Raw genomic sequence first — 57,671 nt, forward strand, 5'->3', positions numbered from 1 at the left:
TCCTAAAAATCGACGGTTCGTAAATTCACCCAAGACTGTACTCATAAAAAGTAAGTCTCGCTTCTTGTACTACTACTTCTCTGTTTTATGTAAATCTTTCAAAGAACTCTTCCTTCAGTGCTTGTCACCAGTTTTGTGGTGAAAGCGAATGCAAAGGTACGCACTTTTTCGATACCACCAAAGAAAATCCATGTTTTTTTTCATTTTTACGCATCATTTTTCCATTTCTTTTACATCATATTTTTCTACACCTTATTATATATATGCACTCTTAAACTTTTGCCGTACGTTTTGTACATTGGAATAGGTTCGTGAAGTGGCTTAACATTTGGAGGTTAAATAAAAGAAAATTGGAGCAGAAGGAGGCAATGGATAAGTTTTTCTCTTAGGCTGTGTTCGGGATGTGTTCGGGATGTGTTCGGGATACGTGAGAACTTCATTCTTATCAAAAGCGTCTATCGAATTATTGTAATGGTTCCCAAGTAAGTTTGATATAAGTCCGATGCAAGTCCCTTTTTTAGCGAACGATATTGGATCTTAGTGGGGACTATCATGAAAATTAGACTTATATAGTCTTGATAGAATTTAAGTGAAGAAAAACAAAGATCCCACTTTAAAAGGTCAGACCTGTTTTAAAGTGGGATCTATTAGATATTATCTTTTTATTCTCTTTTTCCAAAAATACGGAGAAGATATAAGAAGAGATTAATAAAATCGAGATAGAGTGACAATGCTCCGAGTAGAGCTATTTTTTGCGCTGATTCTCCAGCATCTGGAGCTTGTGCAAGCATTATTTTTATTTTTTGGGAATCGTATGCTACCAATCCTACAAAGATTAATACTCCGGCATAGGTGATGAAGAGTTCTACTCCTGTGCTTTTAAGGAAGAATACGTTTACGAGTGTGGCAATGATTATTCCCACGAGAGCCATCATCGCCAAGCGTCCTATTGATGTAAGATCTTTCTTTGTCGTATAACCAACAACTGCCATGACAGCAAATGCTCCTGCCGTAACCAAGAAAGTAGAAGCAATAGACGATGCTGTATAGATAACGAATATACTAGAGAACATAGCTCCGTTGATAACGGAATATAGTATAAACAAAAGTGTGGCTGATGTAAGCGACAATCTGTTTATGGCAGCACTTACTCCTATAACAATGGCAAGTTGAGCAATTACCATTCCCCACAACAACATTGAGTTGGAATAAATTGTCATGAGTACACCAGGACTTGTAGCTACGGCATATGCTGTGAATCCTGTAATTGCCAAGGCAAAAACCATCCATGTATAGACTTTACGCATCAGAGCAGGAAAGGCCGAAGAAACTTCCCATTGTCGCTGATATGCGACGCGATCATTTTCAAAATAATTGTTATTCATATTCGTTTTGTATTTATTCGTTTGCAAAGTTAGTCATTTTTTTCGCTAATTGCAGCATCAATAATATTAAAAAAAACAAAGGAAGTTGGTAGTTTCTTCATTTTTTTCTACTTTTGCAGTTAAATAATCCATAATTTAATAAAATAATGAAACGATATATTTTTTTTGCGCTGTATTTCATCCTTGCACTGGCTCATGAAGTCAATGCTCAGACCATTAGCTTCCCTCATCCATGGGCGCATAAGCGCGTGGCTTATTTTGGTGATTCAATTACTGACCCCAACAACGATGGTTCTAAATTGAAGTTTTGGAATTTTCTAGAGGACTGGCTCGGTATTACACCTTATATATATGGTGTCAGCGGTCGTCAATGGGACAACATTCCCACCCAAACAGAAAAGTTGCATCAAGAACATGGTGATTCGGTTGACGCCATCATCGTTTTCATCGGTACCAACGACTTCAATGCCGGTGTTCCCATTGGAGAGTGGTATGACATCAAAGAAGAACAAGTCATGGCAGGCATACACGAGCCCAAGCACATGGTAACTCGTAAACGTATGTATCCTATAATGGATAAATCGACCTATCGTGGACGAATAAACATCGCCCTCGACAAATTGAAGCGCACCTACCCTACCAAACAGATAGTATTACTCACTCCAATTCATCGGGCAGGTTTTTATCGTAATGAAAAGAATTGGCAACCTACAGAAGATTATTACAACCTCTGTGGTGAGCCCTTTCAGCGTTATGTAGAATCAGTAAAAGAAGCCGGTAATATCTGGGCCGTTCCTGTTATCGATCTCAACTCACTTTGTGGTCTATTCCCCATGATGGACGAATATACTACATACTTTAAGGACAAGGAGGTTGACAGACTGCATCCCAATGATGCGGGTCATCGTCGAATGGCTCAAACTCTTCTTTACCAACTGAGTACTCTCCCTTGCACATACTAAACAAACAATAATAAACAAGCACAATTCTTTTATGAAAATCGGACTATTCATCCCCTGCTATGTAGATGCCGTTTATCCGGAAGTTGGTGTTGCAACTTACAAACTGTTGCGCCATCTAAATCTGGATGTCACCTATCCACTCAAGCAGACCTGTTGCGGACAGCCCATGGCCAATGCCGGTTTTGAAAACGAAGCCGTTCCTTTAGCCAAAAAGTTTGAAGACAAGTTTAAGGAGTTTGATTACGTCGTAGCTCCCAGTGTATCATGTACCGCGTTCATTAAGCTCAACTACCCAAGGTTGTTGAAAGGAAAGCACGAATGTCAGACGTCTGACAAGATTATGGACGTTGTAGAATTCCTTCACGACGTAGTCAAGGTCAATCAGCCCTTAGGAACATTCCCACACAAGGTAAGCCTCCACAACTCCTGTCATGGTGTACGTGAACTGGGCCTTTCTTCCCCATCAGAAGAGCACGTCGCTCCATTCAACAAAATCAAAGACCTTCTTCAATTAGTACAAGGAATTGATGTTGTAGAGCCTGACCGTCCAGATGAATGTTGTGGCTTCGGAGGAATGTTCTCCGTAGAAGAGACCGCAGTGTCAACGCAAATGGGCATAGACAAAGTTGAACGTCATATTGCGACCGGTGCGAAATATATTACCGGTGCCGACTGTTCTTGTTTGATGCACATGGCCGGAATTGCCCGTAAACAAGGCAAAGACATACAATTCAAACACGTTATTGAGATTCTTGCCTCAGGCCTTTAACAAGACTTTATGTATTCCTATTAAAACGCATGCACTATGAGTACATCACATTCAAAAGCAGCCAAAGAATTCTTAAAAAACCAAGAATATGCAAAGTGGCACGACGCCACATTTTGGTCAGTTCGCACCAAACGCGACAAGATGGCCTATGGACTTGAAGAATGGGAGCAATTACGTGAGAAAGCTTCAGCTATCAAGCGTCACACCTTGACCCATCTTGACGAATATCTAGATCAGTTTGCCACCAATGCTGAGAAGAACGGAGTTATTGTACATTGGGCGAAAGATGCCAATGAATTCAATGAGATCGTCTATGATATCTTGAGCAGCCACCATGTTAAGAAGATGGTGAAATCAAAATCAATGCTCACGGAAGAATGCGAGATGAATCCCTATTTGGAAGCACGTGGCATAGAAGTAGTAGAAACCGACCTTGGTGAGCGCATTATCCAATTGAAAGGTCAGAAGCCGAGTCATATCGTAATGCCCGCTATTCACCTGAATCACAACGACGTAGGTGAATTGTTTGAAGAAAAGCTCAATTCAGAGAAAGGAAACCACGATCCCACGTATCTAACCTATTGTGCCCGATTGAGTTTGCGCAATGAGTTTCTTACTGCAGATGCAGGCATGACAGGTGCCAATTTCGGTATAGCCGAAACTGGTGATATAGTGGTGTGTACCAACGAAGGTAATGCAGACATGTCCACTTCCTGTCCGAAACTACATATTGCCGCAATCGGATTAGAGAAAGTCATCCCCAATTACGATTGTCTTGCCGTTTTCCAGCGCATGCTCTGCCGTGCAGGAACAGGCCAACCCACAACAACATACACTAGCCACTTCCGTAAAGCTCGTCCTACAGCTGACAATATGCACATTATCTTAGTTGATAATGGCCGTTCGGAGTGGATAGGCAATCCTACCCATTGGGAATCTTTGAAATGTATCCGCTGTGGTTCATGTATGAACACCTGCCCTGTTTATCGCCGTAGCGGTGGTTATTCCTACAGTTATTTCATTCCAGGTCCTATAGGAATCAACCTTGGTATGCTTCGTGACAGTAAGAAACATTCAGGCAATGTATCAGCTTGTACGCTCTGCAACAGTTGTCAGTCAGTATGTCCTGTCAAAGTAAACCTTGGAGATCAGATATACCTTTGGCGTCAGCAGTTAGATGAATTCGGCACAGCCAATCCACAGAAGAAGTTAATGTGTAAAGGTATGACTGCACTTTACAACCATTCATGGCTTTACAACCTTGCCACGGGCATGGCCTCATGGGCCAATATTCTTCCATCGTTTGTTCTTAACAATGGTCTGAATCCATGGGCAGAAGGTCATAAAATGATGCAATTTCCCAAGAAGCCTTTCCATGAGTTAATTAAGGAATTAGACAAATAACACCCTATCATACAACAGATTATGAGCAACAAGGAAGATATACTTAAGAAGTATCGTTCAAATATTCATGAACGTTTTGAAATGCCCGATCTAAGTGACATCACGCCCATTACTTATAAAGAACCACTTTCGCAATTTATAGAAATGAGCAAGAATGTTGGTGGCAACATCATAGAAGTAAAAGAGAATCAAGATATTAATGCTCTGGTCAAAGAACTCTATCCTGATGCCAAAGAGATTGCCTCCAACCTCTCCGAGATTACCATCGCCACACGAAATCCCGACACAATAGAGAATGCTCAAGCTCTCAACGGGACTGACGTGGGTATAATACGAGGAATGTTTGGTGTGGCAGAAAACGGATGCATTTGGATTCCTCAGCAAATGAAAGAAAAAGCCGTTTGTTTCATCTCCGAGAATATCGTCATTCTACTTCGTAAGTCTCAGATTGTAAACAACATGCACGAAGCCTACAAGCAGATTGCATTCGACTCGAAATATGATGGTTACGGTACCTTTATTAGCGGTCCATCAAAGACAGCAGATATTGCCCAGGTATTGGTAATGGGAGCTCAAGCAGCACGAAGCGTTACTATTCTTCTGATGCCAGATTGATGTTTGCATCAATGGATACTCCCTCCTAATGAGCTAATGAGGGTCAAAAAAAATCATTCAAGAGGCGGGCAATATGGTCTGCCTCTTTTTCTTTCATCATTGGATAACAAGGCAGACTCAATTCCTGCTGATGAATCAGCTCCGTTATAGGGAATGAACGTTTTAATGCAGGATAACACTTCTGTAGATGTGGGGGAACTGGATAATGGATTACCGTTTCCACATCATGTTCTTTCAGATATGTCTGAAGTTCATATCGTTTTTCACAAAATAGAGGATAGATATGATAGACAGCCCGAGAAGACATTTTTGCTGTTCGAATCAATGGATTGTTAATCAGTTTATCGTAGATGTTAGCAATATTTCGTCTGCTCTGATTATCCGAATCCAACCATGACAGTTTCACATCAAGAACAGCCGCTTGTATTTCATCTATTCTCGAATTTCTTCCACAGCGTTCAAACAAATACTTCTGGGAACTACCATAATTCCCTAATTCTCTGATTATTTCCGTCAATTGTTCGTCATTGGTTGTAACAGCTCCAGCATCACCTAATGCTCCAAGATTTTTTGTTGGATAAAAACTATGTCCTGCTGCATCTCCCAATGCCCCTGTTTTTATACCATTCCATTCACATCCATGAGCCTGCGCATTATCCTCCACTAATTTCAGCTCGTATTTCTTACAGATTTCAGCAATACGTTTACTATAAGCACACGAACCATATAGATGCACGATCATAACGGCACGTGTTCGTCTGGTAATCGCCTTTTCTATCTGACTTTCATCAATTTGCAACGTTTCGAGATTTGGTTCAACAAGAACAGGAACGAGTCGATTCTCTGTAATAGCCAATAAAGAAGCAATATACGTATTGGCAGGTACGATCACCTCGTCTCCTTCGTTTATCACTCCCATTTCTTTATATGCACGAAGAATCAGCCACAAAGCATCAAGTCCATTGCCACAGCCCACACAATATCGCGTTCCAATATAACGGGCATAATGTCTTTCAAAGCGTTCTGTTGCTTTCCCTCGTAGATACCACCCACTCTGTAAAACAGAATCTATGGCATCATGTAATTGCTCTTTTCTATGGTCAGACAATAATTTCAAATCGCAATATTTCATATCAAAGATTCCATTGGTACGTATCATAACAAATGCTTCTCGCCCCAAATCCTTCTTTTTGATAAGCCAAAGAAGCATTCAACAGGCAACTGTCTGTTGCTGTTGATTTTCCGAAATCAAAATAGTGGCATTCTTGCGGAAGATTTTCCAGAAGGAAATCGAAAAGGCAATCAAGTACGTGTAAACGTTTGCCTTCAGCAGAAGCAGATATATACTGCACATGAACTACATTTCGAGTCATGTACAAAACAGTTCCTCCCATGACACGACCATTAATCTCTGCCACAAAAAGTCTGATTTGTTTTGGAAAAAGATGATGAAGCAAATGTATTTCATCTAACGTATGAACAGGAGATACGCCATATTTTGTCTGTAGATTCTCAGTCAGAATATCCCAAAAATCAGAATAGTTTTCCCCCCCACGAATAACACAACCATGTTGAATTGCTTTTTTAGCTCCTTGTTTACGGATATGCCTCCATGGTAGCAAATGATTTGTGCAGGCGACAGCAGCCACATCACGTCCCACGAGTTGAGCTTTACATACATTATACAAAGCATAAAGATCCTCTTCTGCAGCATACTGATGATAGATCCATGGTACTGGTTTATAGAAGACTGTCCTAAATCCTTGGTTTCGCAGGTAATCATTCATTTCTGCAAACAACACAGATATTCTTTCTGCAGTAGCCTTTTCATCCATTATCAATCCACCGTACGTCAATCCATTATGTGAGCAAAGCGTATCTCCGTCTTTGTGGGCAGGTAACAAAGCGACCAGTCTTCCTTCAAGATAAAACATCAATGAGGCATCCTGAAAACGATCAGCATGATAATCCATATAATGTCTGTCGAAAAGGAACGTGGCATTTTTAGAACGCTCCACAAAAGCATTCCATTTTTCGTATTCAGATGAATGGTAAGGAGTTATTTGGAACATTTCACATACTTCAAAAACTCGTTGTAATCTTCAATATAATCTGCGGCATTATAACCTTCTGATGCTAAAACCAAACAAACGGCACCTGGTGAAAATTGATCAAGAGTCACCCATAGTGTCTTATCAATGAACAATCCTTGATAGGGATTATTGAGAAGTATCGTTTTTCGTTCGTAGCCATTATCGAGTGTGACATGACAAGCGCCACTCACAGCAACAAGAAGTTGCTGGAGCCGGCGATGTGCATGTCCTCCCCTACTGCCGTTTTCTGGGACTTCATACAACCAATAAACCCTTTTTATATCAAAGGGCACGTTATCGAAAGCCTCTGCAACGGTGAGGTTTCCCCTTGAATCGGCAATTTTTGGAAGAGTAATCAGTTTAGTGTTCAATTTTTGCATAAGGATCTGTTCCCAGCACAGTCTTTGCCAATCGTTTAGCTTTATTGCGCAAGGCATCAGTATCGGCATCAGTATCACCATAGCATAGGACCACACCCATGCGTCTTCCCGGATGAGCTTCTGGTTTTCCGAAGATACGCACTCGTGTGCATTCCTCTTTTAGTGCATCGACGAGGTTGTAATCAAGTGGACCTTTCTTTTCTACAGGCGAAAGGACTACCGCAGAAGCGCCTGCATGTTCCAGTCTAATATCGGCGATAGGCAAGCCCATGATAGCTCTGAAATGAAGTTCAAACTCCGATAGGTTTGTTGTATGTCCGAGAGTTACCATTCCCGTGTCATGTGGGCGAGGGCTCAATTCAGAGAAAATGACTTCTCCTTGTTTGGTCAGGAAGAATTCGACGCCCCATATTCCGTATCCTGTCAGCGCTTTAGTCACTTGGTCAGCCATATGCTGAGCTTGTGCAAGAGCCTGTTCTGATATTTTATAGGGTTGCCATGACTCGCGATAATCTCCGCTCTTTTGTACGTGTCCGATAGGTGGGCAGAATATTGTTGGAGCGTTTTTCTGTGTCACAGTAAGAAGAGTGAATTCAGATTCAAAATCAATAAATTCCTCAATAATCACCTCTTTTACATCTCCACGACTACCTTCCATAGCATCTTTAAAAGCCTGTTCAAGTTCGTCATCATTGTGTACATAGCTTTGTCCATGTCCAGAAGATGACATTAGTGGTTTTACCACACATGGGAATCCGATTTCGTCTGCAGCTTTTTTAAATTCATCAAATGTTTTAGCGTAAAAATACTTGGCAGTACGAAGACCCAATTCGCGTGAGGCCAGATCGCGGATAGCGCGTCTGTTCATAGTAAAATTCACGGCGCGAGCAGAAGGTACAACTTGAATGCCTTGTTTTTCAAAATCAAAAAGACGTTCTGTACGGATTGCTTCAATCTCAGGAACGATAAGATCTGGTTTATGCTTATTGACGACAGCCGTAAGGGCATCACCATCCAGCATAGAGAAAATCTCTCGCTCATCTGCCACTTGCATGGCAGGAGCATTGTCATAACGATCGCATGCCACCACGTAGGCACCTGCACGCTTTGCGGCAATTACGAACTCTTTACCAAGTTCTCCGCTTCCAAGTAGTAATACTTTCTTCATTAATAATGTTACTGTTAAAATTATGATTGTTGTGAATACATATTGTCATAGTATTTCTGATAGTCTCCCGAGGTCACATTATCGAGCCAGTCCTGATTGTCGAGATACCAGCGTACCGTTTTCTCTATACCCTCTTCAAACTGTAATGAAGGTTCCCATCCGAGTTCTTTCTGCAATTTTGTAGAGTCAATAGCATAGCGCAGGTCATGTCCAGCTCGGTCTGTTACGAAAGTAATGAGATCCATATCTTCTCCTTCTTTACGTCCGAGCAATCTGTCAACGGTTTTAATCACCACCTTGATAATATCGATATTCTTCCACTCGTTAAATCCTCCGATATTATAGGTATCAGCTATTTTTCCTTTATGGAAGATCAGATCAATAGCTTTTGCATGATCTTCCACGAAGAGCCAATCGCGTACATTTTCACCTTTTCCATATACGGGCAATGGTTTGCGATGACGTATATTGTTAATAAACAAAGGAATCAACTTCTCCGGGAACTGATAGGGTCCGTAGTTATTAGAACAGTTTGTCACCACTATAGGCATTCCGTATGTATCGTGGAAAGCTCTAACGAAATGGTCAGAACTTGCCTTCGATGCAGAATATGGAGAGTGTGGGTTATACTTTGTTGTTTCGAGGAAGAACTGTTCTCCGTAAGCCAGATGGTGCTGTGCAGACGAAGCTGTTGTAGTATATGGTGGTTTGATACCCTCTGGATGTGTCAGTTCAAGAGCTCCATACACTTCGTCGGTAGAAATGTGATAGAATCGTTTTCCTTCATATTTTTCGGGCAATGACTCCCAATAGAGTTTTGCAGCCTGAAGTAGCGCGAGTGTTCCCATCACATTGGTTTGTGCAAATGTAAATGGGTCTTTGATAGAGCGATCCACGTGACTTTCTGCGGCAAGATGAATGATGCCATCGACATGCTTTTCTTGCATGAGTTTATAGAAGGCGTCGAAGTCGCAGATGTCCATTTTCACAAACTCATAGTTAGGTTTATCTTCCACATCTTTAAGATTGGCCAGATTACCTGCATAAGTGAGTTTATCGAGGTTGATGATGTGATACTCAGGATACTTGTTCACGAACAGGCGCACTACATGGCTTCCTATAAAGCCTGCGCCACCAGTAATGACGATTGTTTTCATATCTATCTGCTTCCTATGGTTTATAAATGATGACCAAGAGTGATGACCTCACAGTCTTTAAATTCATTTTTATCTATGGTCAGTCTGACCAGTGTGCGTTCCTTGTGCCAACCTTGTTGTCCGGCAGCACCAGGATTGATGTGTAAGAGACGAAGTGTCTTATCGTATTTCACTTTAAGGATGTGTGAATGTCCACTGATAAACAATTGTGGCGGTGAGGCATAGATTTGTCCTCTTATGCTGGCATCATAGTTGCCAGGATACCCACCTATATGTTTCATAAGCACTTCCACATCTTCACATTTCCATCTCAGCACTTCAGGGTACATCAGTCTTAGGTCTCCTCCGTCGCAGTTTCCGCAAACAGCCCGTAACGGTCTGAAAGCCGCTAATTTTTCTGCCACTTCTACCGAGCCAATATCTCCAGCGTGCCATATTTCGTCACACTCTTCGAAATAGGTAAGATATTTATCATCCCAATAAGAATGTGTGTCACTGATGATTCCGATTCTCTTCATATTTCTTTTTGTTTCAATCGAGGTCGAGATATTTTCTTATGAAGTCAGCAATGATGTGTTCCGTTGCTTGCAATCCAAGTTTTGAAGAGTCGATACAGAAATCGTAAGACGAAGCATGTCCCCATTTCTTTCCGGTATAATAATTATAGTATGCAGCACGTTTTGACTCACCGTTTTCAATGAATTTTCGTGCTTCCTCCCTTCCTATATTTTGTTTATGCATCACTTGGTCTATGCGAAAATCCATATCTGCAGTAACAAACACGTTGACGACATTAGGGTAATCACGCAGCACATAGTCAGCACATCTTCCAACAAAGACGCACGAAGACTCTTGTGCTGCCTTTCTTATAGCATCGCTTTGAAATTTGAAGAGATTCTCTTGCGAGAAGTCGTTGCTGTACATGTTATTATCCCCCATGTGAGGTGCATGCAGATGAAAGAGTGTTCGCAGAAATCCACGTTGTTCATCATTCTGTTCGAAGAATTTTTCGCAGAATCCACTTTCCTTGGCAGCCAGGTTAAGTAATTCTTTATCGTAGTATTTCGCATTGAAATCCATGGCGAGCATACGTGCGATGTCGTGTCCGCCACTACCGAGTTGTCGGCCTACGTTGATGATGATTTTATTGTTGAGCATTTGTTCTAAGTTTTTTCTTATAGGTTTCCATTGTCACCCACGTCACAATAAATGCAATTCCATCACTAGCAGGTAGTGCAGCCCATACTCCGTCTATTTTAAATATCGGTGGTAGGATAATGAGTAGTGGCACGAGGAATAGCATTTGTCTCGACAAGGAGAGAAGCATGCTGATTTTTGCTTTTCCTATCGATTGGAAGAAACAGGTGACCACCATCTGGTATCCTATCAAGGGGAATAGGAGCATATTAACCCTAATAGCTTGTATGGAATGATTGATGAGTGTTTGGTCAGAAGTAAAGAGTCTGGCGCAATAGTATGGCAACAGTTGTCCTGTAACCCATCCTGCCACAACCACTACTGTTGCAGCAAGCATTGCCAATCTTACTACGTGTATGAGTCTGCTATGGAGTTGTGCACCATAATTATATCCAGCAATGGGCTGCAATCCCTGCTTGATTCCCATAACAATCATCACAAAGATAAAGGCAATTCTATTAGCGATTCCATAGGCTCCAACGGCCATATCCCCACCGTAGCGTACCAATGCTGTATTGATGAAGATAACCACAATACAAGCACAAGCATTCATGGAGAAAGGAGAAATACCAATAGCCAGAATATTCTTGATGATATCCGCTCTCAACCGATATGTTCCCTTTTTAAAATGGAGCATTTCTTTAGGATTGGAGAAGATGGACAGTTGCCAACATAGTGCCAGCATCTGTGCAAGAATCGTAGCCAATGCTGCTCCTCGTATGCCCATATCAAATACCCAGATGAATATGGGGTCCAGAATCGTGTTGATAACAACCGTAAATATGGTTGCATACATGGCATGTTTGGGTTTCGAAGCTGCCCTCAGCAAGGCATTAAGTCCAAAATACAGATGCGTTGCCACATTTCCCACTAAGATAATCTGCATATATTCACGTGCATATCCTATGGTGTTCTCTGTTGCACCGAAGAAATAAAGGATAGGGTCAAGGAACAAAAGGCATACGGCTCCGAATAGGATACCCGTAATAATTTTCAGAACGATAGCATTTCCCAAAAGCAGCTCTGCGGTCTTATAGTCTTTCTGTCCAAGTTTCACAGAGAGATAGGTGGACGCTCCCACACCAATGGCAGCTCCTACAGCTCCCGACAGGTTCATAAAAGGAAATGTGATTGCCAATCCCGAAATAGCCATAGCTCCTACACCTTGTCCTATGAATATGGAGTCAACCATATTGTAGAGACTGGAGGCGGTCATTGCCACAATGGCAGGTAGCGCATATTGCATAAGCAATTGTCCTACAGGTTTGGTTCCAAGTTCAAGGGTCGCTTGTCTATTATCCATTCGTTTATATTTTGTGCAAAGATAGTGCAATTCGAGCAGAATACCAAATTTTGGAGCAGCGAAAGCAGAGTAACAATACATTTTTACTCTGTTGAGTCGCGACATAATAAGCCAAAGGCAAATTTTGGAGCAGCGAAAGCAGAGTAACAATACATTTTTACTCTGTTGAGTCGCGACATAATTAGCCAAAGGCAAATTTTGGAGCAGCGAAAGCAGAGTAACAATACATTTTTACCTGTTGAGTCGCGACATAATAAGCCAAAGGCAAATTTTGGAGCAGCGAAAACAGAGGGAAAATACATTTTTTAAGTTTTGTGAACAAACATCTGTCTTGCTTATTCTCTACGAACACCTGCATCCCGAACACATCCCGAACACATCCCGAACACATCCCGAAAGCAATAAGACTGCCCAAAAGCCACTCTAAAGTATAATATCCATTCCCACTTAAGAAAGAGCAATTCATTTTTTTTACTATGTCGAAAAGCGACAAAACAATCCAAAGGCAACCAACAAGCGACGTCTTCAACGGAAAAACGAACATTTTTTTGGCAGTTTCCCCATTTCTTCGTAACTTCGCAACCTAAAAGAAAATAGGATTGAAACATGCGAATCACTCTGTTGACATTGTTAACGGTAATATGTTGCATCACCACAACGGCAGCAACAACACAGGCTAGCGCCAAGCGGGTCAGAAACAAGGTGTGTCCGGCTTATATATACCGTATCACGTTGACAGACAAAAACAAATCACCCTACTCCATCGACCATCCGTCACGTTTTCTTTCCCGTCGAAGCATTGAACGCCGTAAGCGCCAAGGACTTGCCATCGATTCTACCGATCTTCCAGTCAGTCCACATTATATTAGAGCAATCGAAAACCGCCAGACCGCCGTTATCGGACAAAGCCGATGGAACAACACCGTTCTTGTTGAAATGCACGACACTTCCGACATCCAGCGCATCCGCCATCTTCCCTTTGTCAGCAATTGCCGAAACGTATGGCAAGCCCCCGACTCCATCGAGCCGACTGCCATCCGAACAAAATTCCACGATTCTTTTCTACCTAACGACTCTATTCCCGACACCATGTACGGTCGCGCAGCAGATCAGATTCAGACCACCAACGGCCAAAGACTTCACGACATCGGCTATCGTGGTGAAGGACTGACGATTGCAGTCTTAGACGGAGGATTCAAAAACGTCAATCGCATACCTGCCTTCTCGAAGGTTGACATCAAAGGCACACGTGATTTCGTATTTCCAAACTCACCGTCGGTCTTCTATGAGACTGACCACGGCACACGCGTTCTATCCACCATGGCCATCAATACACCTTATTATTATATAGGAACAGCCCCTCAGGCTTCTTATTGGCTTCTGCGCTGCGAAGACCCGCAGTCAGAACAAGAAGTAGAGGAAGACTATTGGGCAATGGCAGTAGAATTTGCCGATTCGGTAGGATGCGATCTCATCAACTCATCCCTTGGCTATCATCAATACGACCACGGTATCGGGTCACATCAACTCTGGCAACTCGACGGCCACTCAACATTCATCAGCCGTACTGCATCAATGGTCATCGGAAAAGGTATTATCCTTGTCAATTCATCGGGCAATACGGGTATGGGAGGCTGGAAGAAACTTACCTTTCCTGCTGATGCTGAGGACTGTCTCACCGTAGGCGCTGTTACGGAGGAACTCGGAAACGCTCCTTTCAGCGCAGTAGGTCCCACACAAGACGGACGCATCAAACCAGATGTTGTGGCCATCGGAAGTCCCGCAACCATTGTTACAGGACGTGGAACCATTGCCCAGGATATGGGCACCTCCTTTGCCTCACCCATCATTTGCGGCCTGACCGCCTGTTTGTGGCAAGCCTTACCGAAACTGACCGCGAGGCAGATTATACAACTCATTCGTCAGACCAGTCGCAATAGCGAACACCCCGACAACATCACCGGCTACGGACTTCCAAACTTTTGGCGAGCCTATATGGTAGGGCGCATCCAACAGAAATCTGATCAGCCATCCCAAACGGAATAGAATTATGGAGCAAAGCCACCATTTCTCACTATATGCACTCAACGCATTAGTCCACGAAGCCGTCAGCAACGCCTTACCCGATGAGTATTGGGTAGAGGCAGAATTGGCAGAATGTCGTGAGCGCAATGGACATTGCTATATGGAACTGGTAGAAAAAGACGAGCGCTCCAATTCGCCCATTGCCAAAGCATCTGCCAAATGTTGGCGACAGACCTGGACACTACTCCATGCTACGTTTCTTCGAGCCACAGGACAACCGTTACGCGCTGGCATGAAAGTGCTGTTGCGAGTCTATCCACAATTCCACGAAGCCTATGGCTTTTCCTGGATTGTCAGCGATATTGACCCTACCTACACCATCGGAGATTTAGCACGTCGCCGACAAGAAATTATCAAGACATTGAAAGCCCAAGGAGTTTTCGACCTCCAACGCGAACTACGTCTGTCTCCCTTTGCTCAGCGCATTGCCGTTATCTCGGCAGAATCGGCAGCAGGCTACGGAGACTTCTGTCGGCAATTGCTCGACAACGAATACAACCTTCAATTCCACACCGAGCTCTTCCCTGCCATCATGCAAGGCGAACGCGTAGAACAAAGTGTCATCCAGGCACTCAACCTCATCAATAACCGTATCGACGACTTCGATGCGGTAGTCATCATCCGCGGTGGAGGAGCTACCAGCGACATGAGCGGTTTCGACACCCTTCCGTTGGCAGAGAACGTTGCCAACTTCCCGTTGCCCATCATCACAGGTATCGGTCACGACCGCGACGAATGTGTGCTCGACATGGTGAGCCATACCAGAGTAAAGACTCCAACAGCCGCAGCCACACTACTGATAACCCACCTTTGCAACACCTTACAACAGGTGGCTGATGCAGAAAATGTCATTGCACATTATGCACTAGACCGACTGCAGCTCCATCGACTGCAACTGGAACATATCACCACGCTTCTACCTCATCTGGCGCAACGCCTTATGACAGAAGCATACCACAGCCTGGAGCGCATCCAACTCAAACTGGAAGGCTACGACCCACAGTTACTTCTCCAACGCGGTTACAGTATCACGCTCCACAACGGACAGATTGTCAAGAGCCCCCAAGACGTTAAATCCGGTGACGAGATAGAGACACGACTGAAACAAGGAACCATCAAATCCATCATACAATGAAACATCCCCAAAAATACGAAGAAGCCTTTGCACGGCTTCAGGAAATCGTCTGTAAAATGGAGGGCGGCCAACTGGACATCGACCAGATTACCGCCCACATGAAAGAAGCCCAAGAACTCATCACGCTTTGCAAGAAACGGCTCACCGAAACGGAAAAGGAGATAGATAAACTCACCCAAGCCGAGAAATAATCGATAAAGATGAGCATTTTGAGCAACAAAAGCATCGAAATTATTGCAAAACTTAACAAAAATGCTTAAATTTGCAAGCACAACTGTCAAACATATAAAGATATGAAACAATTAGATTGGGCTAATCTGCCTTTCGGTTACATCAAGACCGACTACAATGTACGCTGTTACTATCGTGACGGTAAGTGGGGCGAAATAGAGGTTTGCTCCGACGAGTATCTCAACCTGCACATGGCTGCCACCTGTCTGCACTACGGACAAGAGGCCTTTGAAGGTCTGAAGGCTTACCGCTGTCCAGACGGAAAGGTACGCATCTTCCGTGTGAAGGACAATGCCGAGCGTCTGCAGAGCACTTGTCGCGGTATTCTCATGCCCGAACTTCCCACCGAACTCTTCACCGAAATGGTCAAAAAGGTGGTACGTCTCAATCAGGAATGGATTCCTACCTATGAGAGTGGCGCAACACTCTACATCCGTCCATTGCTCATCGGTACCAGTGCACAGGTTGGTGTACATCCTTCAAAAGAATACTGTTTCCTGATTTTCGTAACTCCCGTAGGCCCATATTTCAAGGGTGGTTTCTCTGCCAACCCCTACGTCATTATACGCGACTACGACCGTTCTGCTCCTCTTGGCACAGGAAAATACAAGGTGGGTGGCAACTATGCTGCATCCCTCTTTGCCAACAATCTGGCACACGAGAAGGGTTACGCCTGCGAATTCTATCTCGATGCTAAAGAGAAGAAATACATTGACGAGTGTGGTGCCGCCAACTTCTTCGGCATCAAGAACAACACCTACGTCACTCCGAAGTCAACCTCTATTCTTCCCTCTATCACCAACCGTTCACTCATGCAGTTGGCCGAGGATTTAGGCATGAAGGTTGAGCGCCGTCAGATTCCCGAAGAGGAGTTGGAGACATTCGAAGAGGCAGGTGCTTGTGGAACAGCAGCAGTTATCAGTCCCATCAGCCATATTGATGACCTCGACACAGGCAAGGTTTATTCCTTCGGCGACAAACCAGGTCCTTGGTCTGAGAAACTCTTCAACCATCTGCGCGACATCCAGTATGGTATTGCAGAAGACAAGCACGGATGGACTACTGTAGTCATCGAATAATATCATTCACGCTAAAGTCTGCTTAGGCAGCACTTCAGCTGAAAGGATGTTTATTACATCCATCCTTGTTCATAAAATCTCCGTCGGGCCGTGAACATTCTCGGCCCGACATTATCATAAAACATAACACAAAGAAAAAAAATGGGATACATCGTAAATTGTAAAGAGAGAGCCATTAGCAGTCTTGAACACAAATGGGGCGAGAGCGCCATTCTTGTCCTCATATATCTCCTTATCGGTGGTACTGTAAGCTGTGGCACAGGATTGCTGATGCCTACTACATCAGAAATAACATCATCGCTTACCAGCAACATCTTTTCTCTTTTACTCATCCCTATGTCATGGGGCGTGACCATCACCTTTTTGGAAGTATCACGTGACATGAAAGTAAACTACGGAAACCTGACTAAGGGTTATCACGATTTCACACGCATCTTCTTGACAATACTCCTCAAAGGTATCTATACCTTATTATGGTCTTTGTTGCTTATCATACCAGGCATCGTCAAGAGCTACTCCTATGCCATGACCGAATTTGTCCTTGTCGACCGTCCTGACTTGGCTTACAACGAGGCCATTGAGGAAAGCATGCGACTGATGCAAGGCAACAAATGGCGCCTCTTCGTACTCGACCTGAGTTTCCTTGGATGGGCATTGCTCTGCATCCTCACCTTGGGAATCGGTTATCTCTTCTTAGCTCCATACATGGAAGTGGCACATGCCCATTTCTATGCCGACCTGAAAGCCGACGACCAAGAGTTTTCAGATGATACCATTACCATCGAAACAATATAATCCATACTACATGGGAAAAGGAAAACTACAGAAATTTGCAGAAATGGAGACGTTCAGCAACGTCTTCCAATATCCATTCTCAGTCATCGAGAATGTACCTTTCGAAATGAAGGGACATTGGCGCGAACAATATTTTCATAACGACAATCCCATCGTCCTCGAACTGGGTTGCGGTAAGGGTGAATATACCGTAGAACTGGCACGCCTCTACCCACAGGTCAACTTCATCGGTGTTGACATCAAAGGAGCACGCATGCATAAAGGAGCAAAAGAAGCACTTACAGCAGGGCTGTCCAACGTGGCCTTCCTACGCACCAATATCGAGATCATCGACCGTTTCTTTGCCAAAGACGAGGTTCAGGAGATCTGGCTTACCTTCAGCGACCCCCAGATGAAAAATCCACGCAAACGGCTCACCAGTACTTATTTCATGAACCGCTACCGCCATTTTCTCGTTGACGGAGGTCTCATCCACTTGAAGACCGACTCCAACTTCCTCTTCACCTATACCACCTACATGGTCGAGGCAAACCGTCTGCCCCTGCTCTTCCGCACCGAAGATCTCTATCATACCGACGGTATCGATGAGGAGACTCGCAAAATTCTGTCCATCCAGACTTTCTACGAAGCACAATGGATTGCCCGTGGCCTCAATATCCGCTACATGAAGTTCCATCTTCCTCAGCAAGGCGAACTCGTGGAGCCCGATGTTGAAATACCATTAGACGACTACCGTTCTTTCCACCGCGATAAGCGCAGCAGTTTGGAAACAAGCAAATAAATGACAATAGGATTTCTATGCCATTAGCCACAAGGTAAGTCAATCACAGCAAAGACAAAGAAAATCGACGTTTTTCTTTGTAGTTCAGTTGGTTTACAGTACCTTTGCACTTTGAAACGAAAAAAAGAAAACAATGCCAGAAATATCAGTTCGCGGACTGGAGATGCCCGAGTCACCTATCAGAAAACTCGCTCCATTGGCCGCAGCAGCAAAAAAACGGGGAACCAAGGTCTATCACCTCAACATCGGACAGCCTGACCTGCCTACACCGCAGGTAGGACTCGACGCATTGAAGAAAGTGGATAGAAGCATTCTCGAATACTCACCATCTCAGGGTTACCTCAGTTATCGCGAGAAATTGGTGGGCTATTATGCCAAATACCACATCAACGTATCGGCAGACGACATCATCATCACCTCTGGCGGTTCCGAAGCTGTTTTGTTTGCATTCATGTCGTGCCTCAATCCTGGCGACGAGATTATCGTACCCGAACCGGCTTATGCCAACTATATGGCGTTTGCCATTTCTGCCGGTGCAAAGATTCGCACCATCGCCACAACGATCGAGGAAGGTTTCTCCTTGCCTAAGGTAGAGAAATTTGAAGAACTCATCAACGACCGCACACGCGCCATCATGATTTGCAATCCCAACAACCCGACGGGTTATCTTTATACACGTCGTGAGATGCAGCAAATCCGTGACCTTGTGAAGAAATACGACCTCTATCTCTTTTCCGATGAGGTTTATCGTGAATATATTTATACCGGTTCACCCTATATTTCCGCTTGCCATCTTGAGGGCATCGAGCAGAATGTCATCCTCATCGACTCGGTTTCTAAACGCTATTCAGAATGTGGTATTCGCATCGGTGCGCTCATCACCAAAAATGCAGAAGTGCGCAAGGCAGTCATGAAGTTCTGTCAGGCACGCCTCTCTCCTCCTCTCATCGGACAGATTGTGGCAGAGGCTTCACTCGATGCTCCTGAAGAGTACTACCGCGATGTCTATGACGAATATGTCGAACGACGTAAGTGTCTGATTGACGGACTCAACCGCATTCCTGGTGTCTATTCGCCCATCCCCATGGGAGCTTTCTATACCGTAGCAAAGCTCCCCGTTGACAATGCAGAAGAATTTTGCCGTTGGTGTTTGGAAGAGTTCACCTACGAAGGTGAAACTGTGATGATGGCTCCTGCCGCTGGTTTCTACACCACGCCTGGTGCTGGCATCAATCAGGTGCGTATTGCCTACGTGCTGAAGAAAGAAGACCTTGAGCGAGCGCTCCTCGTATTGCGTAAGGCATTGGAGGCTTACCCTGGTCGCGTTGATGAACAGTAATATTCGGTCTGCCACCATTTAAGGTATTTGGATAAAAACCATGAATTTCCCACTTTTCATAGCAAAACGCATCTATAGCGACAAAGGCGACCGCCGTAAAGTGAGCCGCCCAGCTATTCGTATTGCCATGATAGGCATCGCCATCGGTTTAGCGGTTATGATTGTCACGGTTTCGGTAGTGTTGGGATTCAAACACACCATTCGCGACAAAGTGGTGGGCTTCGGCAGCCATATCCGAGTGGAAAATTTCTTATCATCACAGTCTCCCATGCCCGCCCCAATCTGCATTGATGACTCGTTGGCAAATGCCATCAAGCACATACCGGGCGTCAAACATGTAGAACGTTATGCTTTGAGCCAAGGCATTCTCAAGACTGACGCAGATTTCATGGGTATTGCGCTCAAGGGCGTCGGAAGCGATTACGATGTCACATTTCTCAACAGCAACCTTACTGCTGGCACCCTGCCCAAATTCTCCAGCGAAAAGAGCAGTTACCAACTGGTCATATCGCAACAGATGGCCAACAAGCTCAATTTGAAGGTCAACGACCGCATCACCGCCTATTTCATCAGCTATGATAATGTACGCGCCAGAAAGTTTACCATTGCTGCCATCTATGCCTCTAATATGAGCCAGTTTGATGAAGTCATGTGCTTCACAGATCTCCCCACAGCCGTTCGTCTCAATAATTGGGAGAAAGACCAATGTAGTGGCGCAGAACTGCTTGTTGAGGATTTTAACAATCTCAACGCAACTGCCGACCGCGTCGTACAGCGCATCAACCGCCATACCGACCATTATGGTGAAATCCTCACCTCCCACACCATCTACGAATCGTATCCACAAATCTTTTCCTGGCTTTCATTGCTCGACATGAACGTATGGGTTATTCTGATACTCATGGTGTGCGTTGCATGCTTCACGATGATAAGCGGTCTGCTCATCATCATCCTCGAACGCACACAGATGATAGGCCTATTGAAAGCACTTGGAGCTCAGACAAAATCTATTCGCTATACCTTCCTGTGGTTTGCTGTCTTCATCGTGGGACAAGGCATGTTGTGGGGAAATATTCTGGGCATAGGCCTTGTCGTACTCCAACAAAAGACTGGTTTCGTCACACTTGACCCTGACAACTATTATGTCAGCGAAGCTCCCATGGAATTAAACATCCCGTTAATAGTAGCTCTTAATGCTGCCACGCTATTGGTTACTATGGTCGTACTTTTAATACCTACCGTACTCATATCACGCATCCATCCGGCACGTTCCATGCGCTACGAGTAAGCCTTTGCATCATTTCTATTTCCCGTTTCTACAACAGTTACTTGACGCTATAGATAGAAATCTCCGGTCAATCGACGATAGGTTTCATCGCCCAACACCATTTCTTCAGACTCCATCCGTCTTGGCTTCTTCGTATAAGACAACAATACACGACGAGGCGGTTTCCGATCGGTGGTACGAAACATACAGATTCTGTGGGGGAACAGTCCGACTAAAATAGCAGCTTCGTCCATTAGCGACTTTACCTCAACAGGAATCACAACAGATATTTCCCCTTCTTCCGCCATCAGCCTCTCAGCCGACGCCATCAGTTCGGAAAAGGTCAACGTTTCCGCGTGTCGTGCCACAGTACGCTTATTATCTGGACATTGTAGCGAGTTGATAAAAAACGGCGGATTACATACAATAGCGTCATAAAGCGGTAAGGTCTGAGCATCATGAACGCAGCGATGAATAGGTTGCCATTCCTGCACTTTTGCTCTTGCAACGATGATGCGGTCGCTAAAGGGCGACTGCTCCACATTACGATGTGCTATTTCAAAAGCATCATGGTCAATGTCAATGGCATCAATCTCGGCAGCAGGAAAACGCTGTGCCATCATCAAGGCAATGAGACCTGTGCCACATCCCACATCAAGGATACGATGACCTCCATTGGCCCAAGAACCAAGCAGAACACCATCGGTTCCAACCTTCATGGCGCAACCTTCTTGTACGACATCAAACTGACGAAAACTAAATCTGTCTTTCATAACGTTCTTGCTTTATAACGTTGCAAAATTACGAAAATCCATCGATAACACCATCATATTGACCTTAATTTAATACGCTCGCTGCTCGCTTATTCGTACCTCTGCAACGTAGTTGCGAAGGTACTTTCGCTCGAAAACGAAAAGAAATGCGAGCATTTCTTTTGCATTCTGCTCGCTTATTCGTACCTTTACACCTTAAAACAAGTACTAACGAAACACTAACAACACTATGACTATGAATTTGAAAATGGTGGCGACCACAATGGTGGCTTTGACCTTTGCCTGTAACACACAGGCACTATCACATGTGCTGCAGGTAAACACCAAGAAAACTGTGGCTCCCATACAATCCACCATGTACGGACTTTTCTTTGAAGACATCAACTATGCTGCCGACGGTGGACTCTATGGCGAACTCGTCAAAAACCGATCCTTCGAGTTTCCACAGCCACTCATGGGGTGGCAGACCTTCGGTCATGTCACTGTGGAAAACGACGGGCCTTTCGAACGTTGCCCACACTACGTCACACTCGCCTATCCCGGACACCGCGAGCGCCGGTCAGGACTCGTCAACGAGGGATATTTCGGCATCGGAGTGCTGAAAGGCGAAGACTACCGCTTCTCCGTATGGGCAAAAGCGCCCAACGGGGAGGCGCGTATCAAAGTGCAACTCATCGATGAAGGTACGTTTGAGGAACGACAGGATTTCGCCACGGCACATATCGACATCAACTCCAATGGATGGAAGCGCTATGAGGTGAAGATTCATTCACCCAAAACCGACAACAAAGCGCGACTGCGCATCTTCCTGGAAGGTCAGCAACCCGTGTCGCTCGAACATATCAGCCTCTTCCCCGTTAACACTTTCCGCAACAGAACCAACGGTATGCGACGCGACCTTGGACAGGCACTTGCCGATATTCATCCGGGGGTATTCCGGTTCCCTGGCGGATGTATCGTTGAGGGCGAAGAACTTGCCAACCGCTATCAATGGAAGAATACCATCGGTCCCGTGGAAAACCGTCCGCTGAACCGCAACAGATGGGAGTTTACCTTTGAACATCGTTACTATCCTGACTATTTCCAAAGTGGCGGTCTGGGATTCTTCGAGTATTTCCAACTCTCTGAAGATATTGGTGCCGAACCATTACCTGTACTCAATGTGGGCATGGCGTGCCAGTATCAAAACTGGAACGATGCCAATGCCCACCAGCCTGTTGACCAACTCGATCCCTATATCCAGGATGCACTCGATCTCATAGAGTTTGCCAATGGCGACACAACCACCACATGGGGTCGCCAACGCGCAGAAATGGGCCATCCTGAACCATTCAACCTAAAGTTCATCGGAATAGGCAACGAGCAATGGGACTCAATGTATTACGAGCGCTTAAAACCATTTGTAACTGCCATCCGTAAGCACTATCCCAACATCAAGATAGTCGGTTCAAGCGGTCCCTATCCAGAGGGTGGAGAGTTTGACCGAGGCTGGGCAGAAATGCGTCGCCAGAAAGCCGATTTGGTGGATGAGCATTACTACCGCGACGAACAATGGTTCCTTCACAACGGACTGCGCTATGAGACCTACGACCGTCGTGGTCCTAAGGTCTTTGCGGGTGAATACGCTTGCCATGGAAAAGGAAAGAAATGGAACCACTACGAAACGTCACTCTATGAGGCAGCCTTCATGACCGATCTCGAGCGAAATGCCGACATCGTTCACATGGCCACCTACGCTCCCCTCTTCGCCCATATTGAAGGATGGCAGTGGCGCCCTGACATGATTTGGTACGACAATACGCGCATGTTTAAGACCACGAGTTATTACGTCCAGCAGATGTATGCCACACACAAAGGCACGCATGCGTTGCGCCTTACGATGAACGGCAAACCGGTGGCAGGACAAGACGGACAGGATGGTCTCTTCGCCAGTGCTGTTGCCGACAAAGCCAAGCACACCATTATCGTGAAGGTCATCAACACCAGCAATCAGCCCCAACCGGTCAGCATCCGCTTGCAAGACAGAAAATCAGCCAATGACGTGCATACGCTGACACTCTGCCACACCGAGATGGACGAAGAGAACACCCTCGACAATCCCGACCTCATCTGTCCTGTTGCAGGCAAACTCGCTGCAAAAGCCGTCAAGGGTTCCGTCATCATCGACGACATCATCCCAGCCAAGAGTTTCCGACTCTACGAAACTGCAGAATAACACAGCATACCCCTCAATAGCAATCAGACGATATGAAAGCATTTACCTATATTGAAAAAGGCAAGTTTGCCATGACCGACAAGCCACGCCCTTCAATCCAATCCCCCACCGATGCCATCGTGCGCGTCACCTTAGGCAGTATCTGTACCAGCGACCTGCACATCAAGCATGGCAGCGTACCCCGTGCCGTACCAGGCATAACCGTGGGCCACGAGATGGTGGGCATTGTAGAAGAGACGGGAAGCGAGGTAAAGGGTGTCAGCGTCGGCGACCGCGTGACGGTCAATGTAGAAACCTTCTGCGGTGACTGCTTTTATTGTCGTCACGGTTATGTCAACAACTGCACCTCGCCCCACGGCGGATGGGCATTAGGCTGTCGCATTGACGGTGGACAGGCAGAATACGTGCGTGTTCCACTGGCGTCACAAGGCCTCAACCGCATCCCCGACAGTGTGACCGACGACCAAGCGCTGTTTGTTGGCGACATCCTCGCCACAGGCTTCTGGGCTGCACGCATCAGCGAGATAAGTCCCGACGACACCGTCCTCATCATCGGAGCAGGTCCCACGGGAATATGCACCCTACTCTGCGTCATGCTCAAGCATCCGAAGAATATCATCGTCTGTGAACAGTCGGAAGAACGACGCCGGTTCATCCGCAACAACTATCCCGATGTGTTGGTCACCACCCCCGAGGAGTGTTGCGACTTCACAGCCGCCCACAGCCTTCATGGAGGCGCCGACCGCGTGTTGGAAGTGGCAGGAGGGCCCGACACCTTCCAACTGGCCTGGCAGTGTGCCCGTCCCAATGCCATCGTCTCCATTGTGGCCCTCTACGATAAGCCGCAACTGCTGCCGTTACCCGACATGTATGGCAAGAACCTCACCTTCAAAACAGGCGGTGTGGATGGTTGCGACTGTGCCGAGGTGCTCCAACTGATCGCACAAGGCAAGATAGACACCACCCCGCTCATTACCCACCGTTTCCCGCTCAGTCGCATCGAAGAGGCTTATCGCATCTTCGAAAACAAGGAAGACAACGTCATCAAGATTGCCATTTATAACGATTAAAAGCAAGATTAAAAAACAACACAGATAACATGGACATGAAGAAAATCACAAATCCTTGGACCGGATTAAAAGGTTACAACTGCATCGGTTGCGCCCCCGACAACCCCTTCGGTCTTCACCTCTGCTTTTACGAAGACGGAGACGATATCGTCAGCAAATGGCATCCGTCTGCCAACTACCAAGGGTGGCTCAATACGTTGCACGGCGGCATCCAGGCATTACTTCTCGATGAGGTGTGCGGATGGGTCGTCACTCGCAAATTACAAACAGCAGGTGTTACCTCAAAGATGGAGACACACTATAAGCACCCCGTATCAACCGACGATTCAGAGGTGACCGTGCGAGCCCATATCCGCGAGCAGAAGCGAAATATCATCATCATCGATGCCACACTCGCCGACTCTTCTGGCAAAATATGCACAGAAGCCACATGTACCTATTTTGCATTTCCGAGAGAAAAAGCCGAAAGAGACATGCACTTCAAACCCTGCGAAGTGGAGGAATGAAAATCCACCGCTGAGCACGTTTAGAAAAACATATCCGGGAACAACAAAACGAAACAACTATGATAAAACAGATTCTTTGCGCATCGGCACTCTCTTTGACTGCCGCTGCCGTTCATGCACAACAGCTGCATTATCCTACGCCACCTACCGACAATACCATCGACGAGTATTTCGGAGTGAAGGTGTCTGACCCCTATCGCCCACTCGAAAACGACACCAGCGCAGCAACGGCAGCATGGGTCAAAGCAGAAAACGCAGTGACCAATGCCTATCTGGCCAAGATTCCACAGCGCGCCAAATATCTTAAACGGTTGCGCCAGGTTGTCAACTACGAGAAAGTCTATGCCCCATTCAAGAAGAATGGCAAATGGTACGTTTATCGCAACAACGGACTGCAAAACCAGTCGGTGCTCTATCAGATGGACCAGTTGGGTGGTGAACAGCGCGTCTTTCTCGATCCAAACAGTCTCAGCACCGACGGAACCGTTGCGGTAAAGGGCATTTCCTTCTCCAACGACGGACGCTATTTTGCCTACGTCATTTCGCGTAGCGGCAGCGACTGGGAAGAAATCTATGTCAAGGATGTGGCAACCGGAAAACTCCTTGACGACCATATCGTATGGGCAAAATTCACCAATGCCACATGGCGAGGCGACGGTTTCTATTACAGTGCCTACGATGCACCTGAGAAGGGCCTTGAGACCTCAGCGAAGAACGAGGTACAGAAAGTTTATTACCACCGCATCGGCACCCCTCAGAGCGATGATGTGCTGTTCTATCAAAACCCGGCACAACCCCTGCGCTTCTACGGTGTAGGACTCAACGACGAGGAGACGCTGATGTTTCTTACCGAGTCTGGCATGGACCAAGGCTACAACCTCTATGTGCGCGACCTCCGTGTGGCAGACTCGCAGTTTATCCAGATGACAGCAGACGCCAGTAAGACCTATTCGCCTGTAGAGATGATCGGCGATTCCATCTATATCCTCACCAACCAAGGTGCTCCACGCTACCGTTTGATGGTGGCTGACGTGCGTAAACCCGGCATGACCGACTGGCATGAAGTGGTAGGTGAGCAAGACGGTGTGCTTCAGGATGTGCTTTTTCTGCCCGCTGACCGCATGATTCTTACCTACTCTAAAGACAACTGTACCGAGGCATGGCTCTATTCTGTCAAGGGAGAGCGTCTCAGCCGCATTGAGTTGCCAACCTTTGGTAGCGCCTCATTCAGCGGCAGCCGCAAACAGGACGAGTGCTTCTTCAGTTTCACCTCCTATACCGTTCCTACCACCATCTATCGTTTCGATCCTGCCACAGGCAAGAGTCAGGTAGAAAGTCAGCCCAAGGTCAACGTCCGTCTTAACGACTATACCACAGAGATGGTGTTCTGTACCAGCAAGGACGGCACCAAGGTGCCTCTGTTCCTCACCTACCGTAAAGGTCTCAAGCGCAACGGCAAGAATCCCGTCATGCTCTATGGCTATGGAGGTTTCAACATTTGCTATCCCCCATCGTTCTCACCCATGCGCATTCCCTTCTTGGAGAATGGCGGCATCTATGCCTATGCAGCGCTCCGTGGTGGCGGTGAGTATGGTGAGTCATGGCATTTGGCAGGTACAAAACTGCAGAAGCAGAATGTGTTTGACGATTTCATCTCAGCAGCCGAGTGGCTCATCAGCGAGAAATATACCGATTCCAACCATCTTGCCATCTATGGCGGTAGCAATGGAGGCTTGCTGGTAGGAGCTTGTATGACTCAGCGTCCCGACCTCTACCGTGTCTGCATCCCAGCAGTGGGAGTGATGGATATGCTGCGCTATCATAAGTTCACCATCGGTTGGAACTGGGCTCCCGATTACGGTACAAGCGCCGACAGTCCTGAAATGTTTGAGTATCTCAAGGGCTATTCCCCTCTCCATACTTTGAAGCCAGGTGTGAGCTATCCTTCCACTCTTGTCACGACAGCCGACCATGACGACCGTGTTGTTCCTGCCCATTCGTTCAAGTTTGCAGCCCGTCTGCAGGAGTGTCAGAGTGGCAAGTCGCCTGTATTGATTCGTATCGACAGCAAGGCAGGACATGGCAGTGGAAAGCCTCTTGCCAAACAGATGGAAGAACAGGCAGACATCTTCGGTTTCTTGCTTCATGAAATGGGTGTGAAGATGAAGTAACGTCTGGTTACCGCATCTATCCTGCGGTGTTTATTTTTGAAACATTCAACTGTGAAGGTGGAGATTGGATTTCATCCTTCGTTTTCTCGCCATGGCAGACCTCGAACGAGCTCGGGTCTGCTCATCTGGCTTAACGAAAACGTTCTTTGAGTGCCATAATCAGGTAGATTTAATAACAATATATTATCACTTTCCTAACATTGTGTATGGATAAAAATCGTACATTTCCGACATCATAAGAGCAAAACCAATGTCAATTCCAAGCGTTACAGTTTGACAGTTGACAGTTTCCGAAAACGATTTTTTTTGCGTTACAGTTACAGTATAACAGTTTTGAAAAGCAAAATCGTACATACACAGCAATGCTTTCACGGATTTAACAGTTGGCAAGTGGAACTGGAACCAGTTCCACTGTTTCCGCTCCCCTAAAAACATGTTGTTTAACACCTTTTCCATATATGAACCATTATGAACTTGTATAATACCACTTCTTTTCCTACCTTTGCAAAGTAAATGAAACTAGCTGTTCCAGATACACCTATGAAAAAGTAATCATATAAAACGAAGAAATCATGAAACAGAAGAAGTATTTAGCAATCGTAGGGAACATGCTCCTCGCATTAACCGCATGTTCCGGTGGAGGTTCAGAATTAGGCCCTACACCTAGTCCACCCCCTTCAGCAAAAGTACCTATCAACATCAGCACTTCGATAACCCGTGCTACTGATTTGGCTTTTGAAACGGGAGACCAGATAGGATTGTTTGTTGTCAACCATCAAGCCGATGGCTCTGCCGCAACACTTCAAACGACAGGTAACTATATAGACAACACGAAATTTACTTATGATGGAACCTGGAAGGCTGCAACTCCAACCTACTGGAAAGACAACAGCACCCACGCTGATTTCTACATTTATTATCCATATACAGCCACTATCAGCAACATAGAGGCGATGCCTTGGACCGTAAATGCTGACCAGAGCACAACGGAAAAATACAAGGCTAGCGAACTTCTGATAGGCAAGACTACAGATGCGGCTCCTACAGAAAGCGCCGTGAAGATAGAAGCCAAGCACATGTTGAGCCAGATAATCATCAACCTCGTGGCAGGAAACGGATTTACAGAGGCTTCGCTTGCTGCAGCCAAGATTAGCGTAAAGATCAACCGTCTGAAGACACAGGCTACAGCCAATCTTTCTACAGGTGCCGTAACAGCCCAGGGTGATGATACAAACCTCATTCCGCTCAAGGAAGAAGGCAACAGCTACATGGCGCTCATCATTCCGCAAGCCGTAGGCGATGGAAATCTCATTACCGTAAATGTTGACGGCAGAGATTTCAATCTCCCTAAGTCATCCCAGTTTTCCGCTTTCGAGGCTGGCAAGAAGTATAAGTTTACCGTTACGCTCAGCAAGACCAGCAACGGCGTGAATGTAAATATCAGCAAGTGGGAAGACGACGGTATTGACTATGGCGGAACAGCTGAATAACAGAACAGACGATTTTCTATCTAGAAATAATACGAGATGATCTTTCTGACTGAGAAAGGCCATCTCCCCAAAAAGAATTATTTATGAAAAAAGTAAAACATTCCTTATTATATCTGCTTGCGGCAGGAGCCATGCTCCTGACGGGCTGTAGCGAAGACTTCTTCGGCGACAAGACCGAGCAGCACGACAGCAACCGCATCCGGCTTTCTGGCGATATCGACCAGCTTGCCGTAACCCGCGTCAACGACAACGGTTTCTGCAACGGCGACGTGATGGGTGTTTACATCGTAGATTACGAAGGAAACAAGCCTGGAACCCTGAAGGTAAACGGCAACCGTGGCGATAATGTGCGCCACACTTTCGATGAGCCTAACTATAAGTGGAACTCCGCTTATGACCTTTTCTGGAAAGACAAGCATACGCATATTGATGTGTATGGTTACTATCCGTTTGCCAACCCAGAGAGCATAGAGGATTATCAGTTTGAAGTTCAGAAAGACCAGAGCAAGGCTACCGAGAATGGCGAAATGGGTGGCTACGAAGCGAGCGATTTTCTCTGGGGCAAGGTGTCAGATGTGGCTCCTACCACCAGCGTAATCCGTTTGCCTATGGCGCATCGCATGTCTAATGCCCGCGTTACCCTGATTCAAGGTTCCGGTTTTGCCGAGGGCGAATGGGCGAATCTGGAGAAGATTGTTCTGACAGCCAACGTAGCCCGCAAGGCAAGTATCAACCTTTCTACTGGCGATATCAAGACTGCCGGTGCTGTAGAGAACACCATGACTATCCCATCTCGTACAAACGACGAGTGGCGCACCATCGTGGTTCCTCAAACCGTGGCTGCCGGCACAACCCTCTTCAGCATCACCATCGGCGGCGTACCTTATAAGTTCACTAAAAACGAGGCATTTACCTATGTATCTGGCAAGATGATGAACTTCGGCATCAAGGTAGATAAGCAGGCAGGAAGCGGCGCTTATAAGCTTACTTTGATAAGCGAAAGCATTACTCCTTGGGAGAATGATTTGGTAAGTCATGATGCAACGGCGAAGGAGTACGTGGTTATCAACTCAACGAAAGGGCATCTGAAAGAGGCGATTGCTGCGGCTAATAAGGACTATACAAAACTCAAGAATCTTAAGATTACCGGCGAGATAGGACCAACAGACTTTGAATTTATGCGTGACGAAATGAGCAATCTTCAATCTCTGAATATGAAAGAAGCTATCGTTTATGGAAGATTTGGTTATCAACCTTGGATTTCTGGTGACAACTCTCACGATGGGGTAGAGAGAAAGTACGTAATTCATGAGCGTGCATTTGATGAAAAGAACTCATTAATCCGTGTCGTTCTTCCAGACAGTCTTACAGGAATTGGTGAAAGAGCCTTCAGAAATTGTGTAAATCTAACTGGTTCTATCATCATACCAGAGGGAGTAACTCGCATTGGTCCTAGTGCATTTATGTGGTGTAATTCCTTAACAGGCTCGCTCTCTCTACCTACAACCTTGGAATATATTGGAGGTGGAGGTGCAGTTGATATTGGAGGTGCGTTTGACGGCTGTCATTTTAATTGTGAGTTAAAGTTGCCAAACAATCTGAAATATATCGGTCACCATGCTTTTAGGGATAACCCTGGGTATTATGGGGCGTTGAAATTGCCAGAAAAACTAGAATATATAGGCGATCTTGCATTTTTTAACGATCAAAATCTGACAGGTAACCTTACGATTCCGCAAGGAGTAAAAGCAATCAATCAAAGTGCCTTTAATGGAACAGGATTCAATGGTACGTTACAACTCCATGATGGTTTGACAAGCATCAACCAAGGTGCTTTTAATAATGTTCCATTAAAAGGAGAGTTGAACTTACCTAAAAACCTAACTTCTGTAGGAGAAAGTGCCTTCAATGGATGCGATTTCTCAGGAGTTTTAAAGCTGCCTAGCGGATTGGTTTCCATCGGCAGAAACGCCTTTGCAGGAAACTGGAGATTGATGGGTACTTTGGAATTTCCTGAAGGCTTGGAGTCAATCGGTGCAGGAGCTTTCGCCAACTGCCGCAGTATAGAACAACTTATTTTCCCAGAAAGTCTGTCTAGTATTGGTTATGAACCAACATGGGGAGATAATGGAGGTGCTTTTGCCAACGATTTTGGCATTTACAGCATCGTTTGTAGAGGAGAGGTTCCTGCACATGTTTTGAGCGGAGCTTTCAATGGCGTAGCCAAGGATAACTTCACTCTCGAAGTACCTGAATCTGCCATTTCCCAGTATCAGGCAGCACCAGGCTGGTGCGACTTCAAGCGAATCGCAGCTCACCACGAGCTCGTTTGCCGACCATCTGTAGCCTGCGCTTTAAGCACGGAGCATAAGCAGAAACTGGTGATTAACGCCGAGGGCGAATGGGAAGTAGCCAGCAAGCCAGACTGGTGTGAGGTTTCTCCTGCCAGCGGCAACAAGAAAACAGAAGTTACTTTGACCATCAAGGGAATGGCTAAGAATGCTGACAGCCGTGATGGAAAGGTGGTATTCCGCCTGAAAGACAAAGACTATACCCACGAATGTAGCGTTTCGCAGTATGGTTATGAATATGGAGAGGACGAATGGATTACCCTGCAGAAGGCTACCAAGGGCAATAATGGTGGAATCAACATCGTGCTGCTCGGCGACGGCTTTAACGCAAAGGATATTGCCAGCGGCAAATATCTGACGGATATCAAGCAGGAAGTGGAGTATTTCTTCGGTATTGAGCCTTACAAGACTTACCGTGATTACTTCAACGTCTATACCGCCATTCCGCTTTCTACGGAATCGGGCGTAGGAACCGTGAACACCATCCGCTACAACCGATTCAATACCACCTTTACCGGTGGCGTAGGATTGAAAGCAGATTATGATGAAGTATTCGATTATGCTCTGGGCGCTCCAACCGTCAACAAGGGCAATCTTAATCAGACGCTGATCATCATGGTCCCTAATTCTACCGATTACGGCGGCATCTGCCAGATGTGGGAAGATGGTTCGGCTATTGCCTTCTGTCCGCAGAGTACCTACGACTATCCACTCGATACCCGTGGCGTAATCCAGCATGAGGCAGGTGGACACGGATTCGGAAAGTTGGGCGATGAATACATTTATCACAACACCTTCATCGACTTCTGCGACTGCACCTGCTGCGAACACGTTTTTGAATTCAAAGCAGCCAAGTCACTCGGTTGGTTTGATAACCTGGAACTTACCGGCAAGATGCATAGCGTAGGTTGGAGTCATCTGATTTTCGACGACCGATATAGCGACATCGTAGACATCTACGAGGGAGGCTACATGCACAACAGAGGCGTATTCCGTTCGGAGCCGAACTCCTGCATGAACAACGATATTCCTTACTACAGCACCATCAGTCGTGAGAGTATCGTGAAGCGCATCAAGGCGTATGCAGGAGAAGCCTACAGTTTCGAAGATTTCGTGAAGAACGACAAGCGGGATGCGGGAATCGTAGAGAGCCGTGCATTCGGCGGCAATGGCGACCAACGCACATCCGGAACCTACCAGCATGCTCCAGTCTTCCATAAAGGCAGTCCGCTGAAAATGGCAAAGGTTAGAAAGCATCGCTAAGAGCGAGAGCAAGGTAAATCAGAATATGGACCATTAAAACAAAAAAAAATGAAGAAACATATAATAAAACACGCCAGTTTTGCGTTGGCTTTATTAGGAATGGTTTCATGTAGCGAGGAGGTGGAAACAACCTCCCGCTTCAAGGATGCCCAATCTACGCCGATGACTTTTGCCGTAAACTATCCCGGCCAGAGCCGTGCCACGGCAACCAGTTTCGAGTCAAACGACAAGATAGGTCTCTACGTGGCAGAAAGCAAGGCTCCACTCGAAATAGGCGGCAATCTCGTGAACAACGAAGCGCTCACCTACGATGGCAGCAAATGGGAAGCCGCCCGCACCCTCTATTGGGACGAAGGCACCTACAACGCCTACGCTTACTACCCATACATACAGGGCGTAAGCAGCACGACAGACCAGCCTTTCAGCGTAGCCCTCGACCAGAGTACCCCGAAGACGGCAACTGCACCCGGCGGTTACGAGGCAAGCGACCTGCTCTTTGCCACCAGCAAGGACATCCAGGCATCCAACTCCCCTATCAGCCTCAACTTCAAGCACATCATGAGCAAGCTCAAGATACGCCTGATCAAGGGCGAAGATTTTGAGGGAGACATGCCTACCCATGCCCAGGTAACCATCCACAGCACGGTACCTACAGCCACCATCGACCTTCAGGCAGGCGTAGCAACCCGTTATGTGAAAGGAACCCAGCAGAGCATCATCGCCCATCAAGAGAGCGACTACATCTACTCGGCCATCATCGTGCCTCAACGCATCGAAAACCGAAGACCACTCATCGAAGTAGTAATGAAAGGTGTAAGTTATCTCTTCGAGAGCAGATTCTGGTTTAAACCCGGAACCGAACATCTTGTCAACTTCATTATTTCTGACAACCCAGACCAGGTGAAGATAGAGATAGGCGGCGAGATTCAGAACTGGGGGAAATAAATAAGAAAGCCTTTCTCCCGAAGGGCTATGAATGATAAGAATACAGAGAATTATAAATGAAGAAGACGGTATTGATATTATCCCTTCTAGCACTCCTTCTCGGAGGATGGGTGGCAGCCTTGTGGCTGCTGCCCTCTGCCGTTTATAAAGGCAACTGTCAGGAAATCCGATACGGAGTGAACGAAGGACTGGAACTTGTAGAACAGGACAACGGCGCGAAAGGCAAGCGATACGTGGTAGAAGATGCAGACGGTAACGAGCTGTTTACCATCCCTTTGCGTGGCTGTCTGCTAGACACCCGTTTCCGCAACGGGCAGCTCCGGTTCCGCGAGCAAAACTCTAAGAGAGAGGGATTTATCGACCGCCAGGGCATGGTAGTATTCACAGAAGACAGTAAATATGCGGTTCCGGAAGCCAACAGGCAGCAGGCGCAGATGCTGATGCTGATGAACGGAGAGACGGAAGAAGGCACGAAGAGTGCGACTGATTACCAACCGGAAGAACAGGCAAGCAGGCAAGCGAAGGCATCAAAAGCAGGAAAGACCAGCCATCTTTCGCAGGTAGATCTCAAGACGATGGCGCAGTCGAATCCTTTCTACAAAGAAGCCTTGAAAATCATGCAGGGCAAACTCACAGAGACCGATGCCAGACGCCGCCACACCATCCTCAACTACTGCGAACATTTCCGCACAGCCTATACCACCAAGGATCTTGATTTTCTGAAACAGGTGTTTAGCGACAAGGCACTCATCATCGTAGGAAACGTGGTAAAACCTGTAGCCAACGACAACAAGTGTCAGGCTGAAGCAAAAGTAACCTACGCCATTCACTCGAAGAAAGACTATATTTCAAGACTGGCGAAGGTATTTACAGTCAACCAAAAGATAGACCTGAAATTCTCGGGATTCCGCATCATGCGCCATCCTACGATGGACGGCATTTACAGCGTCACCCTAAGACAACAATACAAGAGCGACCGCTACGCAGACGACGGCTATCTCTTTCTGATCTGGGATTTCCGCAACCCGTCCATGCCGCTCATCCACGTGCGTACCTGGCAACCGGCAGGAACCGTACATAGCGGAGACGATGTAATCAGTATACAAGACTTTAATTTAGAATAATATGATGGCAGTTAGGAGTGAGAAGTTAAGAGTTGGTGGTTTTAGACTCACGATACTCTTATTCATATTAAGCCTGTGGTCGGCATCCGTCCAGGCACAAGAGTTTTCGGTAGCAGGTTTCCGTCTGTTGCCCAACGACGTGAGTGCCTTTATCACCCCCGTGCGCGACCTCAACGATGACCCTTGTGCCCTGGTGAAGGTAGAAGCACCCTCCGACTTTGCCTTCTCCACCCCGCTCGGAATCGTATCGCGAAAAGATAAAGTGGGCGAAATCTGGCTCTATCTTCCTAAAGGCTCCAAACTGCTTACCATCAAGCATCCGGAATGGGGCGTGCTCCGCGATTACCGGTTCAGCGAACCGCTGGAAAACAGAATGACCTACGAGCTGAAACTGAAACTGCCCAAGCCTACTCCTATCATCCAGGAGAAGCACGACACCATCGTAGAGGTAAAGACGGTAATAGATACGATTGCCATCCCACAAGTACGTAAGAAGATGCCACTCGCCCTCTACACGCTCGCCACGCTATCCCTTCATGAAGACGGACCGTCCTATGGTCTCTTCTTCGCCCTGATGCGCCGCCACGGCTTCTTTATCCATGCCAGCAGCAACCTCAAGAGCATAGGCAGCACAGAGGGAACCTGCAACAAAGAAGGTTTAACGCCGGGCAGCAGCATCAAACCTTATTATACAGGCAGTACACGCCACCAGAACTACACCTTTACCGCTGGAGCCATCCACTACATCACGCATGGCTTCTGTCTCTTCGAAGGCGTAGGCTACGGCAAAGCCGCTACAGCCTGGCAACAGACCGAGAGCAGCGGAGGCGGATACCTGCTCAACGAAGACCTTAACCACAAAGGCTTCGCAGCCCAGCTGGGTGTGCTCGCCTCGTTCAACAGAGTGAGCATCGCAGCCTCAGCCATCACCATCGCCGGAAAACAATGGCAGGGCAGCATCGGCATAGGTATTAAAATAGGAAAACAAAAGAAGTAAGAAATGAACATAAAAAGCATATTACGCAACATCAGATTTCTTGCCCTCCTGATAGGAAACATGATGATGGCAGGGTGCAGCAATAGCGATAAGCCTGCCTATCTGGAGCCGCATCTGATAACCACAGAGGCGACCCATATCACCCGAACAGAGGCTACCCTCAACGGATCAGCTACCATAGAGGGAGAAACAGAAATGCCGAAACTTCTGTTCAGATACGGCACTTCGGAGAGCATGGACCTCAATACCAGCGAGGTTCATGCCCAGGGAGCTGACGTCTCGCTGGTTCTGACGGGGCTCAAAGCGGGCACTACCTATTATTATATGCTGCAGGGCAACAACGGCCGAATAACCACAACCAGCAACATGATGAGTTTCACCACTCTACCCAATATGAGTCCGAAACTTACATCGGCCACGCTCTTGAGCCACGGACCGATGAGCGCTTTCGTAAGTTACGAAATAACCGATGATGGCGGCGAACCGATGACCGAAACCGGATGCTACGTTTATCAGACCGGCGAGCCGGAGAACAAGCAGAAATACATCTTAGAAAACTTTGACGGAAAGGAGGGCAAGATCAAGTTGCATATCGGAAATCTGGAGCGGAATGCCCACTACGAGTTTCAGCCTTTCGCCCGGAATACGGTAGGAGAAACCATAGGAACCGCCATCAAATATAATACGAGCGACGCCATTACGCTAAACGAAACTGGCGAACTGACCCAGCTTATGGGCAACCATCTTTACGATTATACCCAGCTGACCATAGCCGGAACCCTGAACGGCGAAGACCTCAGTTGTCTGAGATTGATGATGGGGCGCGACAATAATAATGCATCCACCCCAGGCAAGCTCTCAGATATAGTCCTTACCGACGTTCACCTCGCAGCAGGCGGAATGGTAGGTCCTTATCATCACGAAGCTGCAGAAAACCAGATTGTGCAAGGCACATTTGCCGGTTGCGAGAAGCTCACCCACGTAGTTCTCCCAGCCGATGCAACCACCATCGGGAAAGATGCGTTTGCCGATTGCACTTCGCTCCGCGAGATAGAGATTCCTGCCTCAGCAGACAGCATTCTCCCTTCCAGCGGATGCACGGCGCTCGAAGCCCTTACGGTTTCGCCTGCCAACGCTTACTACAAGAGTCAGGACGGCGTGCTGCTGAATGCAGAAGGCAACAAAATCGTCTGGTTTCCGATGGGCAAGAAGGGCAAATACACCCTTCCTTCCACCTTTACCTCCATTGGCGCCTACGCCTTCAAGGAATGCAGCATCGAGGTGTTTTATCTGTCAGACAACGTCAAAACATTAGGTCAAGGCGCCTTCATGGACAGCCAGATAAAGGAAATACATCTCGGGGCAGGCATCAAGCTGATTCCTACGGGCGTTTTCCAAGGCTGCAGGAAGCTCACGAAAGTATATCTGGGAGCAAAAACCGAACATATCAGCAACTACGCTTTCGATGAAAGTCCGCTTACCGACCTCTATGTTTCTGCTTCCATGATACCTTACTGCGAAGAAAACGCCTTCTCCAACAAGGTAACCAACTTCTTCACCACCTGCGTGGTCCACATTCCTGCAGGCATGAAAAAGGGGTATCAGAACCATAAGATATGGGGCAAATTCACCCATATCGTTGAAGAATAAAATTGTCGAACATTCATACTGTTAAAGAATAAATTATGACAACACCAGAAATAGAAGAGCTCAAATCGCTCGTAGAACAGAAATATGGCAAGATTCTTGCCACGACAACCGACTTCGAAGAGTTTTCACTCTATCTGGAGAAGAAAACATGTGGAACTATTTCTCCATCCACCCTCAAACGACTCTATGGATACGTGAGCGACAATCATAAGCCGCGCATGGTAACCCTCGATGTGCTTTCCCAATACATCGGGCATAAGAACTACATGGAATTTACCCATTGGCTCAAGACCAGCACCAAGTACAACAGTTCTTTCTTCAAGGCAAGCCAGCTGGTAAGTAGCGATTTACAAGAAGGTACTCTTGTTTCTATCGGTTGGAGTCCCAACCGTCTGCTGCAGCTCCGCTATCTGGGCGACAGCACCTATGAAATAGAGAAATCAGAGAACAGCAAACTGCAGCCTGGCGACCGCTTCGTAACAGGCTGTTTCATCAAGGAGCAGCCCCTCTTCCTGCCCTACATCGAGCGTGGCGGCGAGCGTACAGCCTCGTTCGTAGCCGGCAGAAACGGCGGACTTACCGTCATCAGCATCAACGAGAAATAAAATAACAGTAACTGAACTTTCGCATGTGGGGAAGTTAAGGGAAGTTAGGGAAGTTAGAGGGAAGTTAGAGAGAAGTTAAGGGACAAATGTCCTACGTCTTACGGCAAAAGGCTATTGTCTCTTAACTTCCCGAACGACCGTTCAATCAATTCCATCAGTTGCGAAACTTAATTTTTTTTATCTTCGTGAGTGCGATGTGCTGCCTTTCCAGATGGTTTGAGGATAGCGTCCTTTACTGTCAACGGTGAGTCTTACATGGCCGGTGTCGCCGGTGGAACGCAGAATAACTAACGCTGAGCCGTGGTAGAGGTGGCGACGGTTGCCGACATGAACCTCATCGGACTGCAAATCGCCGTTGTCTGTGGCAACAATCTCTGCCGGACCTTCTACCTTAAACACCAATGGGTCGTTGACATCCCACACCCGACGTCCTTGGCGGTCAATGGCTGTGATGCGCAGATGTTGCAGGTCTTTCCCGTCAGCTTTCCACTGGCTGTTGTCGGCTTCTATCTGTAAGGCAGTCGCCGCTCCTGTGGTTTCTATCCTGTGGCGAGCCACTATCTTTCCGTTGTTGCGGGCAACAGCCTCCAGGCGCCCTCGCTGATAGACGATACCTCGCCAGAAGATGCGGTTGCGCTGTGTGGGCAATAGGGTGTTGCGCTTCCTGCCTAATGACTTTCCGTTGAGCAGCAGTTCTACTTCCTCGGCATTGGTATAGGTGTAGAGCGAGAGGGTGTCGCCTGCTGTCCTGTTCCAATGATCTGATAATTGGTCAACAGCCACATTGATGCCGTTCCATTCTTCGATATGCTGCGCATGATCCAGGATGGCGATGTGAACAGTGGGTTCGGTGGTAAACATGCTCTTGACGAGATATGCCAATGGCTTGGGTTGCAAGGAGATGTCGAACACCCCTTGGTTCCATCCCTTGACGGGCCACCCCATGCTTTCGCCAAGATAGTCGATAGCACCCCAATATGCCAGTCCGACCACCCAATCGTGGTTCATGCCGAAAAAGTTGGTGCCTATCATCGAGGTGTTGGCCTCACTTTGATAGAAGATATGGTCGGGATAACGCTTGCGGTCTCCAGGGAAGTACTGGTATCTGTAGTTGTAGGAGGCGATGTCTGTTGCGATAGCCAACGGTGCCGGCAACGAATCGGTTTCGAGACTCCTATAGCGTGGATGCATGGCTACGGTGGTGGGACGTGTGGTGTCGTAACGGTGCAGCAGGGTTCGCATGAGGCGGTAGGCGGTAACACCCCAATCGTTGAAGGGGAGGTCGGACCGCTGTTGCAGTTCGTTGCCTAAGCTCCACATGACGACGGAGGGGTGGTTGCGGTCGCGCTGCACCCATTCTGTGATGTCGTTCTGCCATAGGTTCTGCCAGGACGTGCGTCCTCCGGCAAACTGTTGCAGCCATTTGTCGTACAGTTCGTTGACCACGATGATTCCGTATTTGTCGCAGAGGTTCAGAAACTCTTCGCTATATGGATTATGGGCAGTACGGACGTGGTTGTAGCCAAACGACTTCATCAGTTGCAGCCGCTTTTCAATGGCGCGAGGGTAGGCTGCCGCTCCCAATGCGCCGAGTGTATGGTGATTGGCAAAGCCCTTGAGCAGCACTTTCTTTCCGTTGATGCGCAGGCCGTATTGTGGAGAAAACGCGATGGTTCTCACGCCGAAGGACTGCGATACCTGGTCGAGGGGCTGGTGCTGACGGTTGTAGATCGTGACGATGGCGGTGTAAAGGTACGGACTTTCACACGACCAGAGCTGTGGATGCTGAAGGGTTATCGTGTCCAACGGATATTCACGCTGTCGCCAGCGTGGCGAGTAGTGGAGGGGTTGTTCGTGTTGGGCAACGGTCTGTCCGTTCTGGTCAACGATCGTTACTCCGACGGTCAGGGGTTCTGCCTTTCTTTTGTTGAACAGCTCCGCTTGAATGCACACCTGTCGGTTGTCAACGGTTGTGATGAATAAAGGGTGGCGTGCAAAATGCGTGTCTTTATTGCTGATGATCAAGCGCACGTCACGATAGAGGCCGCCACCGGTGTACCATCGTGAATTGTCGGGAGACTGGGTGTCTGCCCTGACGAGTATTTCGTTTTCCTGACCGAAGATCAGCTTGTCGGTGATGTCGGTTTCAAAACCGAGATAGCCGTAGTCTGTGCCTCCTATCCGTTGTCCGTTGAGATAGACATCGCCCACGAGCATGATGCCTTCAACATCGAGCACGATGCGCCTGTTTTTCCAACTGTTGTCTGGGGTGACGGTACGCCTGTACCAACCAACAGCCATCTCCTTGAATCCTCTGCTGCTGAGTCGGCTCTTGGTATTGTTGGCAGCATCATTTTTGTTGACCTTCTCGTCTTGTTGCGGAGCTACCCATGGTTGCGAGATCTGGAAATCGTGGGGCAGATGAACCACTTCCATGCTCTTGTTTTTCAACTCATCGGTGTGGGCCACATCGCCTCTGTAAAACTGCCAGTTGCGCGACAGGGAAATGGTGTCGCGTACGGCGGCTTGAAGCGGTTGGAACAGTAGTCCGCATGCCATGATCAGCATTAAAGACTTTGTTTTAATAGATTTAGAAAATGACATAATGCTTAGGCGGTTATGAATTACAGATCATGATATGACGGTGGCGACGATACGTCGTGATCCGCCATGATTTCGAAATTCACAGAGATAGATGCCCTGCCATGTTCCAAGGTTGAGTCTGCCGTGAGTGATGGGAATAGACAGGCTCACGCCGAAGAGCGATGATTTGGCATGGGCAGGCATGTCGTCAGCACCTTCGAATACATGTTGGTAGTATGACTCGTTTTCTCTTACAACATGATTGAGAATCTCTTCCATGTCCGTTCTCACATCAGGATCGGCATTCTCGTTGATAGAGAGTGCACACGAGGTGTGCTGTACGAAGAGGTTGAGGAGTCCGGTTTCAGGCAACGGAGCGGTGAGGTTTGCCAGTATCTCGTTGGTCACCAGATGGCACCCCCTGCGTTTGGGGGCAAGGGAAAAGGTGGTTTGCTGTATCATGATGGCGTATTGTTGTTGTCAGTGGATAAATCAGGCTTGTGTCTCACTATCTTATAGCCGATGGAAGCAATGAAGATGCTCATCAACGGGCTGAGGATATTGAAGAAACAATAGGGCAGATAGGTGAACGTGGCAACGCCCAATACCGTGGCCTGCGTCATGCCGCAGGTGTTCCAAGGCACGAGGACGGAAGTGACGGTAACGGCATCTTCCGTCGTGCGACTCAACAGGCAGCGCTCGTACCCCTGACGGTCATAGATGTCCTTAAACATATTTCCCGTCAGCAGGATACACAGATACTGATCTGCCACCGCAAGATTCATCATCATTCCGGTGCAGGCTGTTGATGCCACCATGGTGGTGCGTCCCTTCACCAAATGAACAAAAAGGCGTGTGATGCCGCCTACCATGCCACCTGCCGACATGGCACCTCCGAAGCACATGGCGCAGATGATGAGCCAGATGGTGTTCATCATGCCAGCCATTCCGCGCGTGGAGACGAGTTCAGTCAGTACGGGGATGTCGTCAGCCACAGACGTACTGCCGTAAACGCTTTTCATGGCAGCCTTGAAGAGTGACGGGTCGATGTCGCGAAACACATCGGTCTGGAAGATCAGACCGAAGATGATGGCCATCAAGGTGGAGAGAAACAGCGTGATCAATGGCGGCCATCGGCGTGCGATCATCACGCCGGTCAGTACAGGGACTGCCAGAAGCCATGGGGTGATATGGAAACGCTGTTCCAAAGCGGCTGTAAACGACATGATGTTCTGACTGTCGTTGGTGGCATACAGAATACCGCCTATGGTAAAGAGTATCAGCGCAATGGTCAAGGAAGGAATGGTGGTGATCAGCATGTATCGGATGTGGCGGAACAAGGGAACGCCCATGCTTCCAGACGCCAATACGGTGGTTTCGGAAAGGGGCGAAATCTTATCGCCGAAATAGGCGCCGCTGATGATGGCTCCGGCAATCCATCCGTCGCTAAATCCCTGTGCGCGTCCGATGCCCATCAGGGCTATTCCGATGGTGGCAATGGTGGTCCACGAACTACCCGTCATAAGGCTTACCAAGGCACAGATGACGCAGGCAGAAGCGAGGAAAATATCGGGATGGATAAGCTGTATTCCGTAGCTGATGAGCGTAGGGACAACACCGCTGACCATCCATGCGCCACTTAACGCACCGATGAACAGCAGGATGGTGAGGGCACTTGCCACACTTTCCACATTTTTCGTGATGGCTTTCTCAAAACTTGCCCACGGCACATGAAGGAATACCATTCCGATGAGTACGCAAAGCGCAGATACAGAGAGTAGTGTGATTTGGCTTGCTCCTTCAAGAGAATCGCTGCCAAACGATCGGATGGTGAAGGTCAGCATGACCACCAATACAATTAGCGGCAGTATAGACAGAAAGACCGATGGTCGTTTCTTGAGCGTCAATTCCTTTTTCTTCTTTTCCAATTTTATTAGAATTATAGGGGTGATGGATGTCGTTTGTCTGATGTCAGGATGCCGATGGCTGATCTAAACGTCCTGAGAGGAAGAATCTTCTGGTTCGCACGAAATAGAGCAATACTCCCAGCGCATGAGTGACTGATACGGTCCAGAATGCGGTAGCGTAGCCTAAGTGCTCGGCAATGGCTCCGCCAGCGATAATGCCTATGCCGACGCCTACGTCCCACGAGATGAGTATGGTGGAGTTTGCCGTGCCCCGCTCGTTGTGGTGTGCCATGGAGATTATCATATTCTGGAAGGCAGGCCACAGGTGTCCGTTGCCTAATCCGATGAGTATGGCTGAGCCGTAATAGCCGACCATGTCAGGACAGGCGACGAAGATGGTGTATCCTGCCAGCGAGAGGAGCATGCCCTCTGTCGCATTTTGTGTGAGTTTGCCTTGGCGTAGCGCCTTGCTCCCCTGTAGTCGCGACATCATCAGACCGATGGAACAGAGCAGGAACCACGTTCCTGTTCCTCCAGTCATTCCCAAGACCTGTTTGCCGTAGATCGCCAGATAGTTGCTCAGTACGCCAAAACAGAATCCGAAGAATATCATGTTGAACCCCAGCATCCAGCCACGTGCCAGAAAGAATCTGTCGAGGGAGATGCGCTTAGGTTCCTGGGTGACGGTAGTGGGCTTTAGCCGAACTGTCGCATCCACCATCCAACCGAATGTCGCTATGATCAAAGCCATCCAAAACAGCAATTCGAAATTGTGGGTCTCGGCATAGATATAAATGGCAAATGTTGGTGCGATGGCCATGGCAAGATTATTGCTCAGGCCATAATAGCCCACGCCTTCATTACGTCGTGAGGAAGGGAGCACATCGATGGCTACCGTTGAATTGGCAACCGTGAGCGCACCAAAGGGTCCTCCGTGTAATGTTCTGACCAATGCAAACATCAACAAGGTTCCTGCAGCCAGATATCCTGCAAAGAAGATGGAGAATGCGGCAAAGCATACCATGAGCACCTTCTTTCGAGGAAACGTATCAACAAAATAACCGCTGAATGGCCGGAAGAGTAATGCCGTAACGGTATATCCCGAAAGCACCAGTCCTATCACGTCTTTCGTAGCTCCGAAAGTTTCGCTGAGATAGAGTGGCAGAAGAGGTGTCAGGAGATAGAAGGCAAAGAACAGCGAGAAATTGGCTGTCATGACCTTCACGTAATTGGCATTCCACAGTCTTTCCATGGACATCGGGTTTATTGTACGTATTGCCGTAATGCAGCAATAAGTTCGTTGTTCTCGCTCTTCAGTCCGATGGTCACACGCAGACAGTTATGACATAGTGTGATGCGTGATCTGTTGCGTACAATAATTCCATGATCGACCAGATAGTCATAGATAGACTGTGCATCGGTCATGCGAGCCAGAAAGAAGTTGGCATCTGACGGAAATACCTGTTGGCAAACCGGCAATTCGAGGAATGCTTTCATCATGCGAACTCTCTCGTCGAGAATACTTTTCACCCATCTATCCACGTCATAGGGGTTGGCAAGGGCTTCCATCGCCTCTGCCTGTGTCAGTCGGTTGATATTATAGGGGTATTTCACCTTATTAAATATATCGATGATTTCCTTGCTGGCAAATGCCATGCCCAAGCGGATTGCTGCCAATGCCCATGCCTTGCTCATGGTGTTGAGCACAATGAGGTTGGGGTGGGTTGCCAGTTCGCTACGGAACGACTGCTGGCGTGAGAAATCGATGTACGCCTCATCGATGATGACAATACCCTGGAAGCGTTCTACGACATGGAGCATCTCCTGTCTGTCGAGTGAGTTTCCTGTAGGATTGTTGGGCGAACAGAACCATATCAGTTTGGTGTGCTCGTCGCAAGCCTGCAATATTTGATCGGCCTGAAACTGAAAACTCTCGTTGAGCGTCACTGTGCGATATTCCACATTATTGATATCTGCGCACACGCGGTACATGCCGTATGTAGGTTCGATGGCCACCACGTTGTCGCGTCCCGGTTCGCAGAAGATGCGGTAAGGCAGGTCGATAGCTTCGTCGCTACCGTTACCGAGAAAAATATGCTCAGGAGCGACACCCTTGACCTTGGACAGCGCCACTTTGAGTTCTCGCTGGAGTGGGTCTGGGTATCTGTTATTGTCGGTCATGCTGTACGGATTCTCGTTGGCATCGAGAAAGACGTGAGCCTGCTTGCCTGAGTATTCGTCGCGGGCAGAGCTATAAGGTGCGAGTTTCCAAATATTTGGTCTTACCAGTTGTTCAAGTTGTTTCATGCTTTAAGCGATTTTATTCTAACTGTCATTGCGTTACGGTGAGCATCAAGCTGTTCGGCTTCTGCCATGAGTTCCACGGCGCGGCCAATTTCCCTGATGCCTTGTTCTGTAAGGTGTTGGAAGGTGATTTTACGGCAGTAGCTGTCGAGATTCACGCCGCTGTAGGCTGTTGCATAGCCATGAGTGGGGAGTGTGTGGTTGGTGCCGCTTGCATAGTCTCCTGCACTCTCGCAGGCATATTTTCCGAGGAAGACACTTCCTGCATTGATGACCTTTTCTGCCAAGATCTCATAGTCCTCAACCTGCAAAATGAGGTGTTCCGGTGCATAGGCATTAGACAGTTTCATGGCCTCATCGAGATCGCTTACCAAGACATAGTTGCTGTTTTCCAACGCTTTTGCTGCCATTTCCTTGCGTGGCAATGCTTGCAGTTGGCGATTAACCTCCTCTTGTATCTCCTGGAGTTTCTCCTCAGAGGTGGTGATGAGCAACACCTGTGAGTCGATTCCGTGTTCTGCCTGAGACAGCAGGTCTGCTGCTACGAATGTTGCATTGGCCTGGTGGTCGGCAATGACACATACTTCCGACGGTCCAGCGGGCATGTCGATAGCCACCTCATCGAGACTAACCTGTTGTTTGGCAGCCATGACGTATTGGTTTCCCGGTCCAAAAATCTTATAGACTTTCGGTACGCTTTCCGTTCCGTATGCCATGGCACCTATGGCCTGTACGCCTCCAGCCTTGAAGATTCTGTTGACGCCAGCCACCTGTGCGGCATAGAGAATGGCAGGATTCACTTTGCCTTCGCTGTTTGGCGGGGTGCAGAGTACGATTTCGCTGCATCCTGCAATTTTTGCAGGAGTAGCCAGCATGAGAACTGTGGAAAAGAGTGGGGCAGTCCCCCCAGGAATATACAATCCGACTTTTTCGATCGCCACACTTTTTTGCCAGCATGTCACGCCTTGACGCGTTTCAATGGGTTTCCCTTCAAACTTTTGTGCTGCATGAAAGGCATGAATGTTGTCATGTGCCACAATGATGGCAGCTTTCAGTTTATCATCCAACAGATGTTCTGCCTCGTCCATCTCCTGTGCTGAAACAGCCAAAGAATGGAGTGTTACGTGGTCAAACTGCGCCTCGTACTTCTTGACAGCCTCATCGCCATGCTCTTTGATGTCGTTGAGCACCCCAGTCACCGTGGCATGGAGCTTGGAGAGGTCCAGATGTGGACGCTGGATAATTTCTTTCCATTCGTTTTGTTGCGGGTATCGATAAGTTCTCATAGCTTAAATTCCTTCCGTTATGTTATTTCCTTTTTTAATAGCATAGAGTAGAGCAATTACCTTGCTCTACTCTTGTGGGGGTTAACCTGTAAGTGACAGGATAAGTGATAAAGAAGCGTTTGTCTTTCGCTTAAAGTATCATTTTTTCAATAGGAGTCACGAGAATGCCCTGTGCACCCATTTCTTTCAGTTTGCCGATAATCTCCCAGAAACGCTTTTGATCGAGTACGGTATGTACGGAGCACCAGTCGTCGTCGGCCAATGGAATGATAGTAGGACTCTTCAGTCCTGGCAATACGCTGATGATTTCCTGTAGTCTTGCCTTGGGGGCATTCATGCGCACGTACTTCTTGTCTTCTGCGTCTTTGACGGCCTTAAAGCGGAAGAGCATCTGTTCGAGTATTTCGCGCTTCTCCTGACTCATATTTTTGTTGCCGATGAGTAATGCCTCGCTCTGCATGACCACTTCCACCTCACTCAGGTTGTTGCTGACCAATGTGGATCCGCTGCTGACGATGTCGAAGATACCATCAGCCAAACCGATTCCCGGACTGATTTCTACGGAACCTGTGATGACGTGGATTTCGGCGTTGATGTTGTGCTGCTCCATGAAATGTTGCAGGATATTAGGATAGGATGTAGCAATTTTCTTGCCGTTGAACCATGCCAACCCCTGATAATTGATGTCTTTAGGAATGGCCAGTGAAAGTCTGCATTTGGAGAATCCCAAGCGTGAGATGATTTGAGCATCTTCGCCACGTTCTACAAATTCGTTTTCACCTACTACGCCAATGTCAGCAACACCACTTGCAACGCTCTGTGGAATATCGTCGTCGCGCAAATAGAGCACTTCTAAGGGGAAATTCTGTGATTGTACCAATAGGGTGCGTCGTCCTGAACTGACTTTGATATCTGCTTCTGCGAGCAGATTCATCGTGTCGTCAAACAGACGACCTTTGGATTGTACTGCAATTCTCAACATATAAAAATCTATTTCTGATGATTTCCTTTGCAAAAGTACGCAATTCTGGTAATATTTCCAAAAAATTGATTACTTTTGCAACGAAATTTTAATAAATTGATGCGAAAGAGAATATATATACACGTTTTTGCTCTCTTGCTTTTGTGTGCTGCATGCAAGCACCAACAGGATGAACCTCAACTCACACCTTGGGGAGAGGAGCAAGATTCGTTGTCGGCAGATTTTGACTTGGAGCAGATTGTGGGTAATGGCGAAATGATTGTTTTGACCATGACGGGTCCAGAGACCTATTATGATTATCATGGTCATTATCTTGGAACTCAATACCTGCTGTGTCAACGCTTTGCGGAAAAGATTGGCGTGGGACTGCGCGTCGAGGTCTGTCGGGATTCGGCAGAGATGGTGCGCCGCATCAAGGATGGTGAAGCCGATGTGGCGCTGTTCGCAGGACGAGACGATCGGCTGGCGTGGCGGATAGGTCCCGATAAACCTCAATTGGAAAAAGAAATAAAAGCATGGTTTCGTCCTCAGCTGATTGCCGAGACACGTAAGGAAGAACAGTATCTGCTGTCGTCTCGTTCGGTTCGCCGACGCGTATTTGCGCCGATGCTCAATGCGAAAGGAGGCGTGATTTCTAAATATGATGCACAATTCCAGCAACATGCCCGTCGTATCAGATGGGACTGGCGACTTTTGGCAGCTCAATGTTATCAAGAGTCAACATTCGACTCGCAAGCTCGTTCATGGGCAGGTGCCTGTGGTCTGATGCAGATCATGCCGTCAACAGCAAACCATCTCGGACTGGCTCATTCCGATTTGTTTGATGCAGACAAGAATATTGCCGCTGCTGTGAAGTTTATTGAGGAACTGGACGGACATTTCCGAGATATTCCCAATCGGACGGAACGTATCAAATTTGTACTGGCAGCCTATAATGGCGGGTCGTATCATGTGAGAGACGCCATGGCACTCACCCGCAAGCACGGTCGTGACCCGCATCGCTGGAATGATGTGAGTCAGTATATCCTTGCTTTATCGCAACCGCAATATTATAATGACCCAGTGGTGAAGAACGGATATATGCGTGGAACAGAAACCGAAGACTATGTGCGTCGTATTATCAGCCGGTGGAATGGCTATCGTGGCATTAAGACAGCCGCCCACATGAATACCACAGGAGTACCCCAAAAAGCACATCATAAAAAAAAGAAATATAAGATATAGGTCATATTTCCGCAAATATATTTTTTTTATAAGAAAATAATGTGTAACTTTGCAAAGATTCTTTTAAAGCATAAGAAAATGAAGCAAACAATTCTTGTAACAGGTGGAACAGGATTCATCGGTAGTCACACTACCGTAGAACTGCAGAATGCCGGATATAAAGTGGTGATAGTTGACAATCTGTCCAACTCCGATGCAAAGGTAGTGGACGGTATCGAGAAGATTACGGGAGTTCGTCCTGCATTCGAGCAAGTGGATTGCTGCGATTTTGCTGCGATGGACCGTGTGTTCTCAAAGTATCCCGATATTTCTGGAATTATCCATTTCGCTGCATCGAAGGCTGTGGGCGAGAGTGTTGAGAAGCCTTTACTTTATTATCGTAACAATATTGTTAGTTTGGTGAATTTGCTGGAACTCATGCCTAAGCATGATGTGAAAGGCATTATTTTCTCGTCAAGCTGTACGGTTTATGGTCAGCCAGCCCCAGAGAACCTTCCTGTTACAGAGGATGCTCCTATCAAACCGGCAGAGAGTCCTTATGGTAACACCAAGCAGATCAACGAGGAGATTATCCGCGACGATATTCACAGCGGAGCACCCATCAAGGCTATCCTGTTGCGTTACTTCAATCCGATTGGTTCGCACCCAACAGCCATTATCGGCGAACTGCCCAATGGCGTGCCTATGAACCTCATACCTTATGTAACCCAGACCGCTATGGGTATTCGTGAACAGCTCAAAGTGTTTGGTAACGATTACAATACTCCTGACGGAACATGCATCCGCGATTATATCTATGTGGTAGATTTGGCAAAGGCTCATGTGAAAGCCATGGAGCGTGTGCTTGATACCGACAGCGAAGCCCTTGAGGTATTCAATATTGGAACAGGACATGGCTGCTCTACCAAGGAAATCGTTGAAACTTTTGAAAAAGTTACAGGCGTTAAGCTCAACTGGACTTTCGCTCCTCGTCGCGAGGGAGATATCGAAAAGGTATGGGCTAATCCAGAGAAAGCCAACAAAGTATTGGGATGGAAAGCCGAAACTTCTCTGGAAGACACGCTCATGAGTGCGTGGCGCTGGCAGCAGAAGCTTCGTGAAGAAGGAATACAATAATTTTTAAATTATACTTAAGACTAACCAGTCTTCAATAGTGGGACTGCGTTTTTATTTTGTGTTTGTGTTGTTATGAGCCCCCGATGAGAATCGAGGGCTCATTCTATCAAAACCCTATTGAAAAAAAACAAATGACAATGGAAGATATACTCGACAATCTTAACGAAAGCCAGCGCACAGCAGTAGAATGGTGTGATGGTCCGCAATTGGTTATTGCAGGGGCAGGATCGGGCAAAACGCGTGTGCTGACCTATAAAATAGCATACCTTTTGAGCAAAGGACTGGCTCCGTGGAATATCCTTGCATTGACATTTACAAATAAAGCAACTCGCGAGATGAAGGAACGTATTGCGAATCTGGTTGGTACAGACAGAGCTCGCGGTCTTCACATGGGTACCTTTCATTCCGTTTTCTCACACATCCTGCGAGTTGAAGCGGAAGCCATTGGTTATCAGTCGTCCTTTACGATATACGACCAAAGCGATTCCCGTTCGCTGGTGAAGAACATCATCAAGGAAATGGATCTTGACGATAAGATCTATAAACCCGCTTCTGTTGCCGATCGCATCTCCATGGCGAAAAACCATCTGGTGTTACCACAGACTTATGCTATGAGTGCATGGGCGAAAGATGATGCAATACGTCGTCAACCGTCAATTTCTGCAATATACAATAGGTATTGTGAGCGTTGCAGACAGTCCAATGCCATGGATTTTGATGATTTACTGGTGAACACCTTTATGCTTTTCGATGCTAATGAAGAGGTCTTGCAGAAGTATATCGACCGTTTTCAGTATGTACTCGTGGATGAGTATCAAGATACCAACTACGTCCAACAAGCTATTGTCTCGCAACTCACCAAATCCACAGGACGTATCTGTGTGGTTGGCGATGATGCCCAGAGTATCTATGGATTCCGTGGTGCTAATATAGACAACATTCTTAATTTCCAACAGGAATACCCCAATACACGCCTCTTCAAACTCGAACGAAATTACCGGTCAACCCAAAATATCGTTGATGCAGCAAACAGTCTGATCCGTCATAATCAACGGCAGATTCCTAAAACGGTTTATAGTAAGAATGACGAGGGTGAACACCTTGTACTTAAACCAGCCTATAGTGACAAGGAGGAGGCTATTATCGTATGTAATGATATCCGACGTATCAGAAAGACGGAAAACGGACGTTATTGCGATTTTGCAATACTCTATCGTACCAATTCGCAGAGTCGTGCCTTTGAGGAACAAATGCTGAAAGATAATATCCCATATCGCATCTATGGCGGACTGAGTTTCTATCAACGCAAAGAAATCAAGGATGTTACGGCTTATTATCGTGTCGTTGTCAACCCCGACGATGAGGAGGCTTTGCGTCGTATTATCAACTATCCGGCAAGAGGCATTGGCGATACGACTCTTCGCAAGATTATAGATGTTGCTAATCATGATGGCGTCAGTCTATGGTCTGTCATCTCACAACCGCATCTGCATCCCATTCCTGTTGGGAAATCAACTTTGACGCGCCTGGATGCCTTCTGTCAACTCATAGAAGGGTGGCGTGTTCGAATGGCTGCTGAAGATGCTTATGAGATAGGTCACGCCATTATCATGGAGAGTGGTATAAGTAAGGAAATCTATGCTTCGAAAAATCCAGATGATGTGGCACGTCAGGAAAACCTTGAAGAATTTCTTGGCAGTTTGAAGGATTTTGTAGAAAACCATCGTGAAGAGGGATTAGTCGAACAAATGTCGCTGGCAGACTATCTGCAGGATGTGGCGTTGTTGACAGACCTTGACAGCGAACAAGGTGATGAAGACGACCGTGTGGCGCTGATGACTGTACATAGTGCCAAGGGATTGGAATTTCCTACGGTATTTGTCGTGGGACTTGAAGAGAACATCTTTCCATCTCCCATGAGTGCCGGTTCTACACGTGAGTTGGAAGAGGAACGTCGTTTACTTTATGTGGCTATAACGAGAGCCGAGCGTCATTGTATATTGACATGTGCTCAGAACCGTTGGCGTTATGGTAAGTTGGAATATGACACTCCTTCGCGGTTTATAAAGGATATTGACACCCGTTTCCTTCGGGTGGAGTCAGGACGTCAGGATTATGGACGAGCTGAGAGCCTGTCTGGTTCAAGAACAAAATCTGTTTATGGGAATTCCTTCTCAGGACAGTCTTCACGAAGCGGTTCTTCATGGCAACAGAATCCTCATCCGGTGGCCTCACAATTTAAGGCAGACCCCAAACCCCGTATTGTGGCTCCTCGTCAACCGGAGTCAAGTGTTGATCCGTTGTCTCCCTCCTTCCGTCAGCAAGTTCAGAATGCGGGCGGTAGTCGTTTCAAACCCGTGAACAGGGTCGTTTCTTCTACTTCAGCATCATCTGCAACAACGGCATTAAAAGAAGGTAACGTTATCGAGCATCAACGTTTCGGAGTGGGAACTGTTCTACGTATTGACGGTAGTGGAGAAAATGCCAAAGCTACAGTAGAATTCCGCAACACAGGTACCAAGCAACTCTTACTGAAATTTGCCAAGTTTAAGATTGTTCAATAGACGATAAGACGATAAAGCAATCCCGAATCCATCCCGAAGGCGTCTCGACCAATGGTCACGGCGCCTCGAAGTCGAGAGCAGATGCAAAGTTCACTTAACGTTTCTTGTATTCGTCTTTTCGTTTGGGGTTCATGGGGAACCAACCTTTTTCGACTCGTCCTTTTTGTTCGAAAATCTCAAGAATACTCCATAGGCACGAGCATCCCACAACGCCTAATATGGGGCTGATGATATTGTCAGCAACAATTAGACTGGCGGCGATAAAGACGATGCCGGCAAGGGCAAAGGCCCACCAGCATCGTGTGCCGAAATAGTATTCACACTTGATGACGATAGGGTGGAATATGCCGATAACCAGAAAGGTGATGACGGCTATTATCAATCCTGAAAAATTCATAGTTGTTTATTGATTTAAATTATAAGAAAGTCGGTTATTCTCCGTAGTCGGCAACGAATTGGTCTTCCGAGATAATAGGAATATTCAGTTGTTGTGCTTTACGGTTTTTGCCCGATGTTGATTGAACGTCATTATTGATGAGGAAACTTGTACTACCGCTGACTGCCGATGCCACATGACCGCCCTGGCTCTCGATGTACGCCTTGAGGGCATTACGGTTCTTGTAATGGTGCACATCGCCTGTAATCACAAAGGTTAGACCTTCACAACGGCTTCCTGTAGGCTGGGAAGAAGCTTGGCTGACCGTAATTTGCTGCATGAGTCGCTGATAGTGAGACAGATTGTCTGTGTTTCTGAACCATCGAACAAAAGAAGCTGACTTCTCTGGACCTATACCTGCCACATGGGCAAATACTTCTTGTGGCTCGCGTTGTGTGGCAAAGAGATCTCCCTCGTCTTTTGTCGCTTCGTTAACAAGTGTCTCCAAAGGGTAGGCAGCAAGTAGTCGCTTGCAAACATCTGCTCCGCAGAGTGGAATGGTAAGAGCATAGAGCAGACGGTGGGCCTCGGTCTGGCGTGCTTTTTCTATACTTTGCTTAATATTTGATGCCGACCGCTGTCCAAAACCATCCATCTGCGCTATTTCGCGGATATGGTCGCCAAGGGTGAAAATATCGGCAAACTCACTAATCCATCCTTTATTGATAAATTTTGCAATGGTTTGCTCTGAAATTCCATCGATGTTCATACCCTCCTTGGATACAAAACGGGCAAAGATGCGAAGTTGCTTGGCGGGACAATGACCGTTGGTACAATGAAGCGTTCGAGTACCGCTCGTCTCGCTGATACGTACTTCCGTTGCTGCGTGACAGACTGGACATTGTGCAGGAATATGCAACTCGCCCACAGTCTGACAGACTTTAATGACCTTGGGGATGATTTTATTGGCTTTGATGACCTCTATGCGTGTGCCGGCACCACCAATGCCCAGTCGTTCACACTCACTAATGTTGCAGAGTGATGCACGTTGCACGGTCGTGCCTTCAAGGTTGACTGGTTGGAAAATAGCCACAGGGGATATGGTATTGGCAGCACACGACCACTCAATCTCTTTGAGTTCTGTTTCTGCAGCCTCGTCTTGCCATTTGAAGGCCAGACCAGCGCGTGTGGCATGATGGCCTGTGACAGAACCTGTTTGTGCATAGTCGGTATCATCGTAACATACGACGAGTCCGTCAACGGGGAAAGGACAGGTCCGGTTGGTGACACGCAGGGTGAACGCGTCGATCACTTCCTGTATATTCTTTGTGTTTGGCTGTTGCACAGCAGTTCGCTCCACCGTATTGAACCCCATACTGTCAAGCCAGTTCATGCGTTCGCCCCACGACACGATTTCGTGTTCACAATAGACTAATGTAAATGGAATCCATTGTACATGACGTCGGCGTACTTCATCCGTATCTTTCAATGTTAGGGTTCCCGATGCTAAATTGCGAGGATTGGCGAACCCTTCGCCTCTTTCCATTTCAAACTGTTCGAAATCGGCATAACTGATAACCGCTTCTCCACGTATTACCGTGTGTCCCAACTCTTTAATTTGTTGCGGAATACCGCTGATGGCTTGAGCCAAATGGGTGATATTGGTACCGATGTGACCATTTCCGCGTGTCACCACCTTCGACAGACGTCCTCCATCGTAAGTCACCACAAGTGTCAGTCCGTCAAGTTTCCACGATATCCATATAGGGAGCCCTTCTGCCCATTTCTCAAGATCTGTGGTGAGCTTGGTCTTTGCCAATGAAAGTGCAGCAAATTCATGTTCCTCTTTCTTTCCCGCCATATCGTCATGCGATACGTTATGGGTAGGCGAATCGGGTAACACGGTGGCGGTCTGCTGTTCTAATTGACGGAGCTCATCGAAACGAGCATCCCACTCAAAATCTGTCATCAGTTCGCCTTGTCCGTTGTAATAGGCTTCTGATGCACGGTTGAGTTGCTCAACCAGTTCTTTCATGCGTTGGAGCTGTTGTGGGGCTATTGTTGTATTGTCCATAATCTACACTGGAATAAGATAAATAGACTGCAAATTTAAGAAAAAAAAACGAGAATACGGGGAATGTCGCACCAATAATTGGAAGTTCACGAAGGAATATTTGGTCGTTTGCCGAAAACTTTGTAATTTCGCACTCGATTTAAACTTAAACATATATTGTAGATATGATCAACATTACTTTCCCAGACGGTTCTGTTCGCTCGTATGAGCAGGGCGTTACTGGACTTCAGATTGCCGAAAGCATCTCGCCAGCTTTGGCACGCAGCGTATTGGCTTGCGGAGTGAATGGCGAAACAGTGGAACTGAACCGCCCCATTATGGAAGATGCTCAGGTTGAGCTTTATAAATGGGACGATGAGCAAGGTAAACACACATTTTGGCACACTTCTGCACACTTGTTGGCGGAGGCTTTGCAGGAGTTGTATCCTGGCATCCAATTTGGTTTCGGACCTGCTGTCGAGAACGGTTTCTTCTATGATGTGCTGCTGAAAGACGGCGAAAGCATCAAAGAGAGTGATTTCCCAAAGATTGAAGCTAAAATGAAGGAACTGGCTTCGAAGAAAGAGCCCGTGGTTCGCAAAGAGGTGGCCAAGGCTGATGCCCTCAAGGAGTTTGCAGCAGCAGGACAGACCTATAAGTGTGAACACATTGAGCAAGATCTTGAAGACGGTACCATCACAACTTATACACAGGGAGCATTTACCGACCTTTGTCGTGGTCCGCACCTCATGAACACAGGAGAAATCAAGGCTATCAAGCTCACCAATGTTGCTGGAGCTTTCTGGCGTGGCGATGCTACACGTCACCAGATGCAACGTCTCTACGGTGTATCATTCCCCAAGAAGAAGATGCTTGACGAATACCTCGTTATGCTGGAAGAAGCCAAGAAGCGCGATCATCGTAAGATCGGCAAGGAAATGGAACTCTTCATGTTCTCAGAGAATGTTGGTAAGGGACTTCCTATCTGGCTTCCCAAGGGTACAGAACTTCGTTTGCTCTTGCAGGAACACTTGCGTAAAGTACAAAAGCGCTTTGGATATAAGGAAGTTATTACTCCGCATATTGGTTCTAAAAACCTCTACGTTACCTCAGGGCACTATGCACATTATGGCAAGGATTCATTCCAACCCATCCATACTCCAGAGGAGGATGAGGAGTACATGTTGAAACCTATGAACTGTCCGCATCACTGCGAGATTTTTGCATGGAAACCTCGTTCATATCGCGATCTGCCTTTGCGCATTGCTGAATTCGGAACAGTTTATCGTTACGAACAGAGCGGTGAGCTTCATGGACTGACTCGTGTGCGTTCGTTCACGCAAGATGACGCTCATATCTTCTGTCGTCCTGATCAGGTAAAACAAGAGTTCCTCAACGTAATGGACATTATCGGAATCGTGCTGAAGGCTTTCGGCTTCAATTTTGAAGCACAGATTTCTCTTCGTGACCCTAACGACCATGAGAAGTATGTGGGAACCGATGAGGACTGGGCATTGGCAGAGAAAGCCATTGTTGAAGCATGTGAGGAGAAAGGTCTCCATGCCAAGGTAGAATATGGCGAGGCTGCTTTCTATGGTCCTAAACTTGACTTCATGATTAAGGATGCCATTGGTCGTCGTTGGCAGTTGGGTACCATTCAGGTAGACTACAACCTGCCTAAGCGTTTCAAGTTGGAATATACCGACGAGGACAACCAGAAGAAGACTCCTGTCATGGTACACCGTGCACCATTCGGTTCACTCGAACGTTTCACCGCCGTACTTATTGAGCATACAAGTGGACATTTCCCACTTTGGCTCACACCTGATCAGGTAGCTATTTTGCCTCTGTCAGAGAAATATAACGACTATGCCAAGGAAGTTGCTAAGATGATGCAAGATGGTGGTGTACGTCCTACCATTGACCTGCGCAACGAAAAGCTCGGTAGAAAGATTCGCGACAACGAATTGAAGCGTATCCCATACATGGTGATTGTAGGCGAAAAGGAACAAGCAGATCGCACAGTTGCAGTACGCCCACAAGGTGGTGGCGAGCAGAAGGTGATGACCATCGAAGACTTCATTGCTCACATTAATGCCGAAGTGGATGAGATGACCAAGGACTTCTAAGATAGAATACACTGATTATTCATAAGATAGGCTGCCAACCTTTCCGTAATTGGATGAGGTTGGCAGTTTTTCTTTATGTGTGATTTTTAATCTCTAATCGTCATACTTCTCTTTGACGTTGAGCCTATTTCAGTATGTCCATTGTATGCTTTGGCTATTTATACATCGGTATTTTTTATCTTTGCCTTTTTTCTTTTGCTTTTATGCCGAGAATATTTTCATGAACCAATTATATTCTGTAACTTTGCATTTGAAAGTACTAATGTATAACAAATATAATAACATGAAACAATTATTCTTCATTCTTGCGTTCCTACTGGCAACCGGTGGTAGCGTAATGGCAAAATCAGTTAAAAAACAACATGTAATTCTTATCGGACTTGATGGGTGGGGAGCCTATAGTGTACCTAAGGCACACGACATCCCTAATATCAAGAATATGATGGAACACGGTGTATACACACTAAAGAAAAGAAGTGTGTTGGAGTCAAGCTCTGCCATCAATTGGGCATCTATGTTTAATGGTGCATGTACAGAACAACACGGCTACACCGAATGGGGATCTCGCACTCCAGAAATTCCATCGGCAATAGTAAATAGTCGTGGAATCTTCCCTACTATATACTCTATTTTGTACGAGCAACATCCTGAGGCGGAAACAGCTTGCATGATGGAGTGGGATGGTATTAAATATTTAGTGGATAGTTTGGCAATAAGTAGGGTGGAGGTAGTGGCTGATTACTTAAATAACCTTGACAAACTGACTGAACTTGCGGAAGATTATATCAAGGAAAAGCGTCCCAATTTTGCAGCATTCTGTTATGACGGTATTGACCATGCTG

General features: G+C 46.9%; 47 protein-coding genes (1 of these 47 running past the window's edge). 28 read left to right on the forward strand and 19 right to left on the reverse strand.

The genetic code is table 11. The features are described from left to right. Positions 1 to 662 precede the first annotated feature (662 nt). Positions 663 to 1,385, reverse strand: a complete 723-nt coding sequence (locus tag CIK90_RS00005) for a Bax inhibitor-1/YccA family protein (RefSeq protein ID WP_094464001.1) — start codon at positions 1,383 to 1,385, stop codon at positions 663 to 665. A gap of 146 nt (positions 1,386 to 1,531) precedes the next feature. On the opposite strand from CIK90_RS00005, the gene CIK90_RS00010 reads away from it, so the two are divergent. The 4 genes from CIK90_RS00010 to CIK90_RS00025 are packed head-to-tail and all read left to right on the forward strand — an operon-like array spanning position 1,532 to position 5,135. Then, a complete protein-coding gene (locus CIK90_RS00010) occupies positions 1,532 to 2,347 on the forward strand; it encodes an SGNH/GDSL hydrolase family protein (protein WP_094389462.1) in 816 nt (271 codons plus the stop codon). 31 nt (positions 2,348 to 2,378) lie between these two features. After that, positions 2,379 to 3,116: a (Fe-S)-binding protein gene (locus CIK90_RS00015; protein ID WP_094439241.1), complete on the forward strand. Its 738-nt coding sequence runs from the start codon at positions 2,379 to 2,381 to the stop codon at positions 3,114 to 3,116. Positions 3,117 to 3,152: 36 nt separating this feature from the next. After that, positions 3,153 to 4,520, forward strand: a complete 1,368-nt coding sequence (locus CIK90_RS00020) for a lactate utilization protein B (protein ID WP_094389460.1) — start codon at positions 3,153 to 3,155, stop codon at positions 4,518 to 4,520. Between the two features lie 21 nt (positions 4,521 to 4,541). Then, complete coding sequence (locus CIK90_RS00025) at positions 4,542 to 5,135, forward strand: LUD domain-containing protein (protein WP_094389459.1); 594 nt, start codon at positions 4,542 to 4,544, stop codon at positions 5,133 to 5,135. Between the two features lie 43 nt (positions 5,136 to 5,178). On the opposite strand, the gene CIK90_RS00030 is transcribed toward CIK90_RS00025, so the two are convergent. Genes CIK90_RS00030 through CIK90_RS00065 form a run of 8 tightly spaced genes read right to left on the reverse strand, consistent with a single transcriptional unit; the run spans position 5,179 to position 12,433 of the window. Continuing rightward, positions 5,179 to 6,294, reverse strand: coding sequence for a DegT/DnrJ/EryC1/StrS aminotransferase family protein (locus tag CIK90_RS00030; protein WP_094464002.1), 1,116 nt, complete (start codon positions 6,292 to 6,294; stop codon positions 5,179 to 5,181). Then, positions 6,269 to 7,207, reverse strand: coding sequence for a GNAT family N-acetyltransferase (locus tag CIK90_RS00035; protein WP_094464003.1), 939 nt, complete (start codon positions 7,205 to 7,207; stop codon positions 6,269 to 6,271). The genes CIK90_RS00030 and CIK90_RS00035 overlap by 26 nt, the downstream gene beginning before the upstream one ends. Further along, complete coding sequence (locus CIK90_RS00040) at positions 7,195 to 7,608, reverse strand: FdtA/QdtA family cupin domain-containing protein (protein ID WP_094464004.1); 414 nt, start codon at positions 7,606 to 7,608, stop codon at positions 7,195 to 7,197. Before CIK90_RS00040 ends, CIK90_RS00035 begins: the two co-directional genes overlap by 13 nt. After that, on the reverse strand, positions 7,589 to 8,776 hold the full coding sequence (gene purT / locus CIK90_RS00045; protein ID WP_094464005.1) for a formate-dependent phosphoribosylglycinamide formyltransferase: 1,188 nt from the start codon (positions 8,774 to 8,776) through the stop codon (positions 7,589 to 7,591). The genes CIK90_RS00040 and purT overlap by 20 nt, the downstream gene beginning before the upstream one ends. 20 nt (positions 8,777 to 8,796) lie before the next feature. Next, positions 8,797 to 9,933: a dTDP-glucose 4,6-dehydratase gene (locus CIK90_RS00050; protein ID WP_094389455.1), complete on the reverse strand. Its 1,137-nt coding sequence runs from the start codon at positions 9,931 to 9,933 to the stop codon at positions 8,797 to 8,799. A gap of 20 nt (positions 9,934 to 9,953) precedes the next feature. Next, positions 9,954 to 10,451 carry a metallophosphoesterase gene (locus CIK90_RS00055; protein WP_094389454.1) on the reverse strand — a complete coding sequence of 166 codons (498 nt, stop codon included), beginning with the start codon at positions 10,449 to 10,451 and terminating at the stop codon, positions 9,954 to 9,956. Positions 10,452 to 10,464: 13 nt separating this feature from the next. After that, a complete protein-coding gene (locus CIK90_RS00060; RefSeq protein ID WP_094464006.1) occupies positions 10,465 to 11,091 on the reverse strand; it encodes an AAA family ATPase in 627 nt (208 codons plus the stop codon). Further along, positions 11,078 to 12,433, reverse strand: coding sequence for an MATE family efflux transporter (locus CIK90_RS00065; RefSeq protein ID WP_094464007.1), 1,356 nt, complete (start codon positions 12,431 to 12,433; stop codon positions 11,078 to 11,080). The genes CIK90_RS00060 and CIK90_RS00065 overlap by 14 nt, the downstream gene beginning before the upstream one ends. A gap of 606 nt (positions 12,434 to 13,039) precedes the next feature. On the opposite strand from CIK90_RS00065, the gene CIK90_RS00075 reads away from it, so the two are divergent. The 8 genes from CIK90_RS00075 (at position 13,040) to CIK90_RS00110 (ending at position 21,166) form a co-directional block, all read left to right on the forward strand. Beyond that, entirely contained in the window at positions 13,040 to 14,479 is a 1,440-nt protein-coding gene (locus tag CIK90_RS00075) for a S8 family serine peptidase (protein WP_094464009.1), read from the forward strand. Between the two features lie 4 nt (positions 14,480 to 14,483). Continuing rightward, positions 14,484 to 15,653 carry an exodeoxyribonuclease VII large subunit gene (gene xseA / locus CIK90_RS00080; RefSeq protein ID WP_094464010.1) on the forward strand — a complete coding sequence of 390 codons (1,170 nt, stop codon included), beginning with the start codon at positions 14,484 to 14,486 and terminating at the stop codon, positions 15,651 to 15,653. Next, positions 15,650 to 15,844 (forward strand): exodeoxyribonuclease VII small subunit, encoded by a 195-nt coding sequence (gene xseB / locus CIK90_RS00085; RefSeq protein WP_094464011.1) that lies wholly within the window; start codon positions 15,650 to 15,652, stop codon positions 15,842 to 15,844. The genes xseA and xseB overlap by 4 nt, the downstream gene beginning before the upstream one ends. A 69-nt stretch (positions 15,845 to 15,913) precedes the next feature. Then, positions 15,914 to 16,963 (forward strand): branched-chain amino acid aminotransferase, encoded by a 1,050-nt coding sequence (locus CIK90_RS00090; RefSeq protein ID WP_256387341.1) that lies wholly within the window; start codon positions 15,914 to 15,916, stop codon positions 16,961 to 16,963. 141 nt (positions 16,964 to 17,104) lie between these two features. Beyond that, positions 17,105 to 17,758 carry a DUF975 family protein gene (locus CIK90_RS00095; protein ID WP_094439229.1) on the forward strand — a complete coding sequence of 218 codons (654 nt, stop codon included), beginning with the start codon at positions 17,105 to 17,107 and terminating at the stop codon, positions 17,756 to 17,758. Between the two features lie 10 nt (positions 17,759 to 17,768). Continuing rightward, entirely contained in the window at positions 17,769 to 18,539 is a 771-nt protein-coding gene (gene trmB, locus CIK90_RS00100; protein ID WP_094389467.1) for a tRNA (guanosine(46)-N7)-methyltransferase TrmB, read from the forward strand. 133 nt (positions 18,540 to 18,672) lie between these two features. Next, positions 18,673 to 19,878 carry a pyridoxal phosphate-dependent aminotransferase gene (locus tag CIK90_RS00105; protein WP_094436037.1) on the forward strand — a complete coding sequence of 402 codons (1,206 nt, stop codon included), beginning with the start codon at positions 18,673 to 18,675 and terminating at the stop codon, positions 19,876 to 19,878. Between the two features lie 40 nt (positions 19,879 to 19,918). Beyond that, on the forward strand, positions 19,919 to 21,166 hold the full coding sequence (locus CIK90_RS00110; protein WP_094464012.1) for an ABC transporter permease: 1,248 nt from the start codon (positions 19,919 to 19,921) through the stop codon (positions 21,164 to 21,166). Positions 21,167 to 21,213: 47 nt separating this feature from the next. On the opposite strand, the gene CIK90_RS00115 is transcribed toward CIK90_RS00110, so the two are convergent. Continuing rightward, positions 21,214 to 21,918, reverse strand: coding sequence for a tRNA1(Val) (adenine(37)-N6)-methyltransferase (locus tag CIK90_RS00115; RefSeq protein ID WP_094464013.1), 705 nt, complete (start codon positions 21,916 to 21,918; stop codon positions 21,214 to 21,216). A 229-nt stretch (positions 21,919 to 22,147) separates the two neighbouring features. Here CIK90_RS00115 and CIK90_RS00120 point away from each other — a divergent pair, with 229 nt between their 5' ends. The 11 genes from CIK90_RS00120 (at position 22,148) to CIK90_RS00175 (ending at position 38,305) form a co-directional block, all read left to right on the forward strand. Next, positions 22,148 to 24,133, forward strand: a complete 1,986-nt coding sequence (locus CIK90_RS00120) for an alpha-L-arabinofuranosidase C-terminal domain-containing protein (RefSeq protein WP_371595863.1) — start codon at positions 22,148 to 22,150, stop codon at positions 24,131 to 24,133. Between the two features lie 32 nt (positions 24,134 to 24,165). Further along, positions 24,166 to 25,203, forward strand: a complete 1,038-nt coding sequence (locus CIK90_RS00125) for an alcohol dehydrogenase (protein WP_094447334.1) — start codon at positions 24,166 to 24,168, stop codon at positions 25,201 to 25,203. A 35-nt stretch (positions 25,204 to 25,238) separates the two neighbouring features. Further along, positions 25,239 to 25,709, forward strand: a complete 471-nt coding sequence (locus CIK90_RS00130) for a PaaI family thioesterase (protein WP_094436061.1) — start codon at positions 25,239 to 25,241, stop codon at positions 25,707 to 25,709. A gap of 59 nt (positions 25,710 to 25,768) precedes the next feature. Beyond that, positions 25,769 to 27,880 carry a prolyl oligopeptidase family protein gene (locus CIK90_RS00135; protein WP_094464014.1) on the forward strand — a complete coding sequence of 704 codons (2,112 nt, stop codon included), beginning with the start codon at positions 25,769 to 25,771 and terminating at the stop codon, positions 27,878 to 27,880. Between the two features lie 572 nt (positions 27,881 to 28,452). After that, positions 28,453 to 29,370 (forward strand): fimbrillin family protein, encoded by a 918-nt coding sequence (locus CIK90_RS00145; RefSeq protein WP_094464016.1) that lies wholly within the window; start codon positions 28,453 to 28,455, stop codon positions 29,368 to 29,370. A gap of 83 nt (positions 29,371 to 29,453) precedes the next feature. Beyond that, positions 29,454 to 32,984: a fimbrillin family protein gene (locus CIK90_RS00150; RefSeq protein WP_094464017.1), complete on the forward strand. Its 3,531-nt coding sequence runs from the start codon at positions 29,454 to 29,456 to the stop codon at positions 32,982 to 32,984. A 48-nt stretch (positions 32,985 to 33,032) separates the two neighbouring features. Further along, positions 33,033 to 33,929, forward strand: a complete 897-nt coding sequence (locus CIK90_RS00155; RefSeq protein ID WP_094464018.1) for a fimbrillin family protein — start codon at positions 33,033 to 33,035, stop codon at positions 33,927 to 33,929. Positions 33,930 to 33,985: 56 nt separating this feature from the next. Beyond that, complete coding sequence (locus CIK90_RS00160; RefSeq protein ID WP_094464019.1) at positions 33,986 to 35,053, forward strand: hypothetical protein; 1,068 nt, start codon at positions 33,986 to 33,988, stop codon at positions 35,051 to 35,053. A gap of 1 nt (position 35,054) precedes the next feature. Next, positions 35,055 to 36,050: a hypothetical protein gene (locus tag CIK90_RS00165; protein ID WP_094464020.1), complete on the forward strand. Its 996-nt coding sequence runs from the start codon at positions 35,055 to 35,057 to the stop codon at positions 36,048 to 36,050. A gap of 3 nt (positions 36,051 to 36,053) precedes the next feature. Then, positions 36,054 to 37,700 carry a leucine-rich repeat domain-containing protein gene (locus CIK90_RS00170; RefSeq protein ID WP_094464021.1) on the forward strand — a complete coding sequence of 549 codons (1,647 nt, stop codon included), beginning with the start codon at positions 36,054 to 36,056 and terminating at the stop codon, positions 37,698 to 37,700. 35 nt (positions 37,701 to 37,735) lie between these two features. Continuing rightward, entirely contained in the window at positions 37,736 to 38,305 is a 570-nt protein-coding gene (locus CIK90_RS00175) for a hypothetical protein (protein ID WP_094389434.1), read from the forward strand. A gap of 177 nt (positions 38,306 to 38,482) precedes the next feature. Here CIK90_RS00175 and CIK90_RS00180 read toward each other — a convergent pair whose 3' ends face one another. The 7 genes from CIK90_RS00180 to hisG form a co-directional block, all read right to left on the reverse strand. Next, on the reverse strand, positions 38,483 to 40,873 hold the full coding sequence (locus CIK90_RS00180; RefSeq protein ID WP_254046233.1) for a glycoside hydrolase family 2 TIM barrel-domain containing protein: 2,391 nt from the start codon (positions 40,871 to 40,873) through the stop codon (positions 38,483 to 38,485). A 63-nt stretch (positions 40,874 to 40,936) separates the two neighbouring features. Continuing rightward, on the reverse strand, positions 40,937 to 41,350 hold the full coding sequence (locus CIK90_RS00185) for a secondary thiamine-phosphate synthase enzyme YjbQ (protein WP_094438925.1): 414 nt from the start codon (positions 41,348 to 41,350) through the stop codon (positions 40,937 to 40,939). Beyond that, positions 41,347 to 42,816 carry a Na+/H+ antiporter NhaC family protein gene (locus tag CIK90_RS00190; RefSeq protein WP_254046234.1) on the reverse strand — a complete coding sequence of 490 codons (1,470 nt, stop codon included), beginning with the start codon at positions 42,814 to 42,816 and terminating at the stop codon, positions 41,347 to 41,349. Before CIK90_RS00190 ends, CIK90_RS00185 begins: the two co-directional genes overlap by 4 nt. A gap of 43 nt (positions 42,817 to 42,859) precedes the next feature. Further along, the gene (locus CIK90_RS00195) at positions 42,860 to 44,047 is read right to left on the reverse strand and encodes an MFS transporter (protein ID WP_371595866.1); all 1,188 of its coding nucleotides are present in this window, start codon (positions 44,045 to 44,047) and stop codon (positions 42,860 to 42,862) included. A gap of 11 nt (positions 44,048 to 44,058) precedes the next feature. Continuing rightward, the gene (hisC, locus tag CIK90_RS00200; RefSeq protein ID WP_094464023.1) at positions 44,059 to 45,102 is read right to left on the reverse strand and encodes a histidinol-phosphate transaminase; all 1,044 of its coding nucleotides are present in this window, start codon (positions 45,100 to 45,102) and stop codon (positions 44,059 to 44,061) included. After that, positions 45,099 to 46,385 (reverse strand): histidinol dehydrogenase, encoded by a 1,287-nt coding sequence (hisD, locus tag CIK90_RS00205; protein ID WP_094464024.1) that lies wholly within the window; start codon positions 46,383 to 46,385, stop codon positions 45,099 to 45,101. Before hisD ends, hisC begins: the two co-directional genes overlap by 4 nt. A gap of 130 nt (positions 46,386 to 46,515) precedes the next feature. Then, positions 46,516 to 47,367 (reverse strand): ATP phosphoribosyltransferase, encoded by an 852-nt coding sequence (hisG, locus tag CIK90_RS00210; RefSeq protein ID WP_094464025.1) that lies wholly within the window; start codon positions 47,365 to 47,367, stop codon positions 46,516 to 46,518. 99 nt (positions 47,368 to 47,466) lie between these two features. Here hisG and CIK90_RS00215 point away from each other — a divergent pair, with 99 nt between their 5' ends. From CIK90_RS00215 to CIK90_RS00225, 3 genes are all read left to right on the forward strand, one after another. Next, the gene (locus tag CIK90_RS00215; RefSeq protein WP_158214654.1) at positions 47,467 to 48,591 is read left to right on the forward strand and encodes a transglycosylase SLT domain-containing protein; all 1,125 of its coding nucleotides are present in this window, start codon (positions 47,467 to 47,469) and stop codon (positions 48,589 to 48,591) included. A gap of 78 nt (positions 48,592 to 48,669) precedes the next feature. Beyond that, positions 48,670 to 49,707: a UDP-glucose 4-epimerase GalE gene (galE, locus tag CIK90_RS00220; protein ID WP_094438931.1), complete on the forward strand. Its 1,038-nt coding sequence runs from the start codon at positions 48,670 to 48,672 to the stop codon at positions 49,705 to 49,707. A gap of 137 nt (positions 49,708 to 49,844) precedes the next feature. Continuing rightward, a complete protein-coding gene (locus CIK90_RS00225) occupies positions 49,845 to 52,271 on the forward strand; it encodes an ATP-dependent helicase (protein ID WP_094464050.1) in 2,427 nt (808 codons plus the stop codon). A gap of 94 nt (positions 52,272 to 52,365) precedes the next feature. On the opposite strand, the gene CIK90_RS00230 is transcribed toward CIK90_RS00225, so the two are convergent. Together CIK90_RS00230 and ligA are read right to left on the reverse strand one after the other, a co-directional pair. After that, on the reverse strand, positions 52,366 to 52,668 hold the full coding sequence (locus CIK90_RS00230; RefSeq protein WP_094390802.1) for a DUF4491 family protein: 303 nt from the start codon (positions 52,666 to 52,668) through the stop codon (positions 52,366 to 52,368). A gap of 34 nt (positions 52,669 to 52,702) precedes the next feature. Continuing rightward, positions 52,703 to 54,721, reverse strand: coding sequence for an NAD-dependent DNA ligase LigA (ligA, locus tag CIK90_RS00235; protein WP_254046235.1), 2,019 nt, complete (start codon positions 54,719 to 54,721; stop codon positions 52,703 to 52,705). 164 nt (positions 54,722 to 54,885) lie between these two features. Between ligA and thrS the strand changes: the two genes are divergently transcribed. Together thrS and CIK90_RS00245 are read left to right on the forward strand one after the other, a co-directional pair. Then, a complete protein-coding gene (gene thrS, locus CIK90_RS00240) occupies positions 54,886 to 56,829 on the forward strand; it encodes a threonine--tRNA ligase (RefSeq protein WP_094390801.1) in 1,944 nt (647 codons plus the stop codon). A 283-nt stretch (positions 56,830 to 57,112) separates the two neighbouring features. Beyond that, positions 57,113 to 57,671: the 5' portion of an alkaline phosphatase gene (locus tag CIK90_RS00245; RefSeq protein ID WP_094464051.1), read on the forward strand. 350 nt of this gene lie beyond the right edge of the window; only the first 559 of its 909 coding nucleotides appear in the window; it begins with the start codon at positions 57,113 to 57,115; its stop codon lies beyond the right edge, outside the window.

The organism is Prevotella sp. P5-126 (genome assembly GCF_002251185.1).
GTDB lineage: Bacteria > Bacteroidota > Bacteroidia > Bacteroidales > Bacteroidaceae > Prevotella.

Bases quoted from the DNA above. Each gene is read 5' to 3' on its own strand.
- CIK90_RS00150 (WP_094464017.1), top strand. From the start codon at position 29,454: ATGAAAAAAGTAAAACATTCCTTATTATATCTGCTTGCGGCAGGAGCC.
- CIK90_RS00175 (WP_094389434.1), top strand. From the start codon at position 37,736: ATGACAACACCAGAAATAGAAGAGCTCAAATCGCTCGTAGAACAGAAA.
- CIK90_RS00035 (WP_094464003.1), bottom strand. From the start codon at position 7,207: ATGTTCCAAATAACTCCTTACCATTCATCTGAATACGAAAAATGGAAT.
- CIK90_RS00145 (WP_094464016.1), top strand. From the start codon at position 28,453: ATGAAACAGAAGAAGTATTTAGCAATCGTAGGGAACATGCTCCTCGCA.
- ligA (WP_254046235.1), bottom strand. From the start codon at position 54,721: ATGGACAATACAACAATAGCCCCACAACAGCTCCAACGCATGAAAGAA.
- CIK90_RS00215 (WP_158214654.1), top strand. From the start codon at position 47,467: ATGCGAAAGAGAATATATATACACGTTTTTGCTCTCTTGCTTTTGTGT.
- CIK90_RS00180 (WP_254046233.1), bottom strand. From the start codon at position 40,873: ATGCTGATCATGGCATGCGGACTACTGTTCCAACCGCTTCAAGCCGCC.
- CIK90_RS00185 (WP_094438925.1), bottom strand. From the start codon at position 41,350: ATGATACAGCAAACCACCTTTTCCCTTGCCCCCAAACGCAGGGGGTGC.
- CIK90_RS00120 (WP_371595863.1), top strand. From the start codon at position 22,148: ATGACTATGAATTTGAAAATGGTGGCGACCACAATGGTGGCTTTGACC.
- CIK90_RS00005 (WP_094464001.1), bottom strand. From the start codon at position 1,385: ATGAATAACAATTATTTTGAAAATGATCGCGTCGCATATCAGCGACAA.
- CIK90_RS00075 (WP_094464009.1), top strand. From the start codon at position 13,040: ATGCGAATCACTCTGTTGACATTGTTAACGGTAATATGTTGCATCACC.
- thrS (WP_094390801.1), top strand. From the start codon at position 54,886: ATGATCAACATTACTTTCCCAGACGGTTCTGTTCGCTCGTATGAGCAG.
- CIK90_RS00020 (WP_094389460.1), top strand. From the start codon at position 3,153: ATGAGTACATCACATTCAAAAGCAGCCAAAGAATTCTTAAAAAACCAA.
- CIK90_RS00135 (WP_094464014.1), top strand. From the start codon at position 25,769: ATGATAAAACAGATTCTTTGCGCATCGGCACTCTCTTTGACTGCCGCT.
- CIK90_RS00055 (WP_094389454.1), bottom strand. From the start codon at position 10,451: ATGAAGAGAATCGGAATCATCAGTGACACACATTCTTATTGGGATGAT.
- CIK90_RS00050 (WP_094389455.1), bottom strand. From the start codon at position 9,933: ATGAAAACAATCGTCATTACTGGTGGCGCAGGCTTTATAGGAAGCCAT.
- hisC (WP_094464023.1), bottom strand. From the start codon at position 45,102: ATGAAACAACTTGAACAACTGGTAAGACCAAATATTTGGAAACTCGCA.
- hisD (WP_094464024.1), bottom strand. From the start codon at position 46,385: ATGAGAACTTATCGATACCCGCAACAAAACGAATGGAAAGAAATTATC.
- xseB (WP_094464011.1), top strand. From the start codon at position 15,650: ATGAAACATCCCCAAAAATACGAAGAAGCCTTTGCACGGCTTCAGGAA.
- CIK90_RS00155 (WP_094464018.1), top strand. From the start codon at position 33,033: ATGAAGAAACATATAATAAAACACGCCAGTTTTGCGTTGGCTTTATTA.
- CIK90_RS00065 (WP_094464007.1), bottom strand. From the start codon at position 12,433: ATGGATAATAGACAAGCGACCCTTGAACTTGGAACCAAACCTGTAGGA.
- CIK90_RS00230 (WP_094390802.1), bottom strand. From the start codon at position 52,668: ATGAATTTTTCAGGATTGATAATAGCCGTCATCACCTTTCTGGTTATC.
- CIK90_RS00165 (WP_094464020.1), top strand. From the start codon at position 35,055: ATGATGGCAGTTAGGAGTGAGAAGTTAAGAGTTGGTGGTTTTAGACTC.
- CIK90_RS00040 (WP_094464004.1), bottom strand. From the start codon at position 7,608: ATGCAAAAATTGAACACTAAACTGATTACTCTTCCAAAAATTGCCGAT.
- CIK90_RS00010 (WP_094389462.1), top strand. From the start codon at position 1,532: ATGAAACGATATATTTTTTTTGCGCTGTATTTCATCCTTGCACTGGCT.
- CIK90_RS00115 (WP_094464013.1), bottom strand. From the start codon at position 21,918: ATGAAAGACAGATTTAGTTTTCGTCAGTTTGATGTCGTACAAGAAGGT.
- trmB (WP_094389467.1), top strand. From the start codon at position 17,769: ATGGGAAAAGGAAAACTACAGAAATTTGCAGAAATGGAGACGTTCAGC.
- CIK90_RS00095 (WP_094439229.1), top strand. From the start codon at position 17,105: ATGGGATACATCGTAAATTGTAAAGAGAGAGCCATTAGCAGTCTTGAA.
- CIK90_RS00105 (WP_094436037.1), top strand. From the start codon at position 18,673: ATGCCAGAAATATCAGTTCGCGGACTGGAGATGCCCGAGTCACCTATC.
- hisG (WP_094464025.1), bottom strand. From the start codon at position 47,367: ATGTTGAGAATTGCAGTACAATCCAAAGGTCGTCTGTTTGACGACACG.
- CIK90_RS00110 (WP_094464012.1), top strand. From the start codon at position 19,919: ATGAATTTCCCACTTTTCATAGCAAAACGCATCTATAGCGACAAAGGC.
- CIK90_RS00225 (WP_094464050.1), top strand. From the start codon at position 49,845: ATGGAAGATATACTCGACAATCTTAACGAAAGCCAGCGCACAGCAGTA.
- CIK90_RS00170 (WP_094464021.1), top strand. From the start codon at position 36,054: ATGAACATAAAAAGCATATTACGCAACATCAGATTTCTTGCCCTCCTG.
- galE (WP_094438931.1), top strand. From the start codon at position 48,670: ATGAAGCAAACAATTCTTGTAACAGGTGGAACAGGATTCATCGGTAGT.
- CIK90_RS00195 (WP_371595866.1), bottom strand. From the start codon at position 44,047: ATGGAAAGACTGTGGAATGCCAATTACGTGAAGGTCATGACAGCCAAT.
- CIK90_RS00015 (WP_094439241.1), top strand. From the start codon at position 2,379: ATGAAAATCGGACTATTCATCCCCTGCTATGTAGATGCCGTTTATCCG.
- CIK90_RS00160 (WP_094464019.1), top strand. From the start codon at position 33,986: ATGAAGAAGACGGTATTGATATTATCCCTTCTAGCACTCCTTCTCGGA.
- CIK90_RS00060 (WP_094464006.1), bottom strand. From the start codon at position 11,091: ATGCTCAACAATAAAATCATCATCAACGTAGGCCGACAACTCGGTAGT.
- CIK90_RS00030 (WP_094464002.1), bottom strand. From the start codon at position 6,294: ATGATACGTACCAATGGAATCTTTGATATGAAATATTGCGATTTGAAA.
- CIK90_RS00025 (WP_094389459.1), top strand. From the start codon at position 4,542: ATGAGCAACAAGGAAGATATACTTAAGAAGTATCGTTCAAATATTCAT.
- purT (WP_094464005.1), bottom strand. From the start codon at position 8,776: ATGAAGAAAGTATTACTACTTGGAAGCGGAGAACTTGGTAAAGAGTTC.
- CIK90_RS00130 (WP_094436061.1), top strand. From the start codon at position 25,239: ATGAAGAAAATCACAAATCCTTGGACCGGATTAAAAGGTTACAACTGC.
- CIK90_RS00125 (WP_094447334.1), top strand. From the start codon at position 24,166: ATGAAAGCATTTACCTATATTGAAAAAGGCAAGTTTGCCATGACCGAC.
- xseA (WP_094464010.1), top strand. From the start codon at position 14,484: ATGGAGCAAAGCCACCATTTCTCACTATATGCACTCAACGCATTAGTC.